43 protein-coding genes and 3 pseudogenes (1 of these 46 only partly in view) are annotated in these 42,374 nt (G+C 68.1%); 22 read left to right on the top strand and 24 right to left on the bottom strand.

The window, feature by feature from the left end:
* The 6 genes and pseudogenes from A8G18_RS22240 to A8G18_RS00460 form a co-directional block, all read right to left on the bottom strand.
* Positions 1 to 380 (bottom strand): annotated as a pseudogene (locus A8G18_RS22240) (AMP-binding protein); the annotation flags it as partial.
* Positions 381 to 423: 43 nt separating this feature from the next.
* Complete coding sequence (locus tag A8G18_RS00480; protein ID WP_064062290.1) at positions 424 to 1,128, bottom strand: hypothetical protein; 705 nt, start codon at positions 1,126 to 1,128, stop codon at positions 424 to 426.
* A 62-nt stretch (positions 1,129 to 1,190) separates the two neighbouring features.
* Positions 1,191 to 2,300 (bottom strand): succinyldiaminopimelate transaminase, encoded by a 1,110-nt coding sequence (dapC, locus tag A8G18_RS00475; RefSeq protein WP_245207752.1) that lies wholly within the window; start codon positions 2,298 to 2,300, stop codon positions 1,191 to 1,193.
* A 22-nt stretch (positions 2,301 to 2,322) separates the two neighbouring features.
* Positions 2,323 to 2,646: a ferredoxin gene (gene fdxA / locus A8G18_RS00470; RefSeq protein WP_064062289.1), complete on the bottom strand. Its 324-nt coding sequence runs from the start codon at positions 2,644 to 2,646 to the stop codon at positions 2,323 to 2,325.
* 151 nt (positions 2,647 to 2,797) lie between these two features.
* On the bottom strand, positions 2,798 to 5,395 hold the full coding sequence (locus tag A8G18_RS00465; protein WP_064062300.1) for a bifunctional FO biosynthesis protein CofGH: 2,598 nt from the start codon (positions 5,393 to 5,395) through the stop codon (positions 2,798 to 2,800).
* A 45-nt stretch (positions 5,396 to 5,440) separates the two neighbouring features.
* Positions 5,441 to 5,638, bottom strand: a complete 198-nt coding sequence (locus A8G18_RS00460; RefSeq protein WP_026003084.1) for a hypothetical protein — start codon at positions 5,636 to 5,638, stop codon at positions 5,441 to 5,443.
* A 174-nt stretch (positions 5,639 to 5,812) separates the two neighbouring features.
* On the opposite strand from A8G18_RS00460, the gene A8G18_RS00455 reads away from it, so the two are divergent.
* From A8G18_RS00455 to A8G18_RS00445, 3 genes are read left to right on the top strand one after another with little or no spacing between them, the layout of a single operon-like run.
* Positions 5,813 to 6,289: a PH domain-containing protein gene (locus A8G18_RS00455; protein ID WP_242496807.1), complete on the top strand. Its 477-nt coding sequence runs from the start codon at positions 5,813 to 5,815 to the stop codon at positions 6,287 to 6,289.
* Positions 6,286 to 7,800 (top strand): PH domain-containing protein, encoded by a 1,515-nt coding sequence (locus tag A8G18_RS00450; RefSeq protein ID WP_064062287.1) that lies wholly within the window; start codon positions 6,286 to 6,288, stop codon positions 7,798 to 7,800. The genes A8G18_RS00455 and A8G18_RS00450 overlap by 4 nt, the downstream gene beginning before the upstream one ends.
* On the top strand, positions 7,797 to 8,573 hold the full coding sequence (locus A8G18_RS00445; RefSeq protein ID WP_064062286.1) for a uracil-DNA glycosylase: 777 nt from the start codon (positions 7,797 to 7,799) through the stop codon (positions 8,571 to 8,573). The genes A8G18_RS00450 and A8G18_RS00445 overlap by 4 nt, the downstream gene beginning before the upstream one ends.
* Here the strand turns inward: A8G18_RS00445 and A8G18_RS00440 are convergent.
* The 5 genes from A8G18_RS00440 to typA all read right to left on the bottom strand — a co-directional run bounded on the left by A8G18_RS00440 (position 8,512) and on the right by typA (position 14,116).
* Positions 8,512 to 8,970 (bottom strand): hypothetical protein, encoded by a 459-nt coding sequence (locus tag A8G18_RS00440; RefSeq protein ID WP_064062285.1) that lies wholly within the window; start codon positions 8,968 to 8,970, stop codon positions 8,512 to 8,514. The two genes, A8G18_RS00445 and A8G18_RS00440, sit on opposite strands and share 62 nt — an antisense overlap.
* A 77-nt stretch (positions 8,971 to 9,047) precedes the next feature.
* The gene (locus A8G18_RS22945) at positions 9,048 to 9,206 is read right to left on the bottom strand and encodes a hypothetical protein (protein WP_167352063.1); all 159 of its coding nucleotides are present in this window, start codon (positions 9,204 to 9,206) and stop codon (positions 9,048 to 9,050) included.
* An 87-nt stretch (positions 9,207 to 9,293) separates the two neighbouring features.
* Positions 9,294 to 10,217, bottom strand: a complete 924-nt coding sequence (gene mshB, locus A8G18_RS00435; RefSeq protein ID WP_064062284.1) for an N-acetyl-1-D-myo-inositol-2-amino-2-deoxy-alpha-D-glucopyranoside deacetylase — start codon at positions 10,215 to 10,217, stop codon at positions 9,294 to 9,296.
* A complete protein-coding gene (locus A8G18_RS00430) occupies positions 10,196 to 12,151 on the bottom strand; it encodes an ABC transporter family substrate-binding protein (RefSeq protein WP_064062283.1) in 1,956 nt (651 codons plus the stop codon). The genes mshB and A8G18_RS00430 overlap by 22 nt, the downstream gene beginning before the upstream one ends.
* A 78-nt stretch (positions 12,152 to 12,229) precedes the next feature.
* Positions 12,230 to 14,116, bottom strand: coding sequence for a translational GTPase TypA (gene typA, locus A8G18_RS00425; protein WP_064062299.1), 1,887 nt, complete (start codon positions 14,114 to 14,116; stop codon positions 12,230 to 12,232).
* Positions 14,117 to 14,477: 361 nt separating this feature from the next.
* On the opposite strand from typA, the gene A8G18_RS22940 reads away from it, so the two are divergent.
* Positions 14,478 to 14,654 carry a hypothetical protein gene (locus A8G18_RS22940; RefSeq protein ID WP_016934740.1) on the top strand — a complete coding sequence of 59 codons (177 nt, stop codon included), beginning with the start codon at positions 14,478 to 14,480 and terminating at the stop codon, positions 14,652 to 14,654.
* A 1-nt stretch (position 14,655) separates the two neighbouring features.
* Here A8G18_RS22940 and A8G18_RS00420 read toward each other — a convergent pair whose 3' ends face one another.
* The gene (locus A8G18_RS00420; protein ID WP_064062298.1) at positions 14,656 to 15,078 is read right to left on the bottom strand and encodes a (deoxy)nucleoside triphosphate pyrophosphohydrolase; all 423 of its coding nucleotides are present in this window, start codon (positions 15,076 to 15,078) and stop codon (positions 14,656 to 14,658) included.
* 25 nt (positions 15,079 to 15,103) lie between these two features.
* Between A8G18_RS00420 and A8G18_RS00415 the strand changes: the two genes are divergently transcribed.
* The gene (locus tag A8G18_RS00415) at positions 15,104 to 15,400 is read left to right on the top strand and encodes a 4a-hydroxytetrahydrobiopterin dehydratase (protein WP_016934742.1); all 297 of its coding nucleotides are present in this window, start codon (positions 15,104 to 15,106) and stop codon (positions 15,398 to 15,400) included.
* Here the strand turns inward: A8G18_RS00415 and A8G18_RS00410 are convergent.
* On the bottom strand, positions 15,336 to 16,613 hold the full coding sequence (locus tag A8G18_RS00410) for a mannosyltransferase (protein ID WP_064062282.1): 1,278 nt from the start codon (positions 16,611 to 16,613) through the stop codon (positions 15,336 to 15,338). The two genes, A8G18_RS00415 and A8G18_RS00410, sit on opposite strands and share 65 nt — an antisense overlap.
* Before the next feature lie 378 nt (positions 16,614 to 16,991).
* Between A8G18_RS00410 and A8G18_RS00405 the strand changes: the two genes are divergently transcribed.
* The 3 genes from A8G18_RS00405 to A8G18_RS00395 all read left to right on the top strand — a co-directional run bounded on the left by A8G18_RS00405 (position 16,992) and on the right by A8G18_RS00395 (position 19,879).
* Positions 16,992 to 17,834, top strand: coding sequence for an Rv1157c family protein (locus tag A8G18_RS00405; protein ID WP_016932572.1), 843 nt, complete (start codon positions 16,992 to 16,994; stop codon positions 17,832 to 17,834).
* 119 nt (positions 17,835 to 17,953) lie between these two features.
* Positions 17,954 to 18,304, top strand: a complete 351-nt coding sequence (locus A8G18_RS00400; RefSeq protein ID WP_064062281.1) for a hypothetical protein — start codon at positions 17,954 to 17,956, stop codon at positions 18,302 to 18,304.
* Between the two features lie 144 nt (positions 18,305 to 18,448).
* On the top strand, positions 18,449 to 19,879 hold the full coding sequence (locus A8G18_RS00395) for an MFS transporter (RefSeq protein WP_064062297.1): 1,431 nt from the start codon (positions 18,449 to 18,451) through the stop codon (positions 19,877 to 19,879).
* Positions 19,880 to 19,888: 9 nt separating this feature from the next.
* Here A8G18_RS00395 and A8G18_RS00390 read toward each other — a convergent pair whose 3' ends face one another.
* Positions 19,889 to 20,647, bottom strand: a complete 759-nt coding sequence (locus A8G18_RS00390; RefSeq protein WP_064062280.1) for a DUF1906 domain-containing protein — start codon at positions 20,645 to 20,647, stop codon at positions 19,889 to 19,891.
* Positions 20,648 to 20,777: 130 nt separating this feature from the next.
* Positions 20,778 to 21,716: a restriction endonuclease gene (locus A8G18_RS00385; RefSeq protein WP_064062279.1), complete on the bottom strand. Its 939-nt coding sequence runs from the start codon at positions 21,714 to 21,716 to the stop codon at positions 20,778 to 20,780.
* Positions 21,717 to 21,901: 185 nt separating this feature from the next.
* Here A8G18_RS00385 and A8G18_RS00380 point away from each other — a divergent pair, with 185 nt between their 5' ends.
* Positions 21,902 to 23,293, top strand: a complete 1,392-nt coding sequence (locus A8G18_RS00380; RefSeq protein WP_064062278.1) for a carotenoid oxygenase family protein — start codon at positions 21,902 to 21,904, stop codon at positions 23,291 to 23,293.
* Between the two features lie 19 nt (positions 23,294 to 23,312).
* On the top strand, positions 23,313 to 23,879 hold the full coding sequence (gene mug / locus A8G18_RS00375; protein WP_064062277.1) for a G/U mismatch-specific DNA glycosylase: 567 nt from the start codon (positions 23,313 to 23,315) through the stop codon (positions 23,877 to 23,879).
* Between the two features lie 20 nt (positions 23,880 to 23,899).
* On the opposite strand, the gene A8G18_RS00370 is transcribed toward mug, so the two are convergent.
* A complete protein-coding gene (locus tag A8G18_RS00370; RefSeq protein WP_064062276.1) occupies positions 23,900 to 24,241 on the bottom strand; it encodes a DUF1330 domain-containing protein in 342 nt (113 codons plus the stop codon).
* 87 nt (positions 24,242 to 24,328) lie between these two features.
* Here A8G18_RS00370 and A8G18_RS00365 point away from each other — a divergent pair, with 87 nt between their 5' ends.
* Positions 24,329 to 25,147: a helix-turn-helix domain-containing protein gene (locus A8G18_RS00365; protein WP_064062296.1), complete on the top strand. Its 819-nt coding sequence runs from the start codon at positions 24,329 to 24,331 to the stop codon at positions 25,145 to 25,147.
* A 47-nt stretch (positions 25,148 to 25,194) separates the two neighbouring features.
* Positions 25,195 to 25,410, top strand: coding sequence for a hypothetical protein (locus tag A8G18_RS00360; RefSeq protein WP_016932581.1), 216 nt, complete (start codon positions 25,195 to 25,197; stop codon positions 25,408 to 25,410).
* Positions 25,411 to 25,417: 7 nt separating this feature from the next.
* Here the strand turns inward: A8G18_RS00360 and A8G18_RS00355 are convergent, their stop codons facing one another.
* Together A8G18_RS00355 and A8G18_RS00350 are read right to left on the bottom strand one after the other, a co-directional pair.
* Entirely contained in the window at positions 25,418 to 25,942 is a 525-nt protein-coding gene (locus tag A8G18_RS00355) for a 2'-5' RNA ligase family protein (RefSeq protein ID WP_064062275.1), read from the bottom strand.
* A complete protein-coding gene (locus tag A8G18_RS00350; RefSeq protein ID WP_232284686.1) occupies positions 25,942 to 26,691 on the bottom strand; it encodes a CPBP family intramembrane glutamic endopeptidase in 750 nt (249 codons plus the stop codon). Before A8G18_RS00350 ends, A8G18_RS00355 begins: the two co-directional genes overlap by 1 nt.
* Before the next feature lie 279 nt (positions 26,692 to 26,970).
* Here A8G18_RS00350 and A8G18_RS00345 point away from each other — a divergent pair, with 279 nt between their 5' ends.
* Positions 26,971 to 28,668 carry a fumarate hydratase gene (locus A8G18_RS00345; protein WP_064062274.1) on the top strand — a complete coding sequence of 566 codons (1,698 nt, stop codon included), beginning with the start codon at positions 26,971 to 26,973 and terminating at the stop codon, positions 28,666 to 28,668.
* A gap of 67 nt (positions 28,669 to 28,735) precedes the next feature.
* Here the strand turns inward: A8G18_RS00345 and A8G18_RS00340 are convergent, their stop codons facing one another.
* Complete coding sequence (locus A8G18_RS00340; RefSeq protein ID WP_064062273.1) at positions 28,736 to 29,197, bottom strand: carboxymuconolactone decarboxylase family protein; 462 nt, start codon at positions 29,195 to 29,197, stop codon at positions 28,736 to 28,738.
* 75 nt (positions 29,198 to 29,272) lie between these two features.
* Between A8G18_RS00340 and A8G18_RS00335 the strand changes: the two genes are divergently transcribed.
* Positions 29,273 to 30,163, top strand: a complete 891-nt coding sequence (locus tag A8G18_RS00335) for a sigma-70 family RNA polymerase sigma factor (protein WP_064062272.1) — start codon at positions 29,273 to 29,275, stop codon at positions 30,161 to 30,163.
* 54 nt (positions 30,164 to 30,217) lie between these two features.
* Here the strand turns inward: A8G18_RS00335 and A8G18_RS00330 are convergent, their stop codons facing one another.
* Positions 30,218 to 30,610: a hypothetical protein gene (locus A8G18_RS00330; RefSeq protein ID WP_060651732.1), complete on the bottom strand. Its 393-nt coding sequence runs from the start codon at positions 30,608 to 30,610 to the stop codon at positions 30,218 to 30,220.
* A 221-nt stretch (positions 30,611 to 30,831) separates the two neighbouring features.
* Here A8G18_RS00330 and uraD point away from each other — a divergent pair, with 221 nt between their 5' ends.
* From uraD to A8G18_RS23175, 3 genes and pseudogenes are all read left to right on the top strand, one after another.
* Positions 30,832 to 31,338 carry a 2-oxo-4-hydroxy-4-carboxy-5-ureidoimidazoline decarboxylase gene (uraD, locus tag A8G18_RS00325; protein ID WP_084421303.1) on the top strand — a complete coding sequence of 169 codons (507 nt, stop codon included), beginning with the start codon at positions 30,832 to 30,834 and terminating at the stop codon, positions 31,336 to 31,338.
* A complete protein-coding gene (gene uraH, locus A8G18_RS00320; RefSeq protein WP_060651733.1) occupies positions 31,335 to 31,658 on the top strand; it encodes a hydroxyisourate hydrolase in 324 nt (107 codons plus the stop codon). Before uraD ends, uraH begins: the two co-directional genes overlap by 4 nt.
* Positions 31,659 to 31,663: 5 nt before the next feature.
* Positions 31,664 to 33,399 (top strand): annotated as a pseudogene (locus A8G18_RS23175) (xanthine dehydrogenase family protein molybdopterin-binding subunit).
* 85 nt (positions 33,400 to 33,484) lie between these two features.
* On the opposite strand, the gene A8G18_RS00310 reads toward A8G18_RS23175, so the two are convergent.
* From A8G18_RS00310 to A8G18_RS00295, 4 genes and pseudogenes are all read right to left on the bottom strand, one after another.
* Positions 33,485 to 34,222, bottom strand: a complete 738-nt coding sequence (locus A8G18_RS00310) for an alpha/beta fold hydrolase (protein WP_064062271.1) — start codon at positions 34,220 to 34,222, stop codon at positions 33,485 to 33,487.
* Positions 34,219 to 35,303 (bottom strand): annotated as a pseudogene (locus A8G18_RS00305) (isopenicillin N synthase family dioxygenase). Before A8G18_RS00305 ends, A8G18_RS00310 begins: the two are co-directional and overlap by 4 nt.
* Positions 35,284 to 36,600, bottom strand: coding sequence for a nucleobase:cation symporter-2 family protein (locus A8G18_RS00300; RefSeq protein ID WP_425337680.1), 1,317 nt, complete (start codon positions 36,598 to 36,600; stop codon positions 35,284 to 35,286). Before A8G18_RS00300 ends, A8G18_RS00305 begins: the two are co-directional and overlap by 20 nt.
* A gap of 423 nt (positions 36,601 to 37,023) precedes the next feature.
* Positions 37,024 to 37,986 (bottom strand): LysR family transcriptional regulator, encoded by a 963-nt coding sequence (locus A8G18_RS00295; RefSeq protein WP_060651735.1) that lies wholly within the window; start codon positions 37,984 to 37,986, stop codon positions 37,024 to 37,026.
* A gap of 117 nt (positions 37,987 to 38,103) precedes the next feature.
* Here A8G18_RS00295 and A8G18_RS00290 point away from each other — a divergent pair, with 117 nt between their 5' ends.
* The 5 genes from A8G18_RS00290 to A8G18_RS00270 all read left to right on the top strand — a co-directional run.
* Positions 38,104 to 38,916 (top strand): cyclase family protein, encoded by an 813-nt coding sequence (locus A8G18_RS00290; protein WP_081314485.1) that lies wholly within the window; start codon positions 38,104 to 38,106, stop codon positions 38,914 to 38,916.
* 2 nt (positions 38,917 to 38,918) lie between these two features.
* Positions 38,919 to 40,562, top strand: coding sequence for a thiamine pyrophosphate-binding protein (locus A8G18_RS00285; protein WP_060651736.1), 1,644 nt, complete (start codon positions 38,919 to 38,921; stop codon positions 40,560 to 40,562).
* 85 nt (positions 40,563 to 40,647) lie between these two features.
* Complete coding sequence (locus A8G18_RS00280) at positions 40,648 to 41,493, top strand: ABC transporter permease (protein ID WP_060651737.1); 846 nt, start codon at positions 40,648 to 40,650, stop codon at positions 41,491 to 41,493.
* A complete protein-coding gene (locus A8G18_RS00275) occupies positions 41,490 to 42,311 on the top strand; it encodes an ABC transporter permease (protein WP_060651738.1) in 822 nt (273 codons plus the stop codon). Before A8G18_RS00280 ends, A8G18_RS00275 begins: the two co-directional genes overlap by 4 nt.
* Positions 42,312 to 42,324: 13 nt before the next feature.
* Positions 42,325 to 42,374: the 5' end (the start) of an ABC transporter ATP-binding protein gene (locus tag A8G18_RS00270; RefSeq protein ID WP_115311553.1), read on the top strand. 745 nt of this gene lie beyond the right edge of the window; the window shows 50 of its 795 coding nt (coding positions 1–50); it begins with the start codon at positions 42,325 to 42,327; the stop codon falls past the right edge of the window.

The following is a 42,374-nucleotide window of genomic DNA, read 5'->3' as shown; positions in this document are numbered from 1 at the left end:
GCGGAAGTCCGTGCACGAGCGTGTCGCGCTCGGTCCAGGCCCACGCCTCGGCGAGCGCGTCGATGCCGGCGGCGATCGCACGCCGGCTCAGGAGCACGCCCTTCGGGGCACCGGTGGTACCGGAGGTGTAGAGCACGAAGGCGATTCGCGACGGGTTCGGCTCCGGCAGATGATGCCAGTCGCGGGCGTGCAACCGGACCGGCAGTACCGGCAGTTCCGGGACGTCGGGATGCTGCACCTCGGGGGCCGGAGGCGACCGCGGTCGCCGCGCCGAGCAGATCGCTGCGGGAGAAGGTGTGACCGTCGATACGAACGGCGTCCGGGAGATCGTCGCCGCGCGCGACGGCCAGCGGGTTCAGCGAACGAAGCAGTGCAGACACAGCAGCCACGATCCCATATCGCGCCGCACTCCCATCGGGGCGGTCAGGTGCGGACGTCGCCGCGCGTCGCCGACACCGATGCCCGCGTGAGGTACGGCGGGGGAAGCACAGTGGCCAGGACCGCGCCCAGCAGCATCCCGATCAGGATCGCCACGCCGTGCGCGTCGCCCGCGACCACGAGCACCACGCCGAGAACGAAGGTCGCCGCGGAGGCGACGAGCAGCGGGCGCGTCGCCCCGACGACCGGCCAGAGTCCCGCGAGGGTCGCGGCCGACGCGAGCGTCGCGCCGGTCGTTCCCGCGCCGTCGGACGGGAAGACGAAGGTGGTGAACAATCCCCACAGCAGCTGACCGACCACGAACAACCCGATCGCCCGGTACCACCCCCACACCCGCACGATCGCGACGGAGACCACCGCGAGCAGCACGAGGTTCACCACGGTGAGGAGCACTCCGCCGTCCTCGACCAGACCGGCGGCGAGGACGCGCCACCACTCCCCCGCATCGCGGGTGCGGACGGGTTGCCGCCTGAAGAGGTCGAGCAGTTCCGGGAAGATCAGCCGGGCCAGCGACATCACCGCGACCACCGACCACAGGATCGTGGCCGCGACCGGCGGCGGCCACCAGAACGATCGGGCCCTCGCGTGCGCGGCACTCCCGGACCAGGAACGCGACGCACTCACCGCGGTGATCGCCACGACGGCGACGTAGAGCACCCACAGCAGCGGATCCTCACCGGACGAACTCACGGGGCCAATCTACCGGCGACCCGCCCGCCGGGCGTCGGGTCGAGAGGGGTGACCGCGCTCGATCAGCGCAACCGGGCAGCGGCCGCGGCGATGTCGTCGTCGGTGGCGGTCAGCGCGATCCGCACGTGCAGGACACCGCCGGGACCGTAGAACTCGCCGGGCGCCACGAGGATTCCTCGTTCGGCGAACCAGTCGACGGTCGCGCGGCATTCCTCACCGCGCGTCGCCCACAGGTACAGGCCCGCCTCCGAATGGTCGACGGTGAAGCCGGCGCCGCGCACGGCGGCGAGGAGCACCTCGCGACGCGTGCGGTACTTCTCACGCTGCGCGTTCTCGTGCTCGTCGTCGTTCAGTGCCGCGGTCATCGCCGCCTGGATCGGCAGCGGCAGCATCATGCCGGCGTGCTTGCGGACCTCGAGCAGGTCGGCGACGAGGTCGGCGTCGCCGGTGACGAAACCGGCCCGGTAACTCGCGAGATTCGAGGTCTTCGACAGCGAGTGCACCGCGAGGAGGTTGGTGTGGTCGCCCCCGCACACGCTCGGGTGCAGGATCGACAGGGCCTCACCCTCCCAGGTGAGACCGAGATAGCACTCGTCGGAGACGACGATCGCGTCGCGGCTGCGCGCCCAGTCGACGACCTTGCGCAGGTGGTCGGGACCGAGCACCTTGCCGGTGGGGTTCGACGGCGAGTTCACGAAGACCAGCGACGCCACTTCGGGTCCGAGGCGGGTCAGTCCGTCGGCGCGGATGATGCGGGTGCCGGCGAGCAGGCCGCCCACCTCGTAGGTCGGGTACGCCAGTTCGGGGATGACGACGAGATCGTCGGCGCCGAGACCGAACAGCGACGGCAGCCAGGCGATCATCTCCTTGGTACCGATCGCCGGCAGGATCGCGGCGTCGTCCAGACCGGTGATGCCGTAGCGGCGCTCGAGCGCACCCACGGCCGCTCGCCGCAGTTCGGCGGTGCCGTGCGTGGTCGGGTAGCCGGGCTCCTCGGCGACGGAGACGAGCGCCTCCCGGATCACGGGAGCGACCGGGTCGACCGGTGTGCCCACCGACAGGTTGACGATGCCCTCGGGATGCGCCGCGGCCTTCGCCTTCGCGTCGGTCAGGGAATCCCAGGGGAAGTCCGGCAGGTTCTTCGCCACCGAACGGCGGACACGCGTGCTCACGACAGTTCCACCGGTCCGTTCGTCACTCTTCGCCCATGGGAGGGAGGTTCTTGACGAACGGCGGGTCGTAGTCGACCTTGCCGAGCTTCGCGGCGCCACCGGGCGAGCCGAGATCGTCGAAGAAGTCGACGTTGGCCTTGACGTAATCGGACCACTCGTCCGGAACGTCGTCCTCGTAGAAGATCGCTTCGACGGGGCACACGGGCTCGCACGCACCGCAGTCGACGCACTCGTCGGGGTGGATGTACAGCATGCGACCGCCCTCGTAGATGCAGTCGACGGGGCATTCCTCGATGCATGCCTTGTCCAACACGTCCACGCACGGTTCCGCAATCGTGTACGTCACTGCTGTTCTCCCTGCCTCTCTGTCAGCCCGCCGACCTGCGCGGCCTCGCCGAAGGGGCGTTCTCGACGCCCACGGTCCTCCAGTATCCCCCGACCCTCCGCAACGCTTCGGAGTAAGGGTCCCCTACCACGCCCGGAGTCGTGACCCGAGGTCAGCGCGAGGTCGACGGGATCTCCGCGGGCGTGTACGCCGTGGTCCGCTGACGGGCGGGCCGGCCGATACCCTCGGCGATCGCGACGAGTTCGGCGACGGTCTTCTCCGAACCGTGCTGCGATCCGGCCATGCGCGAGATGGTCTCCTCCATCAGGGTGCCACCGAGGTCGTTGGCCCCGCCTTCGAGCATGGCCCGCGTGCCCGCGACACCCAGCTTGACCCAGCTGGTCTGGATGTTGTCGATCCGGCCGTGCAGCATGACCCGGGCGAGCGCGTGCGCGGCACGGTTGTCGCGCATGGTCGGGCCGGGGCGCGACGCGCCGGCCAGATACAGCGGCGACGACTGGTGGACGAAGGGCAGCAACACGAACTCGGTGAACCCACCTGTGCGGTCCTGGATCCCGCGGATCACGTTCAGATGACCCACCCAGTGGTGCGGCTGGTCGACGTGCCCGTACATCATCGTCGAACTCGAGCGCAGACCCACTTCGTGTGCGGTGGTCACCACCTCGATCCACTCGGCCGTCGGGAGTTTGCCCTTGGTGAGCACCCACCGAACCTCGTCGTCGAGGATCTCGGCGGCGGTGCCCGGGATGGTGTCGAGTCCGGCCGCACGCAGTTCGGTGAGCCACTCGCGGATCGAGGTGCCGCTGCGCGCGACACCGTTGACGATCTCCATCGGCGAGAACGCGTGGACGTGCATCGACGGCACCCGCGCCTTGACTGCGCGGACCAGATCGGCGTAACCGGTCACCGGAAGTTCCGGATCGATACCGCCCTGCATGCACACCTCGGTGGCACCGGCGACGTGCGCCTCCCACGCCCGGTCGGCGACTTCGCTCGCCGAGAGGGTGAACGCGTCGGCGTCGCCCTTGCGCTGCGCGAACGCACAGAACCGGCAGCCGGTGTAGCAGATGTTGGTGAAGTTGATGTTCCGGTTGACGACGTAGGTGACGTCGTCGCCGACGGTATCGCGCCGCAACTGGTCGGCGAGTGCCACGAGCGCTTCGAGACCGGCCCCGTCGGCGTCGGCGAGGGCCGTGTACTCCGCGTCGGAGCAGCCGCCCGGATCGCGCTCCGCCGAGCGCAGCGCCGAGAGCACGTCGCTGTCGAGCCGCACCGGCGCGGAGGCACCGAGCTCGAGCACCTGTTCACGGACGGTCTCCCAGTCGCCGAAGGCACTCCCCAGATCCGACCGGTGCTCGGTGTTGCGTCCGGTCACGTCGATCTCGGAGTTGAGGTCGACCCGCCCCGACGACTCCCAGTCGACGTCGGGTTCCTGCCAGGGCAGTCCGGACGGGATCACCTCGCGCGCCAGGCCCGTGGCCGGGTCGGCGAGGGCGTGTACGTGGGCGGTGATGCGTGGATCGATCCACGGCTGGCCGGCGAGCACGTACTGCGGCTGGGCGGCGATCCGTTCGGTGAGTTCGAAGCCGGCCTCGGCGCTCAGGCGCGCGAGGGTGTCGAGACCGGGCCAGGGCCGCTCGGGGTTGACGTGGTCGGGGGTCAACGGCGAGACACCGCCCCAGTCGTCGACGCCCGCCCCGAGCAGCGCGCGGCACTCGTCCGGCGACACGAGGTTCGGCGGTGCCTGAATACGCATGCCCGGCCCGAGGACGAGCCGCGCGACGGCGATCGCGGCGAGGAACTCGTCGAGCTCCGCGTCGTCGTGCTCGCGCATCGCGGTGTCGTCCTTGGCACGAAAGTTCTGGACGATCACTTCCTGGATATGACCGAAAGCTTTGTGCGACTTGCGGATCGCGTGGATCGATTCGGCGCGCTCGGTGAAGTCCTCACCGATCCCGACGAGGATCCCCGTGGTGAACGGCACCGCGAGACGTCCCGCATCGGTGAGCACGCGCAGCCGCACCGCCGGCTCCTTGTCGGGGCTGCCGTAGTGGCACTGCCCCTTCTCGGCGAACAACCGTTCGGAGGTGGTCTCGAGCATCATGCCCATCGAGGGGGCGACCGGCTTCAACCGGGAGATCTCGGCCCAGCTCATCACCCCGGGGTTGAGGTGCGGCAGCAGGCCGGTCTCCTCGAGGACTCGGATCGCCATCGCCCGGACGTAGTCGAGGGTGGAGTCGTATCCACGCTCGTCGAGCCACTGCTTCGCTTCGGGCCACCGGTCCTCGGGCCGGTCGCCGAGCGTGAACAAGGCCTCCTTGCACCCCAGTTCGGCCCCTTGACGGGCGATCTCGAGGATCTCGTCGGGTTCGAGGTACATGCCGCGCCCCTCGGCGCGGAGCTTGCCGGGGACCGTGACGAAGGTGCAGTAGTGGCATCGATCCCGGCACAACCGGGTGATGGGCACGAACACCTTCCGCGAATAGGTGACCGTGCCGGGACGTCCCTGGGCGAGCAGCCCGGCGTCGCGCACCCGCGCCGCCGACGCGCAGAGATCCTCGAGATCGGCGCCCCGCGCCTGCAGCAGGACCGCCGCTTCGTCGACGTTCAGAGCGACCCCGTCGCGTGCCCGGCGCAGCGCACGACGCATTCCCGACGGTGTCACCGTGGAGCGGGACGCGGCACCGGGGCGCACGGTGGGGGTCGGGAGCATCGCGGACTGCGGGATGTCGTCTGCGGAATCGGTCATGCGCCCGATCATGCGCCTGCGTGCACCCCTATGCCACCTCGGGGTCTATTCGTGCGGGTAGTCGTCGTCCGCGGGGACCTCGCGGTTCTGCTCGTAGGTGTCGGCGGGGTCGGCCTCCAGCGGCACGTCCGAGGGCAGATCGTCGGCAGGATCGTCGTAGACGGGAGTGGCCTGCTCGAGCCGGTCGGCCTCGGAATCGTTGTCGGACTGGATCTCGATGCCGAGCGCATTCGACTCTGTCATGACGATCTCCTCTTCTGAACGGGCGATCCGCACTCGTCGGATCGGGCGAGTCCGGCCGGTTCTACGGATCCCAGCCTAGCGTGGAACCGGACACCGGTCCCGGCGGAGCAGGAGGCATGGGTGGAGGACGACGAGGTGGCGGTCGGCGGGGCGCGCCCGGAGGCGAGTGTGGTCATGCGGGAACCCTCGTGGCGGCCGAGCCCGAAGGCGCGTGTGCTCTGGGCCGTGAGCGCGGCACTGATGTGGATTCCGCTCGTCGTCGCGCAGGTCGTGTGGGTGATCGTCGCACCCGGAGGCGCCGGATGGCACATCGCCGCGGCAGCAGCGACGATCGTCCTCGGCGGACTGCACGTCGCGGTGGTGCCGGCGTGGCGTTTCCGTGTCCATCGCTGGGAGATGGACGACACGGCGGTCTACACGCGGTCGGGCTGGTGGACGCAGGAACACCGCATCGCGCCGATCTCCCGGATCCAGACCGTCGACACCGAACGGGGCCCGCTCGACCGCTGGCTCGATCTGACCACCGTCACCGTCACCACCGCGTCCGCGGCGGGTGCGGTGGAGATCGTCGGACTCGACAGCCGCGTCGCCGACGAGACCGTCGCCCACCTGACCGCGCTCGCGACCCGCTACCGGACGGACGCGACATGAACGACACCGCCGTGCCCGCGGCCGAGACGGACGAGCAGGTGCCGTGGTCGCGCCTGGACCGCAGGATGTTGCTGATCCATCCGATCGAGGAGATCCTGCGCCTGCTGCCCGTGCTCGCCGGATCGTTCGTCATCGGCACCACCAGCGGAAATCCCGGGTGGGGACTCGCAGCGACAGGGGTGCTGGTGCTGATCGGGCTGTCGCGCTGGTTCACCACCACCTACCGTGTCGGGCCCGTGCACGTCGAACTCCGCCGCGGACTGCTGCAGCGACGCGAGTTGTCGATCCCCCGCAGCCGCATCCGCTCGGTGGACGTCGAACAACGCCTCATGCACCGCGTCCTCGGCCTGGCCGTCCTGAAGATCGGTACCGGACAGGGCGGAGGAGCCGACCACAACCGGTTCGAACTCGACGGCCTCCCGATCGCCGCCGTCCCCGAGCTGCGTGCCGTACTCCTGACCGGCGGGGAGCGGGTCGCCGAACCGTCCGAGCCGGCACCGACGTCCGCGGCCCCCACCGAGCGGCAGCTGGCGCGCTTCGATCCGGGTTGGGTGCGCTACGCCCCCTTCTCCACGACGGGATTGCTGGCCGTCGCGGCGATTACCGGTGCCGCCTTCCAGTTCGGGCTCGGCCGGTGGATCGCCGAGTCGCAGGTCGTCCGCCGCGCGGTCGAGGCCGCGGAGGATCTGGGACTGCTGGTCGCACTGGTGATCCTCGTCCTGGTGGTCGTGCTCGTCGCCAGTCCGGCGGCGTGTGTGCGCTACCTGATGGTCTACGGCGACCTGCGGGTGACCGACGACGACCGGGTCCTGCGCATCGCGCACGGCCTGCTCACGACCCGTCACACCACTCTCGACCGGGCGCGGCTGCGCGGTGTCGCACTGCACGAACCATTGGCACTGCGACTGGTCGGTGCCGCGCGGCTCGACGCCGTCATGACGGGCAGGACGGCGCAGCAGGGTGGTTCGTCGCTGGTCCTGCCGCCGGCGCCCGACGGGGAGGTCCGACGGGTCGCGGCCGAGGTGCTCACCGAGCGGTTACCACTCGATGCGCCGCTGCGCAGCCACGGTCCCCGTGCCCGTCGTCGCCGCTACACGCGGACGTTGTGGCCGGTGGGTGTCGTGGTGGTCGCGGGGCTCGTCGCCCTCACCGTCACCGGGCGGCACGTGCCCCTGCCGGCGATCGTCACGGTGATCGTGCTGCTGGTCGCGGGGGCGTGCGCGCTGGCGCAGGACCGGTACCGGGGTCTCGGTCATACCGTCGTCGACGGACATCTCGTGGCCCGCAGCGGCTCGATCGACCGGCAACGCATCTGCCTCGATGCGAAGGGTGTGATCGGATGGACGGTGAGGCAGACATTCTTCCAGCGACGGGCCGGCCTCGCGACCGTCGTCGCGGCGACCCCGGCGGGCGCGGGCCGTTACGAGGTGATCGACATCCCGATGGACGAGGCGTGGGCTCTGGTTCAGGAGGTCACACCGGGTATGGGAGAAGCATGGATGAAGACATGATCCCTCCCTCGGGACGGGGACCCCTGCACGGCGCCCCTCCTGCGACGCTGGCCGAACTCGACGATGTGCTCGTCGACTGCCGCGCGTGTCCGCGGCTGGTCGCATGGCGCGAGCAGGTCGCGCGGGAGAAACGAGCAGCCTTCCGCGACGAGGAGTACTGGGGCCGGCCCGTCCCGGGTTTCGGTCCTGCCGATGCGTCCCTGCTGATCGTCGGGCTTGCGCCCGCCGCGCACGGCGGGAACCGCACGGGACGGATGTTCACCGGCGACCGGTCGGGCGACGTGCTGTACGCGGCCCTGTACGACGCGGGTCTGGCGTCGCAGCCGACCGCGACGCACATCGGCGACGGCCTCGAACTGTTCGGCACGCGCATCACGTCCCCGGTGCACTGCGCACCGCCGGCGAATCGCCCCACCGTCGTCGAACGCGACACCTGCCGGCACTGGCTGGAACAGGAGCTCGACCTGCTCTCCCCCACGCTGCGCGCGGTCGTCGTCCTCGGCGGTTTCGGATGGCAGGCGCTACTGCCCGTCCTGTCGGCCGCGGGGTGGACGATTCCCGTTCCCCGCCCGAAGTTCGGGCACGGCGCGCACGCGCTGCTGTCTCCGACCGAGGCGCGCGAGCACCCGTTGCATCTGTTCGGCTGCTATCACGTCAGCCAGCAGAACACCTTCACCGGCCGGCTGACGCAGGAGATGGTGACCGACGTGCTCAGGGACGCGGCTCGGGCTGCGTCGCTCCTACCGCGCGAGCCGCTCCCACCGCCCGAGTGATCTCCTTGATACGCGCCGAGAACAGGTAGCCGCCGGCCGGGACGAGCGCCGCCACCGGCAGCAGCAGGGTCCGCCAATCGCCGAGCGCGAGTTGATCGCCGCCCGGCCCTCCCGCCAGACAGACGAGGAAGACGACGGCCCACGCGACCAGCGGCAGGGTCGCGCTGCGCAGGGAGCCGGTCTCGGCGCGGACGGCCACCACCAGGAGCAGGTTCGCGAGTCCGGCCAGCAGGATGGTGATCGGGAAGGGCATCCCGGCGATGTACAGGCCCAGGTAGAAGACCGACAACAGGGCGCACAGCGCACCGTCGAGCACGAGCAACGCGACGAGGCCCCGGCGTGGCCGGACGTCCGCCGGTGACTCGAGGGGGGCAGCGGTTGCTGGATCGACCGTCATGCTTCGATGGTGCGCTACCGGACGGGCGCCGACGCAACCGGGGTCTGCGGAACCGTCCGCCGCTCACCCACGGGACGTCAGGGAACCGGCGGGTATCCGAGCATGGTGAGCAGGACGCTCTGCTGGTCGGCGAAGGCGTACAACGCGTGCCAGTAGTCGGCTCGGATCTCGTCGGCGTAGGGCCTCAGCGAGTCCACGAACGCGACGATCTGGTTCTGGACGGACCAGTTGTACATCGACAACCCCCTGCACGGTGTGTATCTGCGCGACGCGAGGACGAGTGACCCGCGCCACTGACGATCCCACTGACGACTCGGATCACACTAGCCGATACCGGAGAAGAGATCGTCTTCTCGTCCCGTCGGGTCGGTGAGACCGAGCCGACCGCGAACGAGCACGAAGTGCTCGTGGTCGAGGACGGGCTGGGCGACGAGGTTGGAGAGCACGAACTGCTCACCGTCCGGCGCGACCAGCACCTGGGTCGCGTGCGCCGCCATCGCGGTTCGCTTCGCGTCGAGAACCGACCGGACGTCGACGACGGTGGTGACCTCCTCGTCGGGCACGCTCGGCAGTTCGCCCGGCTCGGGTCTGCGCCACCCTTCGGGCAGCGATCCCATGGCCGCGACGCCACGTTCGAGTGCGGACCGTTCGGTGACGGTCCAGTACACCTTCGCGGGAGTCCAGGCCGCGCCGGCGGACGGGTAGTCCTCGGTTCCCGCCGCCTCGACGGCCGCGGTCACCCGCTCGTGCACCGCGATGTGGTCGGGATGCCCGTAGCCACCGAACGGGTCGTAGGTGACGACCACGTGCGGACGCATCTTGCGGATCACGGCGACGAGCGCCTCGACCGCCTCGTCGCGGTCGGCGTCGACCCAGGCGCGAGGATTGTCGGCGGAGGGGGTGCCCGCCATCCCGGAGTCGCGCCAGTGCCCGGCACCGCCGAGAAAACGCGGTCGGTCGACGCCGAGCGCGTCGAGCGCCCGGGTGAGTTCGAGGATGCGATAGCCGCCGAGCTGATCGGCGCGGTCGGCGGTGAGCTGGGCCCACTCGTCGCCGATCACTTCGCCCTCCTCACCGAGCGTGCAGGTCACGACGGTGACCTCGGCGCCTTCGGCGACGTACCGGGCGATGGTGCCGCCGGTGGTGAGCGTTTCGTCGTCGGGATGGGCGTGGACGAGCAGAAGCCGGCGATCCGCAGCATTGGGGACGGCCCCCGGAGTGTCGATCACGGTGTGGTCCTTCCCCACAGATGGGCGTCGCCGAGAATACCGGTGGCGACAGCGGCTGTCAGCGAGACGTTCTCGACACCCGGACCGGCTGCGACGACGGTCCTGTCCTGCAGGATCGGCAGGTTCACCGCGAGATCCCACAGCCTCGGCTGTACGGCGGCGACGACGTCCGCCGGATCGGCGGCGCCGTTCAGAGCCGCCAGCAGGTCCGGTTCGAGCCCGGGGTCGCAGGCACCCGAGAGGTTGCTCGGCGCCTCGAGCTGCGCTGCGACGGCGTCCTCGCGTTCCTCCACGTCGTCCTCGTCGAGTGTGGTGGTCGCGGGGTCCGGCGGTGTTCCGTCCGACGGCCGTGTCGTCTCCTGGGCGGCGGGTACGGGCGTGGGCGGGAGGTCCTCCCCCGCCGCGGTGGGCGCCGCGGCCACCGGTACGCATCCGAACCGGGACAGCGCGGCCGTGGCGGGATCGCCTCCGGCACGCATCCAGCCGACGATCGCGTGCACGCCGCCCTCGACGAGGGCCTCGCCGTACAGCTCGTCCGGGGACAGTTCGTCGACCGACGCGTCGATCCCGGCACCGCGCCACAGGTCGACGGCGGTGCGTGCGACGGCCCGCGCGGTCTCGTCTCCCTCCGGCACGCCCAGCACCAGCGTCAACGGTTCTCCGTCCCGGGCCAGGGTGCCCTCGGGCAACGTCGCAGCGCCCGCACTCCCCGGCTCGGGAGTCCCGCTCGCCGGTGATGCGGACGTCCTGGTCTCGGGCGCGGCCGGGTCTGCGGGTGCCGGCGGATCGGCGGGTGGGGTCGGCAGATATCCGGCCTCGGCGAGACGGCCGAGGGCCTCCTCCCGGGACGGTCGCGGCGGCATCGTGTCGGCGTATCCCGGATCGGACGGCGCGAGCACCTGGGCACGGGCGCGCACGATCTCGGTGCTGTCACCGGTGGCGACGAGCCCGAGCAGGTCCGGATCGAGCAGGCCGAGCACGCCTCGCCGGACCCGCGGATCGGCGAGTTCGGCGGTGCGGGTGTTGAGGATCAGGTCGAGTGTGCGCGGCTGCAGCTGGACGCCGGTGCGCACGCCCGGCACGGCGGCGAGCTGCGCTTCCAGGGCGACTCCGCCCGCACTCTGGACCACCTGCGCGTCGTCGCTGCGCACGGATTCGGTCACCTGGGCATCGGTGCCGGCGCGGCGCATCAGCAGCTCGTCCGGTCCGGCCGGGGTGCCCCAGAACCGGTCGTTGCGTTCGAGCAGGACCTCGGCGCGCCCGCGATCGACGTTGTCGACGTGGAACCGCCCACCGGACACGGGGATGGTCTCGGACAGCCCCGTGGAGAAACCACCCGGCGTGTCCTTCACCAGGTGTGCGGGCAGCAGATCGGTGAACAGTTCGCGCCAGGCGGGATACGGCTCGCGCAGCGTGACGGTGACCGTCTTGCCTCCACCCGACGACCGGATGTCGTCGATGAGCCGGTAACCGGCGGGATCGACCACGCCGGGCTGGGTGACCATCTGCTGCCACAGATACCGGAAGTCCTCGGCGGCGATCGGTGCACCGTCCGACCACTGGGCCTCGTCGCGAAGGCGGTAGGTGATCGTGAACGGGGCCTCGTCGGTGACCTCGGCGGACAGGAGCAGCGAGTCGTCGGGAACCAGCAGCGTGACCGCGGGGTTCTGCGAGTCGGGAACGGCCCGGAAGGCGCTGGGGAGCACGAGTTCGGCGACCGCGTTGGCGACCGGCGACTGATCGGCGAGCAGATGCGGATTGAAGCCCGAGCCGACCTCGTCGATCGCGACCACCACCGTGCTGCGCTGCGGCGCGGGAGCGGGAGTCGTGGTCGGCTCCGCCTGTTCGATCGGCGGGGGCGGGTCGGCGGTGCAGGCGGTCAGGACCAGCACAGCCACGGCCGTGCCGGCCGTCGCCCCGATCAGTCGGCGACGAGCGCGCGTACGCGACACTCGGGCTCCTTCCGTGAGGCAGGTGGTACATGGGTGGCCCCGGCCAGCATGCGCTCGCCGGGGCCACCCACACCTGGACTACTTGTTACGGGCCTTCTCCCGCGACCGCGCACGCGCACGGTCGGTCTGCGACAGGTGCAGCTTCCGCACGCGCACGTCCTCCGGGGTGACCTCGACGCACTCGTCTGCGGCACAGAATTCGAGCGCGGCCTCGAGGGTCAGCTCGATCGGCTTGGCGAGGGTCTCCATCACGTCGGCCGTCGAAGAGCGCATGTTGGTGAGCTTCTTCTCGCGGGTGACGTTGATGTCGAGGTCCTCGGCGCGCGGGTTGATGCCCACGACGTGACCTTCGTAGGTGTCGCTGCCCGGTTCGACGAAGAAGGTGCCGCGATCGGCGAGCTGGATCATCGCGAACGGGGTGACCGTACCGGCACGGTCGGAGACGAGCGAACCGGTGTGGCGCGCCCGGATCTCGCCGGCCCACGGCGCGTAGCCGTGGAAGATCGCGTTGGAGATGCCGGTGCCGCGGGTCTCGGTGAGGAAGTCGGTGCGGAAACCGATCAGGCCGCGCGACGGGATGATGAACTCCATGCGGACCCAGCCGGTGCCCTGGTTGGTCATCTGGACCATCTTGCCCTTGCGGTTGGCGAGGAGCTGGGTGATGGCGCCGAGGTGCTCCTCGGGGCTGTCGATGGTCAGCTCTTCGTAGGGCTCGTGCAGCTTGCCGTCGATGGTCCGGGTGACCACCTGCGGCTTGCCGACGGTCAGCTCGAAGCCTTCGCGGCGCATCTGCTCGACGAGGATGGCCAGGGCGAGTTCGCCACGGCCCTGCACCTCCCATGCGTCCGGACGTCCGATGTCGAGCACGCGCAGCGACACGTTGCCGACGAGTTCGGAATCGAGCCGCGTCTTGACCATGCGCGCGGTGAGCTTGTGGCCCTTGACCCGGCCGACGAGCGGCGAGGTGTTGGTGCCGATGACCATCGAGATGGCCGGCTCGTCGACGGTGATGCGCGGGAGTGCCACCGGGGTCTCCGGATCGGCGAGCGTGTCGCCGATCATGATCTCCGGGATGCCGGCCACGGCGACGATGTCGCCGGCGACCGCGACCTCGCCCGGCTGGCGCTCGACACCGACGGTCTTGAGTAGCTCGGTGATCTTGACGTTCTTGACGCCGTCGGCGTGCATCCACGCGACGGTCTGGCCCTTGCGCAGCTCGCCGTGGTGGATGCGCAGCAGCGCGAGACGACCGAGGAACTCGGAGGCGTCGAGGTTGGTGACGTGGGCCTGCAGCGGGGCCGCCGGATCACCCTTGGGTGCGGGGATGCACTCCATGAGGACCTCGAAGAGCTCGTCGAGGTTCTCGGCGTCGGGGACCTGGCCGTTCTCGGGCTGCTTCTTCGATGCCTTGCCTTCACGGCCGGAGGCGTAGAGGACGGGCAGGCCGAGGGCGAGCTCGGCGGCTTCGGCGGCTTCGTCGTCGAGGTCGGACGCGAGGTCGAGCAGCAGGGTCTGGCTCTCCTCGACGACCTCGGCGATGCGGGCGTCGGGCCGGTCGGTCTTGTTGACCACGAGGATCACCGGCAGCGACGCGGCGAGAGCCTTGCGCAGCACGAAACGGGTCTGCGGCAGCGGCCCCTCGGAGGAGTCCACGAGCAGGACGACACCGTCGACCATGGACAGGCCGCGCTCGACCTCACCACCGAAGTCGGCGTGGCCGGGAGTGTCGATGACGTTGATGACCGTGACGGTGCCGTCGGGGTTGTGCCGGTGCACAGCGGTGTTCTTCGCGAGAATGGTGATGCCCTTCTCGCGCTCGAGGTCGCCCGAGTCCATGACCCGGTCGACGAGTTCCGCACGTTCGGCGAACGCGCCCGACTGGCGCAACATGGCGTCGACGAGAGTGGTCTTTCCATGGTCGACGTGCGCCACGATGGCGACGTTCCGAAAATCAGCGGTGCTCACGCGATAGCTCTCCTGGCTGTAGTCCGGCCACACGGCACTGGACCCGGTCGGCACCTCGCCCGTACGGCGTTCGTCTCGATGGCCGCGACGCGAGATTGCGAGCTACCTGCTCCGCCCGAAACTCGGCGTGCAAGTACTGCGGCCGTCAATACACTTTACAGGCCGCTCGTAGGTCGCTGCGTCTACCTCAGCCGATATCCGCAGGTCGGCAATGATCGGGGTGACGTTCGACACTTCCGCGGGAGACGCGAGGACCGAATCGGGCACCTCATCCACCCCTTGGCCCATGAGTAAGGGGATGCTAACCTTCGCCCGCCGGTGGATTCGCCGCGCGCTGGTCCGTGGAAGGCAGGCGGGACGTATGGGGAAGGTGAAGGCGAGCAAGGTCGCAGGCCTGAAGCCGAAGAAGAAGTGCTGCCGCAAGAAGACGCGGTGCCTCGAATGCCCCGTCGTCGTCATGCGCATGAGGAAGGTCGAGAACGACGGCCTGAGCAAGAAGGAACTGCGCAAATATCTCGACCGGGCCCGTGCCGCCTGACTCAGCGCTGCAGATGCTCCCGCAGGTCCGGGATCCACGCGCGGTCGGCCGGGACGAGATCGATCCGCCCGAGTTCGTCCGCGTCGACCCACCGCAACGCCGCGTGGTCGAGCGGCTCGGGATCACCGGAGACGAGTTCGACACGGTAGGCACACAACTCCCGGCCCCCCGCCAACGGCACCGCCACGCCCAGACGTTCCGCGCCGCGCACCTCGACACCGAGTTCTTCCCTCAGCTCCCGCACGAGCGCCGCTTCCGCACTCTCCCCCGGTTCGGCCTTGCCGCCGGGCAACTCCCACAGTCCCGCGAGGTCGGCGGGCCGGAGACGCTGGGCGAGCAGCACGCGTCCGTCCCGGATGACGGCGCCGGCCACTACGTGCCCGTCGGGCGCCGGTGTACTCGCAGACGATGTGCTTGCAGACATGACCCGCATCGTCCCAGAATGAGTCATGTCCCAGCTGCTGACGGACGGAGAGATCGACGCCGCGCTGGCCGAGCTGCCGCACTGGCACCGCGCGGGACGGTCGCTCGTCCGCACCATCGAGGCACCGACCTTTCCCGACGCGATCGCGCTCGTCGACCGGGTGGCCGTCGTCGCCGAGGAGGCGAACCATCATCCGGACATCGACATCAGGTGGCGGAAGGTGACCTTCGCGTTGAGCACGCACTCCGCCGGTGGCATCACGGAGTCGGATCCGGCTCTTGCGCGCCGGATCGACGAGGAGGCCCGACACTCGGGTCCGTAGTCGCCTGCTCGTCCCGTCCCGTGCGCCCGGCGAGGATCATGACGACGTAGACGGCAAGGACACCCACCACGTTGACCGCGCCCAGCCAGGCGAGCGGAGCGGGGCGTTCGACGTCCCAGATCGAGTCCTGCGCCGTGCTGAGCACCCACGGGACGCCGATCAGCGTGACCGCCGCCCAGCACACGGCGACGACGCGGGCGCCGAGCGTGCGTGCCGCAGGGCCGTAGACCAGCCACAGCAGCAGCGGAACCACCCATACCCAGTGGTGGACCCACGAGATGGGTGAGACGAGCAGACCGAACAGCTGCACGACCAGCAGCGTGCCGAGGCGATCGTGGGTTCCGTCGGGCAACGGCCGCAGCGACCGCCACGCCGCGAACGCGAGGACGGCGCAGACGACGACGGCGAGCAGCCACGCCGGGCCGAGACCCACGTCCTCACCGGCGACGCGGCTCAGGGCTCCGCGCAGCGACTGGTTCCACACCGAGACGACCGGCCCGATCCGGTCCGCGTCGCCCAGGAGGGAGCCGAAGTAGGTGGCGGCCTGGGAGCCGAGCACGAGCAGGCTCACCAGGACCGTCCCCGCAAAGACGACGGCGGAGAACACCGCCTCACGCCGGCGCCGTTGCGCGAGGAAGTACAACCCGGTGATCGCGGGCGTGAGCTTGATGCCGGCGAGCACACCGACGAGACCCCCCGACAGCCACCACCGCGAACTGCGCACCGCGAGCATCACGCCGAGGACGAGGAAGACGTTGATCTGCCCGTAGTCGAGTGTGGTGCGAACCGGTTCGGTCCAGATCCCCGCGGCCGTCCACACCATCGCGGTACCGGTCCACGACCGGTTCCGCGCCGGCGCGGCAGCGCCGTCCTCGTCGACATCACCGTCGCTCACGACGAGTTCGAGAGCGATCCGCACGACGGCGAAGAGCGCAGCGACCGTCAGCAGCTGCCATGCCACGCCCAGGACACCGAACGGGATCAGGTGCAGGGGCAGGAAGACGAGCGCGGCGAAGGGCGGATAGGTGAACGGCAGCGGGAAGTCGGGGGTGTCCTCCGAATAGGTGAATCCGTAGAGGTTCCCCTGCAGCAAGGCGGCCGATCCGTCGACGTAGACGTGCAGGTCGACGAGGTTCATCCCGTTGGGCGTGATGAATGCCCAGGCCAGACGGACGACGACCGACAGCGCCAGTAACGCCGCGCACCACCGCATCCGGTGCGAAGCAAACCCTCGTGGCACTGCGGTGCGGCCTCTCCCGTCGAACGTCCGTCCGGTGAACCGGACCCGGCGAAGGAGATTACCGTTCCGATCGGCATGCGAACGAACCGGACTTCACTCCCGTAACGATTTCATCTACAGTCACAATCTTCTCAGGCCGGGCGGGTTATGTTCGACAGGATCCGAGGAACGGAACAGCCCGTGGTTACAATCCCGAACCAGCGATGGGCGTGCCGTTCCGAAACGGAAGGCTTGTCCCGTGTGCGGGGGGTCCATAGAGTGTCTCCTCGAGCCGTCAGCATCCGACCGTTCGTACCGAACGTCCGGATGCTTCAACGACAAGGATGGGGAACAGTGCTTCGTACTCGAGGAATGCGACGGGCGCTCACGCTGTGCGCGCTCGCTGCCACCGCGGGATTGGCCGTGCCTACGCAGGCCGTCGCGCAACCGGCTCCACCCGCATTGCCGGATCTGGCAAGGCTCGTCGAGCTGCCCCGGTTCGAGATTCCCGCCGATCTGTCCGTCGAGTCGTTGACCGACCTTCTGGCCGGAGTCCGGGCGAATCCCGAAGAGGTCGAGGCACTGGCATCCCTCGCACCCGCGATCATCGGCGCCGCCGCGGGCCCCGCGGATGTCGCCGACGCTGCCGACGGCAAGAACGATCTGCTGGCGCAGGCCAAGGAACTGCTCGAGAACTCCCAGCTCCCCGAGTCGGTGAAGAGCACGCTCCAGCGCGTCATCAAGTTCCTCGACGGTAGCGGCGGCGGCGGACCCGACCTTCCCGAGCCCGGCGCCGTGGTGATCTCGCAGTTCCTGTACCCGACCATCGGCAAGGGCTGCATCGGCGACGGCCGGGACTCCGTGGGCACAGCCCTCGCGGTTGCAGGTCCGTCCCAGCTGCCCCCGCCCGGACCGGCCGCAGGCCAGACCGGTTTCGTCTTCACGGCTCTGGGCACCGCTCCCGCGGCCGACGTGCAGGAGCAGCCGCTCACGCTGAGCTGGGTCAATGTCTCCAACGGCCGCACGGGAACGCAGCCGCTCACCAACGACGCGCGGATCAACCCCGACGGCCCGACCACGCTGAGCACGATCGCCGACACCGGTTCGGGTCAGGTCCTCGCCGTGATCTCCGGTGGAATCACCACACAGGCCGAAGGCGCCGACCCGCGTTCGTGCACCTTCCTGCCCACCGTGGGTCTCGTCGCGGTTCCCTGATCGAACGAAGAACACTTCGACGCATCGAAGGCCGCCGGAAACACTTTCCGGCGGTCTTCGTCGTTTCTCCTCGACCTCCGTCCCTTCCCTCGCGGCCGCCGTGCGTGATAGACCGGAGCATGGCCTTCACCGCGTCGCGCAGCCCGTCGAAGTCCGTGAATTCCCGCCGCTCGGTCCTCTCCGACCGTTCGATCCTCTCGATCGCGTCCGAACGGTCGATCCTGTCGATCGGTTCCTCGTATTCGATCCTGTCGATCGGTAGTTGCGGGTCGGTCCTGTCCGTCGGTTCCGTGGGATCGTTCGGTTCGATGTTGTCCTCGCTGTCGTTCGCGAGCCTCGGTTCGGCGCTGTCGGGCCTGTCGCGCTGGTCGCTGCTGTCGTGGCGCGGCGACCATTCCGTACCCGACGACCATCCGCCGTTCTCCGTCACCGTCGTCGAATCCGAGCCCGACCGGCACTGTCAGGCCTGACGACAGGAGGGTCTGCACCGGACCGGACTGCGGGAAGATGCTAGGGATCGTCGGTTCCGCCGTGTTAGACACGATGTGATCATCATTCGTATCGCGCACGAATTGTCGTCGGCCGCGTCACCCGGCCCCGGACCGAGGAGCCGCATGGCCGTAGAGACACCGATCCCCACCAGGGAGGTTCCCGCTCCTCGGGGCATCGTGCCGGTCCTCGCGACCGTCGGGATCAGCGTCGCGCTCATGCAGACCCTGATCGTCCCGATCCTCCCCCGGCTTCCGGTGCTCGTCGGCGCGACTCCTCAGAACACATCCTGGGCCGTGACGGCGACTCTGCTCGCCGGCGCGGTGGTCACCCCGATCAGCGGTCGCCTCGGCGACATGTTCGGCAAGCGCCGAATGCTCCTCGCCTCGCTGGCGACGATGGTCCTCGGTTCGGCCGTGTGCGCACTGTCGTCCACGCTGATCCCGCTCGTCGTGGGCCGTACCCTCCAGGGCGCCGCGGTGGGCGCCATCCCGCTCGGTATCGCGATCCTCCGCGACGAACTGCCCCCGCGCCGCCTGCCCGGCGCGATGGCGACGATCAGCGCGACGATGGGTGTCGGCGGCGCGATCGGGTTGCCTCTCGCCGCCTTCGTCGCCCAGGTGACGGACTGGCACATGCTGTTCGTCGCGTCCCTGGTGCTCGGACTCGTCGGCATCGCCGCGATCCTGCTCGTCGTACCCGAGTCGTCGCGCCGCAATCCGGGACGCTTCGACATCGCCGGGGCGCTGGCACTCTCCGTCGCTCTCGTGCTGTTGCTGCTGCCCGTCACCAAGGGCAACGACTGGGGGTGGACCTCCCCTGCCACCGTCGGGATGCTCGCCGGGGCGCTCGTGGTGTTCCTCGGCTGGGGCCTGTACGAACTGCGGGTGCCGCGACCGCTCGTGGACCTGCGGCTGTCCGCACGCCGGCCGATCCTGATGACGAACCTCGCGTCGGTGGCACTCGGGTTCTCGATGTACTCGAACATCCTGGCGTTCCCACAGCTCCTGATGGCACCCGTGGAGACCGGCTACGGCTTCGGGCAGACGATGGTCACCGCCGGGATCGCGCTCGCCCCCGCCGGGATCGTCATGATGGCGCTGTCTCCCGTTTCCGCCCGCATCACGACGCGGTTCGGGGCCCGCGTCACCCTCGGCTGCGGCGCGGCGTTCGTGGGCCTGGGCTACCTCATGGCGTATGTGCTGTACCGGGAGGTCTGGCACATCGTAGGCGCGTCGATGCTCATCGGCGCCGGTGTGGGCCTCGCCTACGCCGCGATGCCGGCGCTCATCATGGGTGCCGTTCCGCTGCGCGAGTCCGCCGCGGCCAACAGTCTCAATACCCTGATGCGCTCGATCGGCACGACGAGCGCCGCGGCCGTGATCGGCGTGATCCTCGCGGCGATGACCCAGCAGATCGGAGACGCCGTCGTCCCCGCCCTCGACGCTTTCCGCGCCACCTTCCTCGTCGCGGTGGCAGCGGCCGTGCTGGCACTCGTGTTCACGGCGCTGATTCCGTCGGCGGGCCGGACGCTGCGAGCCGCCGACGAGATCTGACTCCGGGCGTCAGCTGCCCAGGAGCCCCGGGTCGGTGCTCGGTGCGCTTCCTGCGAGCGACCACTGACCGTAGTCGGGCGTGAGCACGTGGTTGATGTCGACGCCGATACCGTCGATCCGGACCTCGCCAGGGATCTGGTGCAGGTTCGCCCTCGGATGGATGTAGCCCTCGGGCGTGCCCCAGTCGTGCTGCCAGTAGAAGGACCCGAGGGATACCGCCGACGCCCGGTCGATGGTCGGCGAATTGGCGTACACACCGAGATTCCCGGCTCCCACGACCTCCTGCCAGCCCAGCAGGTACGGCACGATGCGGGTCGTGAACTGCTCCAAGTTCGGGTTGTCGTCGATCGAGGCGTAGATCGGGCGGCCCGCCGGTCCCCCGGCCGCATAGTGCAGTTCGAGACCGCGCCGGGCGTGCTTCAGACCCGCCTCGTAGCCGCCGAGCCAGTCGGCGGTCCCGGCCTTGCCGAACTGGTAGCACGAGACCACTTCGAGTCCGCTGCCGATCAGCGCGTCCGCCTCCGATCCGGTGAGCGGCTTGGCCCGCATCCACGCGGCGTCGGGCCGCGCATCGGACACGTATCGGATGGCGCCGATGTGGCCGGCGGCCCGGATCGAGGAAGGCGACGGCACGGCGGCCGAATAGTCGACGATGGTTCCGAGCACCTGGCGTCCCTGGGCGAGTGCCGGTGCGCCGAGCGCAGAGATCAACGCGACGCCCGATCCGAGCGTCGCGTACCGCAACATGTCCCGCCGCGAAAGGGTCATCGAAACCTGTCCTTCGTATCGCCGTGTGTACGTCCGCCGTATTGCATCACAATCACGGGCGTCCCACCGGCCACACCGGGGAATTCGACCGGTCGCCGCTCCGGCGCCGGTCCCGGGGAAGCGGACGTGCTCAGCGACCGGACAGTTCGGCGAAGAAGGCCGGCACCAGGGCGACGTCCTCCACCGTCCGCACGGTGGAACGGACACCGAGGCCGTGTTCCTCGAGCAGATCGCACAAGCCGTCGCCGTCGACGAGATCGATGGGCGGAGCACCGTGCCGGTGCGCTTCGGCGCGCGCGTCCTCGGTGAACGATCCGGTGGAGACGAGCAGGCCCTTCTCTCCGCGCCCGACCATCGCGGCACGGAACTCGCGGACCACGTCGGCACCCGCCTTCTCCGGTGCGCGCAGGAAACGGAAGAAGACGGAGAAGCTCAGCAGCGAGATGCGCAGGACACCCGTGCCCTCGACGTGGCCGGCGCTCTCCGGGGCGGGGGATCCACCCGGTGCCGGAATCGTCAGCGTCGTGAATCCCGCCGCGCGCAGAACCGCGGTGGCGAGTCGTTCGAAACCGTCCTCCGAGAGGTCGGCGACGGCAGCGAGGACCGGTTCACGCCACAGTTCGGGATCCTCGGGGGCAGCCGCGAGCGGCACGACCTGCGCGCCCTGCGAGACGTTGCGTACCAGCCGCTTGCGCCGCTTCTCGGCGGTGTACGCGACCTGCATGGGCTTGATCTCCGACTCGCGCACGGCGCGACCGCGCTCGGTCACGCTCCACACGCCGCGGCGCGTGTTCGACAGCAGGCCCATGCCCTTGAGGTAGGTCCGGGCCCAGGCCAGCCGGTATTCGATCTCGGTCCCGGGGCCGTCGCCGTGGAGCACCGCCTGCGCGGCCTCGGACAGTCCCGTCCGGGTGATCACGGCGGAATCGATCTCCTCGATGACACCGGACCCGCCGAGCTCGATCACCGCCTGCACGGTCGGCCAGAGAAGATCCGTGTACGGCGGCACCGTGGCCTCGCCACCCCCGGTGTTCCGGACGGAGTGTCCGATCGCGTTCCGGCGCTGCACACCTTCCCCTAACGTCGCGGCCGTGCGGCCGCACTATCGGTCCTGCACGTAGGCAACAACCTTATCCGATGCACGGCCCCCACCCGCGGGTGAAGGACCTGGCGAGTCGAATCACGAACCGAACCCCCACCCACGGTTCTAGGATTTCCCCACGGAACCTTTCGCCTCCACCGAAGCGAGCCGCCATGCATCGTCCGGCGCCTGTCGACCTGGCACACCATCCGCATCTCAGTGGTCTGTTCGCACCTCAACGCGAGGAAGTGGACGTCCGCGATCTGGAGGTTCGCGGGGAACTTCCCGCCGACCTGCACGGAAGCTATCTCCGCAACGGTCCCAATCCGCGCTTCGACCCGATCGGTCACTACGTCCACCCGATCGACGGCGACGGCATGGTCCACCGCGTGCAGATCTCCGACGGCACCGCCCGCTACACGAACCGGTTCGTGCGAACCCCGCAGGTCGTCGCGGAGGAGAAGGCGGGCCGTGCCCTGTGGGCCGGTATCACCGATCCCTATTTTCCTCCGGCGGAGGAAGTCGGCCCGGATCTGGCGAACACCATGCGTGAACTGCCCGACATCAACATCGTCCGGCACGGCGGACGGCTCATGGCGATGGCCGAGGCCGCGCCCCCCTACGCCCTGGGATCCGAACTCGAGACGCTCGGACGCGAGACCTTCGACGGAACCCTGCCGGTCGGGCTGACGGCGCACCCCAAGATCGATCCGCGCACCGGGGAGATGATCGCATTCTGCTACATGCTCGACCCGCCGTATCTGACCTGGTCGGCCGTCGCACCGGATGGGACGGTGACGCGGGCGGCGACCCCGGTCGACGGTGCCGACCGGCCGTTGATGATCCACGACATGGCGCTCACGCCGACCTGTATCGTCCTGATCCTGGCTCCGCTCGTGTTCGATCTCTCGCAGATCTTCTCCGGCGGGTCGCCGCTCGACTGGAAGCCCGACCTGGGGGTGCGGGTCGCGCTCGTGCCCCGCGACGGCAGCACGGTGCGCTGGTTCTCGACCGACACCTTCTGGATGTGGCACACCGCCAACGCGTTCGACCTGCCCGACGGGGATGTCGCGCTCGACTACGTGGAGTGGAGTTATCCGGGCGCGCTGACCGAGAAGTCGGGCCCGAACCGCTCCGTGCTGCGTCGCGCCGTGATCGGCCGCAACGGCGTGACCCGCACGACCCTGTACGAACGCGACATCGAGTTCCCCCGCATCGATGACCGGTCGACCACCCTCGAACACTCCGTCGTCGCGACCATCGGACGCAGCGGATCACAGAAACTCCCTGCAGGAGCAGCAGATTCACTCTTCTGGTTCGACGTCGCGTCCGGCACGGAATCGGTCTGGGCGCACGAGACGCTCTCCCCCGGCGAACCCGCCTGTCTGAGCGGCGGATCGGGCGGCTACTGGGGCGCGATCGCGACCGACCGGGCGGATATGACGAGCTGGTTCCTCGTCTTCCCCGAGACCGACCCGGCGGCGGGTCCGATCGCGCGGGTGCGTCTGCCGATCCGCGTTCCGGCCGGCCTGCACGGGGCCTGGCTCCCGTCGGACGGAGTGTGACTCCGGCTAGTTTGGGAGGATGGGTTTCACACGAGCCGAACTCGAGTCCTTCCGCGACGCGGTGATCCCCGATCTCGTCGCACCCGGCTGCCGCCTGCTGTTCGTCGGGATCAATCCGGGTCTGTGGACCGCGGCGACGGGAGCCCACTTCGCGCGGCCGGGAAATCGCTTCTATCCCGCCCTGTTCCGCGCCGGCATCGTCGACCGGCTCATCGACGCGTCGTCCGGCATGAGCGACGCCGACCGCGACCACCTGCTCGAGCGGGGTGTGGGAATCACGAATCTGGCGCCGCGCGCGACGGCCCGCGCCGACGAACTCACCGACGAGGAACTCCGCGAGGGCGGACGTCATCTGGCGAAGGTGGTAGCGGAGTTCCGGCCCCGCGCCGTGGCGGTCGCGGGCATCACCGCCTACCGCGCGGCCTTCGGGCGCCGCAAGGCGAAGGCCGGGCGGCAGGACGACACGATCGGCGACGTCCCACTGTGGGTGGTGCCCAATCCGAGTGGACTGAACGCCCACGACACCGTCGACTCGTTGGCGCGGGCCTACGCCGAACCCGCACGGGCCGCCGGCATCGTGCCCTGAACTCCCGCCGCCCGTACCGGTCACCGCTCGGCGCCGAGCACCTTGTCGAGGAAGTGTGTCGCGCGGTAGCCGGGTGGGGTGCCCTGCACCAGGATCGCCGATCCATCGGAGTTCTCGGTGCGGAGGGGAAGGATCTCCTGGTACTCCGCCGAGTGGTACCAGCCGCGCGCTCGTTCCATATCGGGGAACTCGATCACGACGAGATTGCCGGGGAACGGCCCCTCCATCACCTCGGGATCGGTGCCGTGCACGAGGAAGCGACCGCCGTACGGAACGAGCGTATCGTCGATCCTCTCGAGGTACCGGACGATGTCGTCGCCGAAGTCGACCTTGCGGAGATGAGCCACTGCGTATGCGTTCATGGGGACCACCGTGCTCCCCCTCGGTGCACGGAGTCGATTACCCGAAAAGTAATGGTGACCGCTCCCCCTGCCGTCTACGTTCGGGGCATGACCACGGTCGACGCTCCCCATGCCGGCGCGCTGCTGCGGACGTGGCGGGAACGACGCGGGCTGAGCCAGCTCGCCCTGGCGCACACCGCCGGCATCTCGCCGCGACATCTCAGTTTCGTCGAGACCGGCAGGTCGCGTCCGTCGCGCAGGACGGTGCTCACGTTGTGCGAGCATCTGGAGGTTCCGTTGCGCGAACGCAATTCGATCCTCCTGGCGGCGGGTCTGGCACCGGCCTATCCCGAGCATCACCTCGGCGATGTACCGATGTCCGCGGTCTCCGATGCGATCACCCGGATTCTCACCCTGCACAACCCGTTTCCTGCGCTCGTCGTCGACCGGCACTGGACGATGGTCGACGCGAACGACGCGGTCGTCGCACTCGTCGAGGGGTGCGCTCCGGAACTGCTCGAGCCACCGGTGAACGTCCTGCGACTGACCCTGCATCCGCGCGGCCTCGCCCCGCGCATCGCCGATGCGGGACAGTGGCGCGCCCACCTCCTCGCCCGCCTGCAGCACCAGATCGGGGCGACCGGCGATCCGGAACTGAAGCGGCTGCACGGCGAACTCGTCGGTTATCCCTGCGACGACCCGGCCCCCGAGGACGTCCCGCACTCTCTCGTCGTGCCGTTCCGTCTGCGCACCGAGCGCGGCGAGTTGTCGTTCCTGAGTACGACGACCCTGTTCGGCACTCCCCTCGACGTGACGGTATCCGAGCTCGCGATCGAGGCGTTCTACCCGGCCGACGCCGCGACGTCGCAGGCACTCGTGCGGGGTTCGCATCTCGATCCCGCCTCGTACGTGGAGGTTCCGCGCTAACGTGGGAGGTGCGCTGCTGCCGAGCGGATCATGCGGAGGACACCGACATGAGTACTGCGAAATGGTGGGTTCTCGACGAGCGGGGTTCCGGCTTCGCCCTCGAACATCGCCCTTCCGGCGACGTCGTACTGATGAACACCGCGACCTCGGAGGAACACGTCCTGCACGGCTACGTGTGGAAGCACTGTCCGCACTTCGGCCTGCAGATCCAGAGCGAGGGACCGCCGCCGTACGGGCCGTGGGTGGAGAATCCCGAGGATTGAATTCCTGTCACGGGATCACCCGTAACGGTGTGTGCTCGCCGCTGGCGGTGTCGATCAGCACCGCGCGGTTCAGCGTCGCCTCCATCGGGAGCACGTCGTATACGACGGCACCGAGACGGTCGAGTTCCTCGCGTCTGGTTCGAGGACTCAGCGAACAGTGCGGGGTCCAACGTCCGGGTATGTAGTAGCGGTGCAGGTCCGCTCCCGTCGCCGTCACGACCTGCACGACGCGGGCCTGCCGCTGCACGAGTTCGGCCGAGGGGGCCGGCACGAGCGACGCGCGACCGCGCCGGAACAATCCGAGCGCATCGATGTAGACCCGGACCGGTCCCCCGTCGGGCACGTCCCCGAGAGCCGCGACGACGTCGAGCAGGTCGTAGCTTCGCAGCACCGCATAGGAGAGATGCGGGACGTGTCTGCGGTGTGTGTGGGTGAGCAGGGTGGGGATGCCGTCGTCCTCGAGCCGGCCCCACAATCGCCGTATCGCGCGATCGGTCTCGGTGTCGAACAGGAGGCAGACCGCCAGCGCCATCAGTTGAGGGTCGCGTGCCAGACGAGTGCGGCGGCGAGCGCGCCCGCCCCGTTGAGCGACCAGTGCAGGGCGATGGGCGCGAGGATGCTGCCGCTGCGCCGGCGCAGCCACGTGAAGACGAAGCCCGCCGCGGCAGTCGCGATCACCGCGCCGACGATGCCGGCGACCTGCGCGAGCAGGCCGGCGCCGAGGAACGCGCTGAGGCCCGCGTTGCCCGCGGTGAGCCCGAACGACGACGCGACGTGCCACAGGCCGAACAACAGGGATCCCGCGGCGAAGACCCCACGCGCGCCCCACACCCGCTCGAGGGTTCCGTGGAGCACTCCGCGGAAGGCGAGTTCCTCGGGGATGACGGTCTGGAGCGGGATGATGATCATCGAGGCGACCAGGGCGCCGGAGATCGTGGCGTAGCGCTCGGAGAGGAAGAACTGCCTGGTGAAGGGCAGAGCGATACCGATGGCGACTACCGTCAGGACGAGAACCACGGCCGCGACGGAGTACAGCGTCCCCCGCTTCCAGTGCCGGGGCGACAGGCCGAGTTCGGACCAGCGCATGCCGCGTCGACGCATCATCGCGACCAGCACGCAGGCTGCGATCGGCACGGTCGCGATCGACGCCCACGTCGTCGTGAAGTGGGCGATGAGATTGGTGGTGACGAGCACCGTGATCACCACGGCGAGATCGATCCACGCGTGGAAACGGGGCAGCCATGCCAGCGACGGCAGGCGTCCGGCCTCGGGCGAGGGCAACCGTTCGATTTCTACGGTCACGTGCAATCCCTCCGGCAATTCTCGAACATCCGGTCAAGTGTACGGTTCGGGGCCGGCCGGGCGCCGTGACGCAGACCACTCCGGCCTCGATTCCTTTCAGGATTCCCACTCTCGACGTCATGGACACACCCCCGAACACCGCGAGATCCGGGTCACATTCGGAGTGCAGGCCGAGTCCGTCACATGCCCCGTTGTCAACCCCTTGCGTCCGCGCCGCTAACGTGTATGGCGATCACCAGCCCTCTTCCAGGAGAAACAATGGCCGACTTCCTCTACGAGGACCTGCTGCCGATCGGGGAAGACCCCACCGAGTATCGGCTCCTGACCACCGAGGGGGTGTCCACCGTCGAAGGACCCGACGGCCGCACCTTCCTGAAGGTCGAGCCCGAGGCCCTGCGCCTGCTCACCGAGACCGCGCTGCACGACATCTCCCACTATCTGCGCACGGATCATCTGAAGCAGCTGGCGAGCATCCTCGAGGATCCCGAGGCGTCGAACAACGACAAGTTCGTCGCACTCGATCTCCTGAAGAACGCGAACATCGCGGCCGGTGGAGTACTGCCGATGTGCCAGGACACCGGCACCGCCATCGTCATGGGCAAGCGTGGCCAGCACGTGCTCACCCCGGGCGACGACGAGGAGTCCATCGCGCGCGGCGTGTACGACGCGTACACGAAGCTGAACCTGCGGTACTCGCAGAACGCCCCGCTGACGATGTGGGACGAGAAGAACACGGGCAACAACCTGCCGGCGCAGATCGAGCTGTACGCGGACACCGCGAAGGGCCACGAGAACGCCTACAAGTTCCTGTTCATGGCCAAGGGCGGCGGATCGGCCAACAAGTCGTACCTGTACCAGGAGACGAAGGCCATCCTGAACCCGGACTCGATGATGCAGTTCCTCGAGGCCAAGATCCGGTCGCTCGGCACCGCGGCGTGCCCGCCCTACCACCTCGCGATCGTCGTCGGCGGCACCTCCGCCGAGTTCGCGCTCAAGACGGCCAAGTACGCATCGGCGCACTACCTCGACGAGCTGCCCACCGAGGGTGCGATGACCGGCCGCGGCTTCCGTGATCACGAGCTCGAGAAGAAGGTCTTCGAGCTGACCCAGAAGATCGGTATCGGCGCGCAGTTCGGCGGCAAGTACTTCTGCCACGACGTCCGCGTGATCCGGCTGCCTCGCCACGGCGCCTCGCTGCCCGTCGCGATCGCCGTCTCGTGCTCGGCCGACCGGCAGGCCAAGGCCAAGATCACCCCCGAGGGCGTCTTCCTCGAGCAGCTCGAGTTCGAGCCCGGTCGTTTCCTGCCCGAGGTCACCGACAGCCGGCTCGACGCCGAGACCGACGGCATCTCCGGCACCGGTAAGGGCGCAGCCGTCAAGATCGACCTCACCCGGCCGATGCCGGAGATCCTCGCGGAGCTGTCCAAGCATCCCGTCAAGACCCGCCTGTCGCTCACCGGCCCGCTGGTCGTCGCCCGCGACATCGCGCACGCGAAGATCAAGGAGCGCCTCGACCGTGGTGAGGAGATGCCGCAGTACCTGAAGGATCACCCCGTCTACTACGCCGGTCCGGCGAAGACCCCCGAAGGCCTCGCGTCGGGTTCGTTCGGTCCGACGACGGCCGGTCGCATGGACTCCTACGTCGACCAGTTCCAGGCCGCCGGCGGCTCGATGGTGATGCTCGCGAAGGGCAACCGCTCCAAGCAGGTCACCGACGCCTGCCACAAGTACGGCGGTTTCTACCTCGGCTCCATCGGCGGCCCGGCCGCGCGTCTGGCGCTCGACTGCATCAAGAACGTCGAGGTCGTCGAGTATGAAGAGCTCGGCATGGAAGCAGTGTGGAAGATCGAGGTCGAGGATTTCCCCGCCTTCATCGTCGTCGACGACAAGGGCAACGACTTCTTCGCGCACACCGGAGAGGTCACGCTCACGGTCGGCAAGCGCCCTGGTCTGTAGACCCGGCTCGCTGTAGACGCACCACCCCGAACGGTCCGGCAGGATTCCTGCCGGACCGTTCGTCGTCTCAGCTCCGGGGTGCGGCTCCGGCCGGTTGCCGGATCGTGGCGTTGACCCGGTTCCACATGTTGATCGTCGCGATCTGCATGACCAGCGCGGCCAGTTGCTTCTCGTCGTAGATGTCGGCTGCGGCGTTCCACACCTCGTCGGAGACGGATTCGGGCCGGTCGGCGATCCGCGTGACGGCCTCGGTGAGCGCGAGTGCGGCGCGCTCGGCCTCGGTGAATCGTCGCGATTCGCGCCAGGCCGCGACCGCCGTGAGCCGCTCGACGCTTTCCCCGTCGTCCAGTGCTTCACGCGTGTGCATCTCCACGCAGAAGCTGCAGCCGTTGATCTGGCTGGCCCGCAGGTGCACCAGGTGGACCGTGCGGGCCGGGAGTCCGGTGTTCTCGTAGGTCCGGCCCGCAGCCTGCAATGCGTCGAGGGTGCCGGGCAGCACCATCACGGGATTGTTCATTCGTGCTTCCATCGTCCGCTCCTGTCACATCGGTTCTTCGGGATCCGTCACTTCCTTGACGGATCCCGACGGAAGAATGTGACGACGATGGACGAGGAATTTCTGGCGAGGGAGTTCGACGCACACCGTGAGCGCTTGCGCGCGGTCGGCTTCAGGATGCTGGGGTCGGCGGCGGAGGCGGACGATGCGGTGCAGGAGACCTGGTTGAAGGTCGCTCGCGCCGACACCGAGTCCGTGGACAATCTCGGCGGCTGGCTCACCACCGTGATGAGCCGCGTGTGCCTCGACATGCTGCGTGCGCGTTCGGCGCGTCACGAGGTAGTCGTCGGCGAACCCGTCGAATCGCCTCGACGGAACGACAGCTCCGAGGATCCGGAAGACGAAGCAGTGCTTGCGGATTCGATCGGTATCGCGATGATGGTGGTCCTCGACGCACTCGGTCCCGCCGAACGTCTCGCCTTCGTGCTGCACGACATGTTCGGCATGCCGTTCGACGAGATCGCGCCCGTCGTCGGCCGATCCCCCGCCGCGACGCGTCAGCTCGCCAGCCGTGCCCGGCGGCGGGTGCGCGGCGCTCGCACGGCGTCACCGGGTGCCGGGGATCCGCGTCGGGTGGTCGACGCCTTCCTCGTCGCGGCCCGCGAGGGCCGTTTCGAGGACCTGCTCTCGGTGCTCGATCCCGACGTGGTGCTCCGCGCCGACACCGTGGCGGCAGCGAATGCCGAGACGGGCCGGTTGCACGGTGGCCCCGCACTCGAGCCGGAACTGCGCGGCGCCGACACGGTGGCACACGCCTTCCACGACCGCGCACGCGGCGCGGTGCCCGCGACGATCGACGGCCTGCCCGGGGCGGCATGGGCGCCGGGCGGGATCGTGCGGTCGGTGTTCCGTTTCACCGTCGAGGACGGTCGCATCGTGGCGCTCGAGGTGATCGCGGATCCCGCGGCGATCGCCGCGCTCGACACGACCCTGCTCTGACGCCCTGCCCCGATACAGGTCGAGCCCGGCCGGGCTCGAATCCTCGGTTGCCCGTCAGGCGGCGCAGGTGTGCGTCCGCGCGAGCACCGCGGGCGACTGCACGACCACCTGCTGCAGGAAGTCGAGGACGATGCCCGGTGCCGGATCGGCGCCGGGTGCGAGTACCGAGCACAGCACCCGGTACTGGTCGTCGCTCATCACCGGCGCGATACGGAAATGCGTGGTCATCGCGAGCGTGAAGTCGATCCCGAAGTCGCGGGCGCGGACCTGCAGTTGCGGACCGTGCTCCCCCGCGATCAGGCAGATCTCGAAGACGGCCCGTCCTGCGGTGTGCTCGAACGATGCGGCCGGAACGTTGTTGCGGACCATCTGCCGGTAGAGAGGCCGCAGTCCGCCGAGCACGACCGGCGGAAGCGTCACTGCTCGAGGACGGTCGGCGGTGAACATGTGATCACTCCTTCAACCCTGCGACCCATCCGGGTCGCCCACTTTTTTCTGGAATAAATCCAATAAATGGAACTATTCCAGAAAAACGTTCACGGCGCAACCACCTCGTTGGCCGATCATCCAACCGGCGCACCCGCGGCGGACCGAACTCTGTAGCGCTTGTACCTCCCCCGCCGCACGCCCACCGGACAGTATCGAATGCACCGACGAAAGGAGGGTCCGTGCAGCTCACAACGGCCCGGTTCGATGCGATGCCCGAGGACGAGGCCGTCGCTCTGTTGCTCGACTGCTGTTCGAGCCGGACATGGGCACACTCCGTCGTCGCAGCGCGCCCGTTCGGTTCGCGCACCGTGCTGCTCACCACCGCAGCTGCCGCGGCCGAGAACCTCGACGGTGACGACCTCGCCGACGCTCTCGCCGGCCACCCGCGCATCGGCGAACGCAGTGAACACGCTGCTTCCCGTCGCGAGCAGTCCGCCGTCGCCACGGCCGACGCCGACATCCTCGACCGGCTCGCCGCCGGCAACCGCGAGTACGAGGAACGGTTCGGGCACGTCTATCTCGTCCGCGCGGCAGGCCGCACGGCGCCGGAACTGCTGGAGATCCTCGAACGTCGCCTCGACAACGACCCGGAGACCGAGAAGGCCGAGATGCGAGCGGCGCTCGCCGAGATCACCCGACTTCGCCTCGAACGGATCGTCACCGAGACCGCACGGAGCCGCGCATGAACACCCTGAGTACCCACGTGCTCGACGCGACGGCCGGTGCACCCGCGGTGGGACTGCATGTCACCCTCACCGATACGCACGGAACCTCGTTGGGCGCCGGCGTCACCGACGACGACGGTCGCCTCACCGGTTTCACCGGCGCGCTGCCCGAAGGCACCTACCACCTGACCTTCGCCACCGGCGACTGGTTCTCGCGCCGCGAAGTCGCGTCCTTCTATCCGGAGGTGACCGTCACCTTCCGTATCCCGAAAGGCAGCAGCCACTTCCACGTGCCGCTCCTCCTGTCGCCCTATTCGTATTCCACCTACCGCGGGAGCTGACCACCATGATCGAACTGACCGGCAGGATAGTCCTCGGACCGCACCGCTACGGCAAGGCAGAGAACCGGGTGGTGCGCATCGTGCGCGACACCGACCGCCACGAGATCCGCGACCTGAGCGTCTCGTCCTGCCTGCACGGCGATTTCGACGCCGCACATCTCGAGGGAGATCAGGGCACGGTGTTGCCCACCGACAGCCAGAAGCAGACCATCTACTCCTACGCCAAGGAGAAGGGCGGCGGTTTCGGCGCCAAGCAGGAGATGCTGGTCGAGGACGTCGTCGCGGCGGCGGTCCTGAGGACGGGACGCCCGGTGCAGTGGGAGTTCACCCGCTCCGATCAGCTCACCGTCGCTCCGTGCCGGCATCCCATGCGGGTCGACGTCACCCTCGCCGCCGACGCCGACGGCGTCCTCACCGCTCTCGTGATCGACGTGCTCGCCGACGCGGGTGCCTACGGCAACCACAGCCCCGGGGTGATGTTCCACGGCTGCACGGAGTCGATCGCGGTGTACCGGTGCCCGAACAAGCGGGTCGACGCCGAATCCGTGTACACGAACAACCGGCCGTCGGGCGCCTTCCGCGGTTACGGACTCGGTCAGGTGATCTTCGCCGTAGAGTCGGCCATGGACGAACTCGCCGGCAAGCTCGGCATCGATCCGTACGAGTTCCGGCGCCGCAACATCATCGTGCCGGGAGATCCGCTGGTCGCGGCGCATCCCGAGGGCGCCGACCTGACGTACGGCAGCTACGGACTCGACCAGTGTCTCGATCTTGCCGAACGGGCGATGGCGCGCACGGCGGCCGGCCCGCGCCGACCGGTGATCACTGGCGGATCGGCGAGGGTATGGCGCTGGCCATGATCGCGACCAACCCGCCCAACGGGCACATCTCCGAAGCCTCGATCGAACTCCTGCCCGACGGCAGGTATCTCGCCCGGGTGGGCACGGCGGAGTTCGGCAACGGCACCACCACCGTCCACACCCAGATCGCGGCCACCGCGCTCGGCACCACCCCCGACCGGATCGTCGTCCACCAGTCCGACACCGACGTCACCACCCACAACACCGGCGCGTTCGGATCGTCGGGCACGGTCGTCGCGTCGAAGGCCCTGCTGGCAGCCTCCCACGAACTGCGACGCCGGATGGCCAAGGCCGCCGCGGAGCTGACCGTCACCGACCCGGAGCAGGCCGAACTGCAGGCCGACGGCGTGCGGTGCGGCGATCGTCTCGTCACACCGGGAGAGTTACTGGAGGTCGCGGGTGGCCGGTTGCGCGCCGAGGGCAGGCACTGCGGTCTGCCGCGGTCGCTCTCGTTCAACGTGCAAGCCTTCCGCGTCGCCGTCGACATCCGCACCGGTGAGGTGCGGATCCTCCGCTCGGTCCAGGCCGCCGATGCCGGCACCGTCCTCAACCCCGAGCAGTGCCGTGGGCAGATCGAAGGTGGCGCGGCGCAGGCACTCGGTGCGTCGATGTACGAGGAGATCATCACCGACGACGCGGGTCGCGTGACGACGGATGTGTTGCGCAACTACCACATTCCGCAGTTCGCGGACGTCCCGCGTACCGAGGTCTACTTCGCTGACACCTACGACGGACTCGGGCCGGTGGGCGCCAAGTCGATGAGCGAGGCCCCGTTCAACCCGATCGCCCCGGCATTGGCGAACGCCGTGCGCAACGCCATCGGAGTACGACCGCACGAGCTGCCGCTCTCCCGCGACCGCATCTGGCGCCTCATGCAGTGACCCCTACCCGTCGAGACCGGTGTTGTATGCGATTTCCGGCGGCCGGATTTCGCACACAACATCGGTCTCGTTGCGTAGATCCGGACTATGTTCGGACGCGCTCGGTGCACCAATCCACCAGCGCCACCGCGAGGTCGTCGCGGGCGGACAGCTGTGGTGCATGGTCGGACTCGAGCGACACGACCTGCGCACCCGGCGTGAGGTGTTGCATCTCCCGTTGGGTGACGACCGGGACCGAATGATCCAGTGTCGCTTCGATGTACAGGCGTGACAACCTTCCGAACCGTTCCGGTGTCCAGGTGGGCGCCATGAGCCGGGCGGTTTCGAGTTGCGGCACGAGCCGGCGTGCGGCACCGATCGCGTCGGCCGCGTCCGCCTCGTGGAAGAACACCGCCGCGCCAGCCCCGGGTGGCACAATAGTGCCGCGACCGTCCTCGGTGGGTTCGAGCCACCGCGAGATCCCCACCGGCGCTTCGAGACCGATTCCGTCGCAGAGCATCCCGAAGTCGACCCCGGACAGGAGCATCATCCCCGCCACGTAAGCGACCCCGGCGATACGCTCGGGCGGCATCTCCGCGACCTGCGTGACGACGATGCCGCCACCGGAATGGCCGACGAGGATTACCGGACCGTCAAGTCCGGCAACGTGGTTGGCCACGACCGTGGCGACGTCGTCGAACGTCACGTCGTCGACGCCCCACGATCCGACACCGGGAAGCGTAGGCGGGTGCGGGACGTACCCGGCCCGGCGGAGCGGTTCGAGCAGCGTGTCCCACACCCAGTTTCCGGCCCACGCACCGTGTACGAGCACGACATGACTCACGCGCGGTTCTCCCCCGTCGCCGCCAGCACACGGGCGGCTTCGCGCACTGCAGCGGTGTTGGCCTTGCCGTGCTACGACCCGGCGAGCTTCGCCTTGATGTGATCGCGGATCAGGATGGGTTCGTAGGGCTCCGGGCCCGCATACTCGGGCAGGATGGAGACCACCGCGTCGACGTTGCCGTCGTGGAAGAACGCCACCGAACGACGGCGCCGGATCCTGCCGTCGACGATCGGCGGCATGACGCGGTGCAGCGTCGACATCCACCGGTCGTCGGTGATGCGGGCGGTGAGATCGCCGAGGTTGACCAGCAGGGCACCGGGCAGCGGTTCGACGTCGTGCCAGATGCCGTCGGAGCGGAGCACCTGCAGGCCCGCGACCCGGTCGGCCCACAGCACGGTGACGATCCCGAAGTCGGTGTGCTCGCCCATGCCGGTGAGATCGCCGTCGAGGTCGACGGTGCCCTCGGACAGCGCGTAGTTGTTCATGCGCAGCACGTCGATCGAGTGGTCGGTGAGCCGCTCGAAGTAGTCGGGGCCTGCCCGAGCGCGTCGGCGAAGATCCGGGTGAGGGTCCGCGCGACCCGCGAGGCCTCGGCGAAATAGGTCTGCACGCGGTCCTCGAAGCCGGGGACGTCGGGCCAGACATTGAGTCCGTAGTCGTCCTCCGACGGGTCCAGGTGGGGGAACGACCGGGCCTTCACGCCGACGTTGTATGCCTCGAAGAAATCGTTCATGCGGCCGGCGGATTCGACGCCGAGGCTCAGGCTCAGTGACTCGCTCTTCGGCGGGCTGTATCCGCGGTTCGCGCCGACCACCCGGTACTGCTGCTTGTCGTCCATCGGCAGGCCGAAGAAGTCGCCGAGGGCGCCGGCGAGGCCGTCGACCACCGGATCAGGTATGCCGTGTCCGAGGATCTGGACGAATCCCACGCGACTGCAGACTTCGTCGATCTCACGGGCGACACGAGCGCGTTCGGCGTCCTCGCCGGCCCGGACGTCCGGGCCGATGTCGCCGCCGGCCCGCACGTACGGGCCGATGTCGACGGCGGGAACGACGAAGGCGTCAGACGGCGACTGGTTCATGGGCAACTCCGTGGGGAGAGGGGGTGCCGGCCGAGGTGACGGGGGCCGGTGTGCCGGACCGGGACGCGCGAGCCGATGTCCCGAGACGAGTGTGGTTGAACAGCAGGTTCAACGAGAACGCCGCGATCGCGGCGAGCGTGATGCCGCTGCCGAGCAGGATCTGCGCGGCGGACGGGAAGCGCTCGAACATGCCCTCGGCGAGTTCGGGCAGCAGACCCACACCCACCGCGACGGCGGCGATCGTGGAGTTGATGCGGTCGGACAGGTCCACCGAGCGCAACGTGTTGATGCCCACGAGGGCGACGGTGGCGAACAGGATCAGGCCGACACCGCCGACCACCGGCTTCGGCAGCGCCGCGACCACCGAGCTCACCTTCGGCAGGGCACCGAGGACCACGAGGATCGCACCCGACGTGGCGGTGACGTAGCGACTGTAGACGCGGGTGGTGGCGACCGCACCGACGTTCTGGGTGAAGACGGTGTCGACGAAGGCGTTGAAGACACCGGCGAGCACAGCGGACGCCCCGTCACCGGCGAGTCCGCGGGCGATGTCGCCCTTGCTGACGCGCTTGCCGGTGATCTCGGCGACGGCGAGCATGCTCGCGGTGGATTCGGCGAAGACCACGGCCATGACGATGCTCATGGCGACGACCGCGGTGATGGGGAATTCCGGTGCACCGAAGTGGAAGGGCGCGGGCAGACCCACCCACGAGGAGCCGGTCACGCCGCCGAGATCGATCAAGCCGAGCGGAACCGCGACGACCGTGCCGATCGCGAGGGCGATCAACATCCCGAGCTGCGCCCAGATGCCGCGACCGAGGCACAGGAATCCGACGGCGACGACGATGACCAGCACGGCCAGGGCGATGTTGGTGGGCGAGGCGAAGGTGGGAGACGACGGGTCGGTGCCGACGATCAGTCCTCCTGCCACGCCGATGAGCGAGATACCGACGACGGTGAGGACGGCACCGGTGACGAGCGGCGGGAAGAACCGGATGATCCTGGCGAACGGCCAGGCCAGGGCGAGACCGATGATGCCGCCGATCAGCATGGAGCCGTAGACGGCCTGCAGGCCGTATTCCTTCGCGATGAGGATCATCGGCGTCAGGCCGGCGAAGGTCGCACCGCAGACGATGGGCAGGCGGACGCCGACGAGTTTGCCGACACCGAGGCTCTGGACGATGGTGATCAGACCGGCGATCAGCAGGTCGGCGCTGATGAGCATCGCGATGGTGTCGCGGTCGAGTCCGACGGCCGCGCCGAAGACCAACGGGACGGTGATGCATCCGGTGTACATGATCAGGACATGCTGGAGGCCGAACCCGAACTGCCGGAGGAACGGCAGTCGCGCGTCGACGGGTGCGGTGAGGTCATGTGATCGCTCCCATTTCGGATGCAGTGCTGTATACGGTGCCGGATACAGCTTGGGGGCCGAAGTTTTCGGGCTCGAGTCATCGTGTTTCGTGCGGGTAAGGAACCGCTCATCACACCGGCATGCCGTCGCTACGAACGCCTGAAGCCGACGTCATCCTTGCGGTCACGTCCCTCTACCGTGCGAGTGATGGTTCCGACCTCGTCATGAATCGGATCACCGTGTTCGGTGAGCTCCACGCACCAGCACCTCACCGATCCGGTATCGCGGGCATCCAGAGGCCTCCGCGAGTTGCACCACCGGAAGTCACGACAGGGTCGGAACAAGCAGAGACCCTCGATTATGCCCTCAGGCCGAGAGCACTCGGTTGACATCGAGAACGTTGTCCCGGGCGATAATCCTTGCTGTGCTGATCAATACATCGATCAAGCTCCGCGCGCTGGCACTCAATGAGCGATCCGAAGGCATCGTGATACCGATCGAGCGCGGAACAGTCGCGAGAGAGGTCGGTAGTAGCGTGAGGTGCTCGTCGCGCGCCCCGATCAACATCGGTAGCGGTGCGATCGCATCGGTGCTGATCAGAATCGGCCGGAGGGTGAGAATCGTCGAGCACTCGATGATGTTCTGAGGCAAGCCCAGCCCTTCGCGTGCGAACAGTTCGTCCAGTTCATGCCGTAGTTGGGTCGGCCGAGCCGGCAGGATCCACGGATAATCCAGCAAGTCGCGAATATCGGGGTTCTCGAGATCGGCGGCGGGGTGCCCTCGCCTCACCACTGCGCGAACGGGTTCGTCGTACAGGCGAATGCTGTGGGTGGCAGTGCTGTACCCCTGCGGGTCGAGCCGACCCACGACCAGGTCGATCTCGTCCCGCGCGAGACAGGTAGCCAGATCTTCCGGCAATTCTTCGATGACCGAAACCGACAACTTGGGGTGATCACGTTTGAGTGCCACAAGGGCCTGTGGCAACAACGAGTACGCACCGGCCAGATTGGTGCCCACCCGTACCGGGCGCACACCGACCCGTTGCATCTCGTCGATGCTCTCGGCGGCGGCGCGCAGCGAGTTCAAAGCCGTCCGCGCGCTCTCGAGGAATATCTCGCCGAGTTCTGTCGGCGCCACCCCTCGCGGCTTTCGTTCGAAGAGCGTCGCCGACAGTACATCTTCGGCCTCACGTACGGCACGGGTGATGGCGGGTTGAGTGACGCGGAGGACCTCCGCCGCACGAACCATACTGCCCTCGTCGGCCAGCGTCGTCAGGAGAATCAAGTGCCGAATCTTGAGGCGCCCGTCGAACATGCGTTGTGGATTCATCCCTTGTCATTCCTCTGAAACATTGACGAAACATTATGTGATCGGTATTACACCCTGGATATACCGGAACGCACTTTAGCATTGGTTTTGCTCTGGCTCCTCTCGCATGATCAGTCCATGAGCTTCTCGTCCACTTCCCCGAGCGCACTGGCCGCTGTAGCGCTTTCGTTGGCTCGCTCCGACATTCGGGTACTCGACTTGACCGCACCGTTGTCGTCGTCGACGCCGGTTCTCCCACTGCCCGAGGGCATGGCTCCGATCCCCCGTTTCGAACTGGAGGAGTTGGCCAGATACGACGACAGGGGTCCGACTTCCTATCAGAACGGTATTCACACCGGTGAGCACGTAGGGACCCATTTCGACGCGCCCTGCCACTGGATCACGGGTGTGGCCCACGGTGACGTCGCCTCCGTACCGGTCGACAGGCTTGTTGCGCCGGCGGTGGTGATAGACAAGACTGCCGAAGTTGCCGAGAATCCGGACTTCCTTCTCGATATCGATGACGTGATGCAGTGGCAGGAAGAGTTCGGCCCCCTGCCCGCAGGCTGGCTACTTTTCCGAACCGGCTGGTCTGCTCGATCCCAACACCAGGAACGCTTCATCAATGCCGATGACAACGGCCCCCACACACCGGGCGTGACGCCCGCTTGCGCGGAATGGCTTGCCAACGAAGCCCCGATCATCGGACTGGGGGTCGAGACGGTCGGCACCGATGCGGGTCAGGCCTTCCGGTTCGAGCCGGAGTTCCCCGTGCATTCGTTCCTGTTGGGAGCCGGTAAGTACGGAATCACCCAGTTGCAGAATCTCGACCGACTGCCACCGGTCGGCACCCTCCTCGTTGTCGCCCCGCTGCGCATCGTCGGAGGCTCTGGGAGCCCAGCGCGCATCCTCGCACTGATCGAAGGCGAAACATCGAAGGAGACCGAATAACAATGCTGGTAAGAGACGCAATCGGGTACGCCCTCGCAGACATGGGCGTGTCCACGGTCTTCGGAGTCGTGGGTAGCGGAAACTTCCACTTCACCAATGCCATGATCGAACGGGGCGCCCGCTTCGTCGCAGCCCGCCACGAAGGCGGTGCCGCCACGATGGCCGATGCGTACGCGCGCATGTCGGGTGAGGTCGGAGTGCTGTCCCTGCATCAGGGCTGCGGTTACACCAACGCGATCACCGGGATCGCAGAGGCGGCGAAGAGCAACACTCCCCTGCTGGTCCTGACGGCCGAGGCCACCGAACCGACCTCGAACTTCTTCATCGATCAGGAAGGAATCGGCAACGGTGTCGGCGCAGTGTCGATGCGTGTCCGGTCCCCGTTGACCGCATTGGACGACGTCACACGCGCTTTCAATCTGTGCCGGGACGGTCAGCGCACCGTCGTGCTCAACGTTCCGCTGGACGTGCAGGACATGCTCTTTCAGGGCAACACCGCAAAGCGCACCTACGTTCGTGCCGCCGCGCCCCAGCCCGCATCGGACGAGGTTGCACGGTTCGCTGAGCTCATCCTCTCTGCCGAAAGGCCGGTCTTCGTGGCCGGTCGCGGCAGCCGATCTCGCGGGTCCAAGGAAGCCGTCCAGGTGCTGGCCGAGCAGGCCGGCGCCCTGGTAGCCACTTCAGCAGTCGCCCGAGGGATGTTCAATGACGACCCGTGGAGCATCGACGTCTCGGGTGGCTTCAGCTCCCCCCTCACCGCCGAGCTGATCGCAGGTGCCGACCTCATTGTCGGGTTCGGTTGCGCCCTCAACATGTGGACGATGCGACACGGCAAGCTGATCGCAGAAGACGCTTCCGTCGTACAGGTCGACACGAACCCCACCGCGATCGGCCGGCACCGCGACGTCACGCTCGGATTGTTCGGCGGGGTTGCCGAAACCGCCGAGGCCACGTCGGCATGGCTCGAGGCGAAGGGTATGACTCATCGTGAGGGCTACCGCACCGCCGAGGTCAAGAGCCGCATCGAAACAGGGCTGCGGTGGAACCAGGTTGCGTTCGACGACGAATCCGGTGATGGACTCATCGATCCTCGAACCCTGTCGGCCACGTTGAACACCATGCTCCCGACCGAGCGGATCGTGTCCGTGGACTCCGGGAACTTCCTCGGCTACCCGAGCATGTACCTCGATGTGCCCGACGAGTACGGATTCTGCTTCACCCAGGCATTCCAGTCGGTCGGACTCGGCCTTGCAACCGGGTTGGGTGCGGCACTGGCACAACCTCATCGTCTGCCCGTCGTGGCGTGCGGAGACGGCGGATTCCTCATGGGCATCTCCGAGTTGGAAACTGCAGTTCGACTGAAGCTTCCGCTGCTCGTCGTCGTATACAACGACTCCATGTACGGCGCTGAGGTTCACCACTTCGGAACGGACGGACCGCCTCTCGACTCGGTGACATTCCCCGACACCGACATCGCTGCGATCGCACGCGGCTACGGCTGCGAGGCGGCCACCGTCCGGAATGTGACCGACCTGCACCCCGTCGAATCCTGGCTTGCAGCAGATCCCGACCGCCCGCTCGTAATCGACGCCAAGATCGTCTCTCGGGAGGGCTCATGGTGGCTCCAAGAAGCATTCGGTCACTGAGCGGAACCGATGCGATGAGACGCGTCATCGAGGAGGGACAGCACGCCCTCCCACCCATTTCACCACGATATTCAGGGGGCACCCAGTGACCAGCACGACGGAGATCACCCCTACTCTGCCGGTGACACTCAGTACGTCCTCGCAGGACCGCTTCCTCCGCAGGACGAACCTCACCCATCTGTTCTGGGGCACGATCGGAGTGCTCGGTTTCCTCACACTCTGGGAACTCGTCGCCCGCCTGCACCTGCTCCCCCGTGACGCACTCCCCCCCGCATCGACGACCTTGGCGCGGGCCGCCGAACTGCTCACCGACCCCGCCTTTCTGACGCAGATCGGTTACACCCTCTGGGCGGCGCTCGTCGGATACGCCATCGCACTGTTCATCGCGGTGCCTCTCGGACTGCTCCTCGGCCTTTCAAATCGCGTCTACGCTGCTACCTCGACCATCGTCGAGCTGGTACGACCTTTGCCCCCTATCGGTCTGGTACCTCTCCTCGTCCTGGTGGCGGGACAAGGCTTGGAGATGAAGTCCGCAGTCGTGGCTCTCGGCTGCGTATTTCCGTTGCTAGTGAATACCATCCACGGTGTTCACTCGACCAATGGTGTCGCACGAGCCACCGCCCGATCCTTCGGGTGGTCCCCCGCGCTCGTGGCATATCGAGTGGTATGGCCATCGGCCGTCCCGTCCGTACTCACGGGTGTGCGCGTAACAGTATCCATCGCCCTGATCCTCTGCATCGGCGCCGAGTTCATCGGCGGAAGCACCACCGGTCTGGGCTCGTGGCTCCTACTACAGAGCATGCTGCCTCAGGGCATCGACTCCGTCTGCGCCGGTGTCATCATCGCCGGCCTCTTGGGCCTGGTCATCAATGCAATCGTGAGCGTCCTCGAAACGAAGTACGCGTCCTGGGCACGAAGGGATGAAGGATGACGACCACACTGAGTTCGACCACTGTCTCCCGATGGTCGAATGCGGCACTCGGATGGACTGCGGCCGCCGTACTTCTTCTCGTCTGGCAACTGGGGGCTGCCAGTGCCCGATCCCCGTACTTCCCCACGCCGATCGACATCTTCGGCAACGTCTACGACCGTTGGTTCTCCGCGGGATTGTCACACGGCATCCTCACCGACTCGTTCTACTCCGACATCCTTCCCAGCATCGGACGGCTCCTGGTCGGATTGGCGATCGCATGGGTAGTGGGCATCACCTTGGGAGTACTTCTCGGCCGGATTCCCGTGCTGGCGATGACCATCGAACCCCTTCTACATTTCATGCGCGGCCTGCCCGGCCCGGTTCTCCTACCCCTGGCCCTGGTGCTGATAGGAACCGGTTCCGCGATGAGGATCGGCCTGATCACCTTCGGCGCGATCTGGCCCGTCCTGTTCAACACGTACAGCGCCGTACGCCAGGTACCCGAAGGATTCGAGGACGCCGCACGATCGACCCGCATCAGCCGGACAGGAATGCTGTTCCGGGTGATCCTGCCCTCGGCGAGCACGGGCATCTTCGCCGGCATCAAAGTGTCGACATCACTCGGTATCATCCTGCTGATCGCATCGGAACTCTACGCTGCGTCGGACGGCATCGGTTTCGGTCTGTCCCAAGCACAGCGCTCGTTCGAGTTCTTGACGATGTGGTCCTACATCGTCGCCCTCTCGCTCCTCGGCTATCTGTCCAACCTCCTGCTCGTACGTATCGAGCATTCCCTCCTGGACTGGCACCGCCTTCGCATGGCCATCGACAACTGATCGGAACACAAACATGGCTAACGCATTGCTCGAGGTCGATAACCTCAGCCACACCTACCACAC

It is taken from the genome of Rhodococcus gordoniae (genome assembly GCF_001646655.1).
Classification (GTDB): domain Bacteria; phylum Actinomycetota; class Actinomycetes; order Mycobacteriales; family Mycobacteriaceae; genus Rhodococcus; species Rhodococcus gordoniae.
Note: the sequence above shows the minus strand (reverse complement) of the source record. Positions and strands in the feature narration are given on the sequence as shown.

What these genes read in the sequence shown, in the direction of transcription:
- A8G18_RS00465 (WP_064062300.1), bottom strand. Translation starts at nt 5,395, where the DNA reads ATGACCGATTCCGCAGACGACATCCCGCAGTCCGCGATGCTCCCGACC.
- A8G18_RS00460 (WP_026003084.1), bottom strand. Translation starts at nt 5,638, where the DNA reads ATGACAGAGTCGAATGCGCTCGGCATCGAGATCCAGTCCGACAACGAT.
- A8G18_RS00455 (WP_242496807.1), top strand. Translation starts at nt 5,813, where the DNA reads ATGCGGGAACCCTCGTGGCGGCCGAGCCCGAAGGCGCGTGTGCTCTGG.
- A8G18_RS00450 (WP_064062287.1), top strand. Translation starts at nt 6,286, where the DNA reads ATGAACGACACCGCCGTGCCCGCGGCCGAGACGGACGAGCAGGTGCCG.
- A8G18_RS00445 (WP_064062286.1), top strand. Translation starts at nt 7,797, where the DNA reads ATGATCCCTCCCTCGGGACGGGGACCCCTGCACGGCGCCCCTCCTGCG.
- A8G18_RS00440 (WP_064062285.1), bottom strand. Translation starts at nt 8,970, where the DNA reads ATGACGGTCGATCCAGCAACCGCTGCCCCCCTCGAGTCACCGGCGGAC.
- A8G18_RS22945 (WP_167352063.1), bottom strand. Translation starts at nt 9,206, where the DNA reads ATGTACAACTGGTCCGTCCAGAACCAGATCGTCGCGTTCGTGGACTCG.
- A8G18_RS22940 (WP_016934740.1), top strand. Translation starts at nt 14,478, where the DNA reads ATGGGGAAGGTGAAGGCGAGCAAGGTCGCAGGCCTGAAGCCGAAGAAG.
- A8G18_RS00420 (WP_064062298.1), bottom strand. Translation starts at nt 15,078, where the DNA reads ATGTCTGCAAGCACATCGTCTGCGAGTACACCGGCGCCCGACGGGCAC.
- A8G18_RS00415 (WP_016934742.1), top strand. Translation starts at nt 15,104, where the DNA reads ATGTCCCAGCTGCTGACGGACGGAGAGATCGACGCCGCGCTGGCCGAG.
- A8G18_RS00410 (WP_064062282.1), bottom strand. Translation starts at nt 16,613, where the DNA reads ATGCGGTGGTGCGCGGCGTTACTGGCGCTGTCGGTCGTCGTCCGTCTG.
- A8G18_RS00405 (WP_016932572.1), top strand. Translation starts at nt 16,992, where the DNA reads ATGCGACGGGCGCTCACGCTGTGCGCGCTCGCTGCCACCGCGGGATTG.
- A8G18_RS00400 (WP_064062281.1), top strand. Translation starts at nt 17,954, where the DNA reads ATGGCCTTCACCGCGTCGCGCAGCCCGTCGAAGTCCGTGAATTCCCGC.
- A8G18_RS00395 (WP_064062297.1), top strand. Translation starts at nt 18,449, where the DNA reads ATGGCCGTAGAGACACCGATCCCCACCAGGGAGGTTCCCGCTCCTCGG.
- A8G18_RS00390 (WP_064062280.1), bottom strand. Translation starts at nt 20,647, where the DNA reads ATGACCCTTTCGCGGCGGGACATGTTGCGGTACGCGACGCTCGGATCG.
- A8G18_RS00380 (WP_064062278.1), top strand. Translation starts at nt 21,902, where the DNA reads ATGCATCGTCCGGCGCCTGTCGACCTGGCACACCATCCGCATCTCAGT.
- mug (WP_064062277.1), top strand. Translation starts at nt 23,313, where the DNA reads ATGGGTTTCACACGAGCCGAACTCGAGTCCTTCCGCGACGCGGTGATC.
- A8G18_RS00370 (WP_064062276.1), bottom strand. Translation starts at nt 24,241, where the DNA reads ATGAACGCATACGCAGTGGCTCATCTCCGCAAGGTCGACTTCGGCGAC.
- A8G18_RS00365 (WP_064062296.1), top strand. Translation starts at nt 24,329, where the DNA reads ATGACCACGGTCGACGCTCCCCATGCCGGCGCGCTGCTGCGGACGTGG.
- A8G18_RS00360 (WP_016932581.1), top strand. Translation starts at nt 25,195, where the DNA reads ATGAGTACTGCGAAATGGTGGGTTCTCGACGAGCGGGGTTCCGGCTTC.
- A8G18_RS00355 (WP_064062275.1), bottom strand. Translation starts at nt 25,942, where the DNA reads ATGGCGCTGGCGGTCTGCCTCCTGTTCGACACCGAGACCGATCGCGCG.
- A8G18_RS00345 (WP_064062274.1), top strand. Translation starts at nt 26,971, where the DNA reads ATGGCCGACTTCCTCTACGAGGACCTGCTGCCGATCGGGGAAGACCCC.
- A8G18_RS00340 (WP_064062273.1), bottom strand. Translation starts at nt 29,197, where the DNA reads ATGGAAGCACGAATGAACAATCCCGTGATGGTGCTGCCCGGCACCCTC.
- A8G18_RS00335 (WP_064062272.1), top strand. Translation starts at nt 29,273, where the DNA reads ATGGACGAGGAATTTCTGGCGAGGGAGTTCGACGCACACCGTGAGCGC.
- A8G18_RS00330 (WP_060651732.1), bottom strand. Translation starts at nt 30,610, where the DNA reads ATGTTCACCGCCGACCGTCCTCGAGCAGTGACGCTTCCGCCGGTCGTG.
- uraH (WP_060651733.1), top strand. Translation starts at nt 31,335, where the DNA reads ATGAACACCCTGAGTACCCACGTGCTCGACGCGACGGCCGGTGCACCC.
- A8G18_RS00300 (WP_425337680.1), bottom strand. Translation starts at nt 36,600, where the DNA reads ATGTACACCGGATGCATCACCGTCCCGTTGGTCTTCGGCGCGGCCGTC.
- A8G18_RS00295 (WP_060651735.1), bottom strand. Translation starts at nt 37,986, where the DNA reads ATGAATCCACAACGCATGTTCGACGGGCGCCTCAAGATTCGGCACTTG.
- A8G18_RS00290 (WP_081314485.1), top strand. Translation starts at nt 38,104, where the DNA reads ATGAGCTTCTCGTCCACTTCCCCGAGCGCACTGGCCGCTGTAGCGCTT.
- A8G18_RS00285 (WP_060651736.1), top strand. Translation starts at nt 38,919, where the DNA reads ATGCTGGTAAGAGACGCAATCGGGTACGCCCTCGCAGACATGGGCGTG.
- A8G18_RS00275 (WP_060651738.1), top strand. Translation starts at nt 41,490, where the DNA reads ATGACGACCACACTGAGTTCGACCACTGTCTCCCGATGGTCGAATGCG.